This is a genomic window from Rathayibacter sp. AY1E3 (assembly GCF_002932235.1).
Classification (GTDB): domain Bacteria; phylum Actinomycetota; class Actinomycetes; order Actinomycetales; family Microbacteriaceae; genus Rathayibacter.
In genome coordinates this window covers 1-54,905 of record NZ_PSVN01000001.1, presented here as the reverse complement: position 1 = coordinate 54,905, position 54,905 = coordinate 1, and the positions used below count along the sequence as shown (strand labels likewise).

Here is a 54,905-nt window from a genome sequence, read left to right as displayed (position 1 = left end):
GTCGACTCCTCGTCCTTGATGGAGACCTCGACGGGGACGGCGACGAGCTCGCTGCTCGCGTCGAGGGTCATCTTCGCCTCGATGAGCTCGCCGTCCTCGGTGAACGCCGGGACCGTGACCGCTTCGGAGTGCTCCTGGCGGTCGATCGCGGTCACCAGGTCGAGGAGGGCCTCGGTCACGGCATCGGTCGTCACGAAGCTCTTGGAGGCGTAGGTCAGCTGCTGCATGCCTCCACTCTCCCGAACGGGAGCGCCCCTCGCGCGGGGTTGCGCCTCGTCGGCCCAGCCCGTAGCGGAGGGGCAGCACGACCGGCGCGGGCGCGAGGAGTCAACCCTCTAGGCCGCGATCCGGGCGTCCGCTTCCCTGGTGGCGGGGCCTCGGGAGGAGGCGCGGGGGTCTCGGGATCCCGGGGCCCCGGCACTCGATCGGGAGGGGACCGGATCCGGCGTGGGGGACTCCGCGGCGACAGGGCGTTCCAGGGCGGCCTCCTGATCGGAGTCGGCCTCATGGCGGCCGTCGACGAGATCGTCTTCCACCAGATCCTCGCCTGGCACCACTTCTACGACCGCTCCACTCCGGCGATCGGCCTGCTCTCGGACGGGCTGCTGCACGCGGCCGAGATCCTCGCACTCGTCGGCGGCGGCTTCCTGCTCGCCGACGCCCGGCGCCGATCCGCTCTGCGTCCGCGCACGGCGTGGGCCGCGGGGCTCACGGGGGCGGGGCTGTTCCAGCTGTGGGACGGAGTCGTCGACCACAAGCTGCTCCGGGTGCACCAGGTGCGCTACGACGTCGACCTGCTGCTCTACGACTCCGCCTGGATCGCCTCGGGAGCGGTGCTGCTCGCGGCGGGCCTGCTCCTCCTGCCGCGGCGGCGGCGCGCGACGGCGTGACCCCGCACGCCGACCACTCCCTGCTCGACCCGGGCCTGCTGCTCCTGGTCCCGCTGGCGGCGGCGGCGGCGCTCGGAGGGGGCGCCGCGGCACTCGAGCGGCGGCGCGGACGGCCGTGGCCGCTGCACCGCACCGCCCTGCTCCTCGGTGGGCTCGCGACCGCGGCGCTCTGCTTCACGGGTCCGCTCGCGGAGTGGTCGCACGCGGATCCGCGCGGGGCGATGCTGACGCACCTGGTCCTCGGGATGCTCGCGCCGCTCCTCCTGGTGCTCTCCGCCCCGTCACCCTGGCCCTGCGGGCGCTCGACGTCACGGCTGCCCGGCGGCTCTCGCGGCTGCTCCGGAGCCGCCCGGCCCGTCTCCTCGCCCACCCCGTGACGGCGCTCCTGCTCTCGACGGGCTCCCTCTGGCTCGTGCACGCGACCGGACTGCTCGCCGCCGCGCACGCCGACCCGCTGCTGCACCTCGCACTCGGCCTGCACTTCCTCCTCAGCGGCTGCCTGCTGACGGCGGCGCTCGCCGGAGTCGATCCGAACCCGCACCGCGCCCCGTTCGGCCTGCGCCTGGGCGTGCTCGGAGCGGGCATCGCCGCGCACGCGCTGCTCGCGACCGTGCTCTACGCGGAGGCGCCGGACGAGACCGGACGCCAGGCGGCGCTCCTGCTGTTCTACGGAGGCGACCTGCTCGAGACGGCGCTCGCCGTGGTCGTCTGCGCCCGGCGCTACGCGGCGACGGCGCCCCGGCAACCCCCTCCGCCGAGCGCGCCCTGCTCCCTACGCTCGGACGCATGCTCCCCATCTTCGGGACCCGAGCCGTCGAGGACCTCCTCCGGACGCTCGTCTTCGTCTGCCGCGTCTGCGGGCAGCGCGACGAGCAGCGGATCCTCCGCCGCCGGACGCGCCTCTCGCTCTTCTTCGTCCCCGTCCTGACCGTCTCGACCCGCTACCTGCTCGAGTGCTCGCACTGCGGCACGGTGTCTCCGATCAGCAAGGAGGAGGCGCAGGGCTCCGTCCGCTGGGCCGGCAACTCCGACCAGTGACCGCCCCGAGCGGGAGGCTCCCGCGGTGCGCTCAGCGCACCGGAGCCGGCACCGCCGTGGGACGCGCGGCGACCGCGGCCGCGCGCCGCGTCGCCCAGTTGTTGAGCAGCAGCGCCGTCACGACGATGGCCGCGCCGAGCAGGGCGACGGGCCCCGGCCGGTAGCCGCCCGCCATGCTGATCGCGAAGGTCGTCACCGGGACGAGGTTCTGGAAGAGCGTGCCGTTGAGGGCGCCGAGCAGCTTGATGCCCGTGTTCCACAGCAGCACGGCGACGACGCCGGCCAGGAGGATCAGGTAGGCCAGCTGCGGCCAGGCCGCGAGCACCTCGGCCCCGGTCGGCGGGTGCGCGGAGCCGGTGGCCGTCGCCACGGCGACCGCGACGGCGATCGACGGGCAGCCGAGCGCGGTGGTGAGCGTCGAGTACCGCAGCGCCGACCAGCCGGGGAACGCCGCGGCTCCGCGCGTGTAGACGACCCAGCAGATCGCTCCGAGCAGGGCGAGCAGCTCGCCGAACCCCAGCTCGCCGTCGAGGAGGAGGGCGACGTCGCCGCGGGTGACGACGAGCGCGACTCCGGCGAGCGCGAGCAGGATGCAGCCGACGGTGGCGGCCGGCGGCAGGCGACGCGCGCCGATGCTCGCGAGCACCGCGCCGATCGCGGGCATCATCCCCATCATCAGGCTGACGTTCGGGGCCGAGGTGAACCGCAGGGCCGTGAAGGCGAGCAGGCCGAAGCCGGCGAATCCGGAGGCGCCGAGCAGCGCCAGCCGCCACCCGCGGCCGTCGAGCCGGAAGGCGCGGAGCCCCTCCGCCCGGGCGAGCAGCAGGGCGAGGACGACCGCGGCGGCCGTGTAGCGGATGAGGGTCATGAAGAAGGAGTCGACCGTCGCCGCGATGCTGTCCGCGACCGGGAGCATGCCGCCCCAGAGGATCGGCGGGATCAGGCAGAAGAGCAGACCTCGCGACCGCATGGCGCCCCTGATCCGTCGGGTGCGGCCGCCCCGGGCGGGGGCCGTCGCTCGATGGTGGACCCCGGCGGCTCGGCGCACAAGAGCGCCGCCGACCCCCGAACGGCCCGCGGCGGGGCTCGCCCGGCCCTCCTCTGATCCCCCGCGCGAGATGCCGCTCCGGTACGCGACCCGCCGCGCGAGGCGTCTCCGAGCGGCATCTCGCAAAGGGGGTCCGGGACATGGGCCGGAGGACGGCCGGGTCTAGGGTGCTGGCAGAGGGGCGGCCGCCGTCGCCTCCGATCGCCCGTTCGAAGGAGAACACCATGCACCGTCGTCTCACGGCCACGCTCGCCGCGATCGCCCTCGCCCTCGGAGGGGCCGTCGCCGTCGCGACCCCCGCCTCCGCCGGGCAGCTCGTCTACCAGAACGGCGGCCCGGGCAACTGCTACGAGGTCCGCTCGCAGCGCGACTCCCTGGGTCGCGCGCAGGTCACGGTGTGGTGGCACTGCGACCAGGCGAGCAACGTCAAGGTCATCTGGAGGAACGGCCCGGACAGCGGCTGCAACAAGATGAGCGTCATCAACCGCAAGTTCAGCGACAGCTCGGGCGTCGCGTCCCGCTTCGACCGCCTCGTCTCCTGCTGACCCGGTCGGGCTGCCCCTGATCCCTTCCGCGGGACGCCACCTCGGTACTCGGCACGCCGCACGAGGCGTACCCGAGCGGCTTCCCGCGGGAGGGGACGGCGGCGGCCCCGCTCAGTGCTCGGCGCGCCCCGAATCCTCGATGAGGCGCACCTTCACGTTCACGGCGAGCGGCCCCGAGACCGACGGGTCGGCGGCGAGCAGCGCGTGCATCCGCTCGCCCACCAGCCGGAGCGTCTCGGGGGCCGGCAGTGCGGCGGACGCGGCGATGTGCGCGCTCACCGTGGTGAACCCCTCCGACCGGTCGATGTCGACCAGCACGTCGGGCTGACGCAGGTCCAGTTTCGCGGCGAGCGCGTCGGCCGCGGCCTCGACGATCGGCTGGGCGGGATAGACCCCCGCGACGCCCTCGATGTCGCGGATCTCGGCGGTCAGCCGCTGCGAGAGCTCGGTGTCGTCGGTCATTCCCGCTCCTCCCGGTGGGGGTACACGTCGTCGACGGTCACGTCGATCGCGCCGACGGTCAGCTCGGTGTGGCGCTCGAGGGCGTAGCGGATGCGCTCGCGCAGGCGGTCGGCGGCCACGGCGACCGGCAGGCCGAACTCGAGGGCGCAGGTCACGTCGATTCGAACCACGGCGCCGGGAGCCGAGACGTCGCCGTCGAGGGTGCAGCGGCCCATGATGACGCCGCCCATCGTGTCGCCGGCGCGGCGGATCATCCCGCGCACGGCCGCCTCGGTGAGCGCCAGGCGGAGGGTCGGGTCGGGGTGGCGGACGGGGATGTCGCGGCCGGAGCGCACCTCGGAGCGGATCGCGTCGAGCAGGCCGGCGATCCAGACCTCGTCGCGGTCGGGCTCGCGGTCGGCCTCCTGCCGCAGCGCCCGCGCCGAGAGCTCGGTGAGGCGGGTGAGGTTCGCGAGTGCGAGCCGGCACGCGGCGGAGTTCTCGATCGAGGGGTCGCGCGGCTCGCGGCCGCGGTCGAGGTACTCGCCCAGCTCCTCGAGCGTGTGGCCGTCGAGGTCGTCCTCGGGCACGGCGGCGTCGTCGGTCATCGCCATGCCTCCAATTCGTGGAGCAGGAATCGACGGGCCCGGGCGAGGAGGCCGCGGACCGTCGAGACGGGGAGTTCGAGAGCGTCGGCGATCTCCTGGTAGCTGTAGCCGGCGGTCTCGCGGAGTAGCCAACAGCGTCGCTGATCAGCAGGCAATCGGTCCAGCGCTTCCCAGACCGCGTCCAGCTGGAGTCGTGCCTCGACGATGCGCTCGGGGGAGTGCTCGGGCGGCGCGGGCGGATCCCAGTCGTCGATGTCGTCGTGGCGGCGGCGGACGCGGATCCGGTCGATCGCCTTGTGGGTGACGATGCGCATCAGCCAGTTGCGGATGTGCGCCGGGCTGTCGAGATCGGCCAGACGCCGCCAGCCGGTGAGGAACGCCTCCTGCACCACGTCCTCGGACTCCGCCTCGGAGCCGAGGAGCTTCGCCGCGTAGACGCGCATGAGGGCGCCGTGGCGGCGGGCGAGCTGCTCGAACGCCTGCACGTCGCCGTCGACGGCGCGCGCGGCGAGGGTCGCGTCGGACGCGTTCAGGAGGGGGTCGTCGTCGATGAGCGCCTCCTCCGCGGTCCCGCGCGCGGTGTCCCCGCGCGCCGATGCCCTCAGTGTGGGGCGCCGTCCGGCATGACTACCAGCCTTGACAACGGGCCGGCGAATCCGCTGGCCGGATTGCGAGTGCCGCCGATGGGGGACGTCTCAAGACGGGATTCGTGACATTCCGGCTCCTCGACACGTCTTGATTCCGTACCCCTCGTGCGTCCCCGCGAGCGCACGGACCCCGAACCCGGAAGAAGTCCCCCATGCACTGCTCCCTCCGCCGCCGCCCCGGGCGGACGTCATGAGCGAGTCGACCTTCACCCTCGGCAGCCCGTTCGCGGGCGACGAGCGGGCCGACCGGCGCTACGAAGCCTCCGGCGACGATCCGTCCGCCGCGTCCGCCGTCTACTCCGAGGCGTACGGCGGAGGCGAGTTCCGCGTCGCTCCGTCGCAGCGCGGCTTCTCCTACCGCTACGCCGTCCGCGGCAGCGACCGGGTGACCCTGCGCACCTCCGACTGCTCGGGCGCCCTCACCGGCCAGGTCCCCCACCTGAAGGAGTACGTCGTCGGGTGGTTCCGCGCCGGCGGCGGACGCCTGAACCTGCCGCCGTTCACCCGGACCGGCGCGCTCTCGGCCCCGTTCCTGTTCCCCGCGGAGCGCCAGTTCGGGCTCGAGTTCGAGCCGCACCGGCAGAACCTCATCCACTTCGCCCCCGGGTTCCTCGAGGACGTCGCGACCGAGACGCACGCCGGCCCCCGCCAGCCCGTCTCCTTCGACCACGGGGCGGACGCCGACCCCGGCGTCCTCGCCCGCTGGCGCGCCGCGGTGACGGAGGCGAGCGCCGCGCTCGCGACGGCCGCGATCACGCCGCTCGTGCGCTTCACCGCCGAGCTCGACCTCGCCCGCGTGCTGCTTCTGCTGTTCCCGTGGCGCGCGTGGGACGTGCCGGCCGTGCTGCGGCGCCCGTCCGCCTCCCGCACCCGGGTGGCGCTCGACTTCCTCCAGCACCACGCCCACGAGCCGATCACCCCGGCCGACGCAGCCCGCGCGGCAGGCCTGCACACCCGCACGCTGCAGCAGGCGACGAAGCGGCACCTCGGAGTGTCGCCGTCGGTCTACCTGCGCGACGTGCGCCTGGACCGCGCCCACTCCGACCTGGTCGCCGGCGACCCCTGCTCGACCACCGTCGCCGCGGTCGCCCGCGAGTGGGGCTTCGGCAACCTCGGCCGCTTCGCGAGCGCGTACCAGGTGCGCTTCGACGAGAAGCCGAGCCACACGCTGCGCCGCTGACGCGCAGCCCCAGCGTGCCCGAGGGCCCGGGACCGTCTCACGGCGGTGCCGGCCCTCGTCGTCTCCGGGTGCGTCCCGAGGGACCGTTTCGGAGGATGCTTCATCGTGTCCTCCGACCGGTCTTCCGGACACGGACCTCATGACACTCGGCGCCGGCTCAGCCCGGCTGATGGACGTGGATGTCGCTGCTCGACGTCACGCCGTTGAACTCGAGATACAGCTGCCCCTCGACGACCGACACGGTCAGCGTGTTGCGGCGCTCGAGTACCGCGACCGCGGCATCCAGGAACCCCTGGTCGAAGCTCTGCACGGTGATCTGCTCGAGCTGGTGGACGCGCTTGCCGGACCACGCCGCGATCACCTTCTCCGGGTTGCGATGCGTGTAGACCGTCGTGCGGTCGGCCAGTCTGCTCCCGAAGTGCAGTCGCTCGGCATCCGGCGCGCCCACCTCGATCCACGTGGTCAGCCTGCCGGTGAGATCGCGGACCAGCACCGCCGGCTCGGTCGCCGTCGACGAGATCCCCTCGCTGAAGGTGATCCCCTCCACGTATTCGAGGCAGTACGCGAGCACGCGCGTCATCATGTACGCGTCGGTCTCGGAGGGGTGCCGAGCGGCTCGCAACGTGATGTCCTCGTAGACGCCGCGGTCCACATCAGCCAGCTGTATCGCGAAGTTGTACATCACTGCGCCGGCTGCCACGTGTGCGAGCTTATGTCCTCTCGCTCATCGAGGAGCGCGAGGCTTCTCCGGCGCCGGTGGGGGCATCAGGTTCGCGCGCCTACTGGGGGGCGCCTCCGCGACCAGGAGCTCGAGGCCTGGCTCGGGGTGAGCCGGACGCCGATCCGGGAGGCGCTGCTCCGGCTGGCCCGCGTCGGCCTCGTCTCGGCCAAGCCCGGCCGGGCGACGATCGTGACCCCCGCCACGGCCGAGAGCATCAGCGACGCCCAGCAGATCGCCGCCGCCATGCACGAGCTCGCCACGCGCCTCGCCGGCCCGGCCGTCACTCCGGAGGCGCTCGCCGCGATGGAGTCGGCGAACGACGACTTCGCGCGGGCGCTGGCGGAGGGCGACGTCGAGCTGGCGCTGCGCTCCGACGACGCGTTCCACGCGGTGCTCACCGGGCTCAGCGGCAACGGGATGATCGAGGACGTGCTCGAGCAGGCCACTCCGCTCATCCGCCGTGCCGAGCGCCAGCGCTTCGCCTCCCTCGCGGCCCGCGGATCCGTGGAGCAGCACCGCGCGATCGTGGAGTCCCTCCGCGCGGGCGACACCGACGGCGCCGCCCGCCTCAGCCGGGAGAACTGGATGACGCTCGACCGTCACCTGCGCGAGGCCTGACGCGCTGCTCCTCCGCGGGGAGGAGTCCGCGCTCGGTCATGCGCGAGGCCGACGCGATCGCATCCGCGACGAACCGCTCGGTCAGGTCGGCATGCCCTCGCCCGCGCGCTCCGCATCCGTCCCGAGAGCTGAGCGCCGCCCTCCCCGCGCCTCCGCCGCCGGGATGCGGGTCGAGGCGGGTGCCGGGCGCGGCGCGGAACGACGGACGGCCGACGCGCGGGCGGCCGGAGCGCTCTGGAACACTCGAGCGAGGGGCGGGGGCTCCGGAGCGGGGGAGCCGTGGCGTCACGCTTCGTCGAGCTCGACGGTCTGCGCGGCCTCGCCGCCCTCGGCGTGGTCGTCTACCACTTCACCACCGCGTTCTCGCTCGATCATCCCGATGCACCGCCGGGATCCGTCGCGCTCCCGTTCGGCGAGTTCGGCGTCCAGCTCTTCTTCGTCATCAGCGGCTTCGTGATCCTGATGTCCGCGGACCGCGCGCGGCGGCCGTCGGACTTCGCGATCTCCCGCGTCAGCCGCCTCTACCCGGCCTACTGGATCGCGGTGGTCGTCTCCATCGTCGTCGGCGCTCTCGCCCGCGTCCCCGGCACCGACCTCACGCCGCTGGAGCTGCTGCTCAACTTCACCATGGTGCAGCGGTTGCTGCTGGTGCCCAACGTGAACGGCGCGTTCTGGACGCTGGCCGTCGAGATGCAGTTCTACCTGCTGGTGCTGCTCGTGCTCGTCCTCACGAAGTGCCGGTTCACGGATCGGCTGGTCCGCGTGCTGGCGGTCGTCTGGCTCGGCGTCGCGGCGACCGCCTCCGTCGCCGCCCACCTCGTCTCGGGAGGCGTCGACGTCGTCTCGGCGCCGGTCGCCGTCCGGGTCCTGGCGAACCTGACGCTGGCCGAGTACGGACCGCTCTTCTGCGTCGGGATGCTGCTGTTCCTCTCGCGACGCCAGGGGCGCTTCGAGCTCCTCGCCGTGCCGGCGGCTCTGATCGCGGCCCTGAACGCCCAGCTCCTCCACGGCGGGCCGGACGGAGCGGTCGTCCTCGGCGTCTGCGCGGCCGTCGCGGTCGTCGCGATGCGGCGCCGGACCGCCGTGCTGCGATGGGCGCCGCTGCTCTGGCTCGGGCGGATCAGCTACTCGCTCTACATCCTCCATCTGGTCGTGGGCAGCGCGATCGTCAGCGCGCTCTGGCCGCTGATCGGCCGCGACGGAGCAGGACTCGTCGCCTTCGTCGTCGTCCTCCTGCTGTCCTGGGGCCTCAACGCGGTCGCCGAGGAGCGGTGGAGCCCCGCCTGGCGCCGCGCCCTCACCCGCCGGCGCGACCGCCGGCTCCCGGCGGGGACGGCGACCGCGGCCTGACACGGCTGTGCACTCCGCTGGCCGCTCAGCGAGTGCGCTGCCGAGGCCTGTGGACGCCGGTGGCCGCGAAACGCATCTCCGCTCGACGTTCCCTGCACCTTGGCTGAGCCACCGGGACGTCCGGACCCCGGGCCACGTCTTCATCATGTGCCACGGATCGTGAGCACCGCGGCCCCGGCCACGACCTCTGACCATCTGGAGAAGATCATGACCAACGTCACCCCCACCAGCCTCGCCAACGCCTCCTCGGCCAAGCACGGCACCGCCACCTCGGCCGGCAAGAACACGATCGCCGACGGTGTCGTCGAGAAGGTCGCCGGCATCGCGGCCCGCGAGGTCCCCGGCGTGCACGACCTGGGCAACGGCGCCGCCCGCGCCATCGGCGCCATCCGCAACGCGATCAACGCGCAGGACCGCGGCCAGGGCATCTCCGTCGAGGTCGGCGAGAAGCAGGTCGCCGCCGACATCACCGTCGTCGCCGAGTACCCCGTCGCGCTGCAGAAGCTCGCCGACAGCATCCGCTCCGCCGTCTCCGAGGCCATCTCCTCGGTCGTCGGAATGGAGGTCGCCGAGGTGAACGTCACCATCTCCGACGTCTTCATCCCCTCGGACGACAAGGACGACGAGACCGAGAGCCGCGTCAAGTGACTCCGTCCCACATCGGCCTGGTGCTCGGCGCGGTCCTCGCGCTGACCGCCCTCGTCTTCGGCTTCTGGGCGCTCCTCTGGGTCGCCCTCGCCATGGCGATCGGCTACGGCGTCGGGCGGGTCGTCGAGGGCAAGCTCGACCTGCGCTCCCTCGGCGACACCCTCCGCGGGCGGCGGTCCTCGTGACCGCGGCGGTGATGGCCGACGAGGCCAGCCACGGCCGCACGACGATCAGCTCGCGCGCCGTGCGCCGAGTCGTGTCGGCCGTCACCGCGGAGGCGCTGGACGTGAACTCGTCCGACGTGTCCGTCGAGCTCGACGACGAGGGAGGACGCCTCCACGTCGTCGCGCACGCCCCCATCCACGTCACGCCCCTGGGCGAGACGGGCCGCCGCTCCTCCGGGACGCTGCTGGACCGACTCAGCCGGGCGCAGACGACCATCCGCTCGCGCTGCCTCGAACTGACGGGCTCCACGATCGGCCGGGTCGACCTCCGGATCACCGGTGCCGACCTCCGAGAACGAAGGAGGGTGTCGTGACGACTCCCACCACTGTCGGCCGGGCGCTCTACCCGCGCCTGGTGCGGCGCGAGACGCACTCGTCCCGCTCCGGATCGGCGATCGTCCTCGCCGTCCTGCTCATCCTCCTGTTCGCGTGGCTGGGCACGGAGGCGGTCCTCGCCGTCCTCGGCCAGCCCGCGCTGCTCGTGGCCCCGCAGGACGGAGCGTCCTCGCTGCTCAACGCGGCCGCGGCGCCCATCGCGCTGACCGCCGCCGCCGGCGCCGTGCTCGCGCTGATCGGGCTCGTCCTGATCGTCGTGTCGCTCAAGCCCGGCCGCCGCGGCCGTCGCGCCGTCAGCACCGACCGCACCGCGGCGATCGTCGACGACCGCGTCATCGCGCAGGCCGTCGCCCGCACCGCCGGCTACGCCGGTGACGTCGACCCCGACAACGTGTCGGTGTCGGTCGGATCCCGCGTCGTCGACGTGACGGTCTCCCGCACCTCCGGCCGCAGTATCGACGTCACGCCGATCCGCGAGGCCGTCGACGCCGAGCTCGCCACGTTCGACTGCACCCCGCGCCTGCGCTCCAAGGTGCGCCTGTCCGAGAAGGGAACGGTCCGCTGATGACCACCACGAACCGATTCCTCAACCGGCTGCTCCTGTTCGTCGTGGGCCTCGTCCTCCTCCTCGCCGGCGGCGCCGTCGCGGTGGGGTCGCTGCTCCCGCAGGTGCAGGAGAACGTGTCCACCGCCGCGCAGGACGCGGCCGACCCCACGAGCCAGGCCCTCTCGGGCGGCACCCCGTGGATCCTCTGGGTCATCGCGGTCGTCGCGCTCGTCCTCATCCTGCTGCTGGTGCGCTTCATCGTGCGCCAGGGCCGCGGCCGCACCTCCACGCTGCTGCGCGTCGGCTCGGGAGAGGGAGCGGGGACGCCCACGGGCGGCTCCGTCACCATCGACGCGAAGGTCGCCGAGCAGGTCCTCGAGGAGGCCCTGTCGCAGGAGCCGTCCATCGTCGCGGTCGACGTGACCGCGTTCGAGATCAAGCACCAGAAGGTGCTGCGCGTCACCGCGCACACCCGCCGCGGCGCCTCGCCCGCCCGCACTCGGCAGACGGTCGACCAGGCCGTCCGCCAGTGGGACGCCCTCCTCGGCGAGGAGACGCCCGTCGTCATCCAGATCGTCAGCGGTCTGCGGACGAAGATGAGCGGCACCGCCCGCGTGCAGTAGCCGCCGGCACCACCGTCCGGCCCTCCCGATCGGGAGGGCCGGAGAGCCCCGCTCAGGCGGGATGGAAGTCTTTCTGAAGGAGCACCCCATGTCCGATCCGATGGAGCCCGGCACCGTCGAGCGCATCCGCACCGATGAGCAGCCGACCCCGAACGAGCAGAGCCGGCGCGAGTCCGCCCGCCGCGACGGGAAGCCGTCCGAGCCCGAGTCGACCGAGAGCCGGGTCGCGACCGCCGCCGGCGAGAGCGCCCAGCGCGTGGCCGGCGTCCACCACCTCGGTGGAGCCGTCGCCCGCGGCCTCGACCGCGCCTCCCGCCGCGTGCTGGGCACCAGCACCGTCCCCGGAGTCACGGTCTCGAAGGCCGACGGCGTCACCACCGTCGACATCGACCTCGTCGTCGAGTACCCCCACCCCGTCCGCGAGGTCCTGGACGCCGTGCGCGATCAGGTGCAGCGCGTGGCGGAGCCGGTCGCCGGCGGCCACGTCGTCGTCAACGTCGAGGCGACCGACGTCCACGGCCCGTTCGACCCGATCGAGAAGCCGGAGGAGGACGAGGAGCCGCTCGTCGACACCGCCAAGCGCGCCGCGTCCGACGCCCGCGACTCCGCCAAGGAGGCCGCCGGGAACGCTCGCGACGCCGTCTCCGGTGCCGTCGACTCCGCCCGAGGACGCCTGGCGGACGCCGCCGACGACGCCGCTGACGCGATGGACCGCGCGGCCGACGAGCGCGACGAGCGCGCAGCCGCCCAGAAGACGGCCGACGACGAGCGCGCCGCCGAGCGCGACGAGGACGACCCCCGCGTCGAGACGCACGCGGCCCCGGCCGTCGTCGAGACCGCGGAGTTCGTGGTCCGCGTCCAGGTCGAGCCGGTCGACGACGACGGCGACCCCCGCACCGCGACCGTCGAGGTCGCTCCGGCGGAGGAGTCCGAGCACGTTGAGCGCGACGAGGCCGCGGCCGATCGCGACGACGCGTCCGACGACGCCGACCGCTCCGAGGACGACCGCGCGTCGTCCGCCGCCGGTCGGGAGTAGTCCCGTGCGCACCCGCTCGTACGGCGCGCGACGCAAGCCGCGCGCGGCCTGGATCGCGCTCGGCACGGGCGTCGTGCTCTCGTTCGTGGTCGTCGTCGCCGTGCTGCTGCCCGTCCTCGGGCTGATCGGCGCGGCCGACGGCACCACGGCCGGGGCGCTCGACGTCCCGGTCGGCGCGATCGTCCTCTCGATCGTCCTCAGCTACGCGGTCGGCCTGGCCTGCCTCGCCGTCGCGTTCCTCTCCCGCAACGCGGCCCTCGCCTGGGTCGCCGCAGTGGCCGCCGTCATCGCGACGCTCATCGGCTCGATCTGGCCGCTCGTCGCGACCGGATTCGCCAGCGTCGACCAGGCGAAGGACGTCATCCCCTTCATCCAGGACCTGATCGCCCGGGTCCGGGGGTAGCGTCGGGGCGATGAGCTCCGACTACCTCCGCGCCTACGACGACCAGCTCCGCTCCGACGCCGAGACCCCGAGCGCCGTCTCCGTGACGCGCGAGGGGCCTCTGCGTCTGGTGACCTTCGCCGGCGGACGCGGCTTCGTCACCTACCGCGACCTCGCCGGCGCCTCCTCCGCGGAGATCGCCCGCCTGGTCGCCGCGGCCTGCGCGCACTTCGACGCCGATCCTGGCATCACCCGCGTCGAGTGGAAGACCCGCGGCCACGACGAGGCCCCCGGCCTGCACGACGCCCTCGTCGCGAACGGCTTCGCGCCGGACGCGGCCGAAACGATCATGATCGGCCCGGTCGAGGCGCTGCTCTCGGACCGGCCGGTCCCGGAGGGGGTCGTGCTGCGGCGGGTCGTCGACGAGCCGGACGTCCGCGCGTTCAGCGCCATGATCGACGCCGCCTTCGAGGAGGAGGTCGACGTGTCGATCGCCGATTCGCTCGTCGCCCGCCTGGCGCGCGGCGACGGCATGGAGCTGTGGGTCGCCGAGGTCGACGGTCGGATGGCGTCCGGCGGCAGGCTCGAGCCCGTCCCGGGCACCGCCTTCGCCGGCATCTGGGGCGGAGCGACGCTGCCGGAGTACCGCGGACGCGGGCTCTACGGCCTGGTCACGGCCGCCCGCGCCGCCTCCGCTCGAGCCCTCGGGAAGACCCTCGTGCACAGCGACTCGACCGAGTACTCGCGGCCCATCCTGGAGCGCGCGGGCCTCGTCCGGGTGTCGACGACGACTCCGTACCGACGGCGGCATCCGTAGTCCGCGCTCCGTGGGTTCGCGGGGATCCCGAGACGCGCGCTGAGCGCGCTACTCGATCAGCATGTCGGGGACTTCTGCTGGTCGAGTAGCCCGAAGCGGCGTATCGAGACCTGCCCGTTCGAGCGTGGGGGATCTCGATACGAGCGCTGCTCCGATCAGCTCGGGGACGTGATCTCGAGCGCGATGTTGTCGGGGTCGCGGAACTCGAGGAGGCTCATGCCGCCGGCGTCCTTGATCGGCTCGTGGGCGATGCCGAGGTCGTCGAGCACGGCCGCGGCCTCCTTCAGCGCGTCGAGGTCGGGGACGGTGAAGCTGACGTGGTCGAGCCCGACCCGGTCCTCGTCGAAGCGGTCGTCGCCGGGCGCGACGGGGCGCAGGCCGAGCAGTCCGCCCGGGAACTGGTAGATCACTCCGCCGAACACGAACGCCAGCTGCTCCTTCTCCTCCGGCGACGCGTCGGCCGGCGGCGCCTCGAAGGCGACGTCGAAGCCGAAGACGGAGTCGTAGAAGGGGCGCGAGACGGCGATGTCGCGGACGGTGAGTCGGACGTGGTTGTAGTCGACAGCGGGGATCGGCACAGGGGTTCCTCTCGGCGGGGCGGGCGGAGTGCCCGTCTCCAGTTGTTCGGAGGCGGAGGGCCGCCGGTTCGGGGCTGGCGCCGCCTCCGAGGATCGGGTAGCGCGTCAGTCCAGCTCGGTCGGGCGCGCCGGCTCGGCCAGCAGGGCGCGCGCCGCCATCCCGATCACCGCGCTGTAGGTGGGGTAGGCGAAGCGGACGTTCGCGAGGGTCGCGAGGTCGACTCCGGCCGCCATCGCCGTGGTCACCGACTGCACGACCTCGATCGCGTTCTCGCCGACCGCGTGCGCGCCGAGCAGCAGCTCGCGGCGCCGGTCGGCGATCAGCGTGAGGAACCCGTTCTCGCGGTCGTCGATGACGGCGCGGTCCAAATTTGAGAACGGCACCGAGGCGACGACGCACTGCGGGTCGCGCTCGCGGGCCTGCTCCTGCGTGAAGCCGACGCCCGCGTAGTCAGGGTCCGTGAATCCGCCCGCGGGCAGGAGGAACTGGGGCGTGCGCCTGTTCGCGCCGAGCACCGCGTTCTCGGCGGCGGCCTCCGCCTCGAACTGCGCCGCCTGGACGAGCATGTCGCGCCCGTTCGCGTCGCCGACCGCGAAGATGTGCGGCACGACGGTGCGGAAGTACTGGTCGGCGGGGATCGCGGAGCGGACGACCTCGATGCCCGCGTTCTCGAGTCCGAGGTCCTCGACGTCGGCGGGCCAGCCGGTGGCCATGATCACCACGTCGACCTCGGCCGTGCGGTCCTCGCCGCCCTCGCGCCACACGATCGCGAGCGAGCCGTCGTCCTGCCGCTCGATGCCCGACACCGTCTCGATCCCGGTGCGGACGCGGACTCCCTGGCGCTCGAAGGCGGCGCCGACGTGCTCGGAGATGCTGGAGTCGGAGGTCATCAGGATCCGCGGGGCGACGTCGAGGAGCGTCACCTCCGAGCCGAAGGCGTTGAAGACGGTGACGAGCTGGGCGCCCGTGTTGCCGCCGCCGATCACGGCGACGCGGCGCGGCAGCTCGGTCAGCCCGAGCACGTCCTCCGGCACGGTCGCGAGCTCGGCGCCCGGGATCGGCAGCCGCCGCGAGTGCCCGCCGACGCAGACCATGATCGAGCGCGCGCGGATCCGCCGCCCGCTGTCGAGCACGAGGGTGCTCTCGTCGACGAAACGGGCGCGGCCCTCGTGGATCAGGTCGACCCCCGCCTCCTCGAACCGCTGCGCCTCGCGCTTGATCGAGCGCACCAGGTCGACGCGCTCGTGCACGTGGCGCACGGTCGCGGCCCAGTCGAGGACGGGAGTGCCGATCTCGATCCCGTAGTCGCCGGCGGAGCGGGTCTCGCGCATCATCCGCGCCGTCTTCGCCAGGACGCGGGTGGGCACGCAGCCGGTGTTGACGCAGGTGCCGCCGACGCGCGCGGCCTCGAGCACGACGACGCGCGCTCCCAGCTCCGCGGCGCGGAGGGCGGCGGCCGTCCCCGCGGGTCCTGCGCCGATGACGGCGACGTCGTACTCGGCCTGCTCGGGAGTGCTGTCGGGCACGGGGACCTCCGGTTCTGGGTGTGCTCCGATCCTGCCGCTCCGCGCCCGGCAGCACCCGGCCTTGACAGCCCGCCCGCGGACCGGCGTCGCGGGCGTCCCGACGCTGAACATCGGCCGAGGACGGTTGCCCGGCGGGCGCCCGGCACGGTGGGATGACCGGGTGGGCTGCGGCGGGGGACTCGAGCGGAAGGCGCTCCGATGAGCGCCCGCACCTTCGGGGTGGAGGAGGAGTACCTCCTCGTCGACGCCGGCACGTTCCTCCCGACGCCCGCGGCGCCGCTGCTGCTCGGCTCCGTGCGCGGCTCCGTGGCGGTCGCCCTGGCCGCCGAGCTCAAGGCGGAGCAGATCGAGGCGGTCGGCTCGCCCGCCCGCACGCACGACGCGCTGCTGGCCGGACTGCGCGAGGGCCGCCGCCTGGCCGACGACTCCGCTCGCGAGGTCGGTGCCCGCGCCGTCGCGGTCGCGACCAGCCCCGCCGCGTTCGAGCCGCACCTCTCAGCCGACGAGCGCTACGACCGGATGGCCGAGCGCTTCGGCCTCGTCGCCCGCGAGCAGTTCACCTGCGGCCTGCACGTCCATGTCGGGATCGGGTCGCCGGAGGAGGGGATCGCGGTCCTCGACCGGCTGCGCGGCTGGCTGCCCGCCCTCCTCGCCCTGAGCACCAACTCCCCGCTGAGTGCCGGCGTCGACACCGGGTTCGCCAGCTGGCGCTACCAGTCCTGGGGGCGCTGGCCCACCGCCGGCCCGGTCGGGATCTGGGGCGACGTCGAGCAGTACCGGAGCGTCGTCGCCTCCCTCACCTCCTGCGGCGTGCTGCTGGACGAGGGCATGCTCTACTTCGACGCCCGTCTCTCCCGTGCGCACCCGACCGTCGAGGTGCGCATCGCCGACGTCCCGCTGCACGCCGAGGACTCGGCGTTGATCGCCGTCCTGATCCGGGCGCTCGCCGAGACGGCCGTGCGCGACGCGGACGCCGGGGTCCCGCCCGTGGCGCTGCCGACTCCGGTGATCGCCGTCTCCTCCTGGCTGGCGAGCCGCCACGGCACGACCGGCGACCTGATCGATCCGGTCGACGGCTGCCCGGCCCCCGCCTCCGCGGTACTGGCGCGCCTGCTCGACCACGCGGGTCGGGCGCTGGCGGAGTCGGGCGACGAGGAGGTCGCGGCGTGCGGCGTCGAGCGGGTCCTGGCGCGGGGCACGGGCGCCGAGAGGCAGCGCGCGGTGTGGGAGCGGACGGCGTCCGCGGCCGAGGTGATCGCGGACGCGGCGGAGGCGACGCGCGCCTAGCGGCTCGCTGGTCGCAGGCTCACGGCTCGCTGGTCGCGGGCCCGGCGGTTCAGGGCTCGCTGGTCGCGGGGTCCGGTGACCCGGACTCCACCGTTCCGGACTCCTCCGCCTCGGGCTGCGGCGGCTCCGGCACCAGCTGGTAGCCGCCCTCGATCGTCCCGTCCGGGCGGAGCAGGATCTGCGTGTACACCGGGGCGCCGCTGCGGAGCGTCGTGCCGCTGACCCGGAGGGGCTCCCCGGCGAAGAACGCCTCCGAGCCGGTGCAGCCGGCGAAGAAGGACGCGTCCGGGCGCTGCACGGCGAGGCACACCGTGGTGCCGTTCGGCTCGGTGATCAGCAGGCGGTCGTTCTCGGCGGTGTCGAACCCGGAGCCGTAGACCGTGGCCTCCCCGGCGAGCAGAGCGAGGCCCGGCGGGACGTCGGTGGTCGGCTCCCAGCCCTCGACGAGCGCGGCGAAGCGGTCGGCGGGATCCGCGGAGGCGGTCGGCGTGGCGACGGGGTCCGCGGGCGGAGGGAGGAGGAGCGCGGTGGGGACGATCGCGCCGACCGCGGCTCCGCCGACGATCGCGGCAGCGAGCACGAGGCGGCGGCGGCGCGGGTGCGGCGTCCGCGGGGCCGGCCCGTCGGGGTGCTCGGCGGGCGACTCCGCAGTCTCGGAGCCGACGGTCGCCGACAGCGGAAGTGCGGCCGCCGGCAGGGGGGCACGCGAGTCGGTCGCCGTCGCGGGATGCGCCGCGCCCGGCTGCGCTCCGGACGGCGCGGCGCCGGTCTGAGCGCCGGATCCCGTCACTCCGGGAGGAGCGTCCTCCGCCTCCAGCTCGCCGAGCCGTCGCAGCGCCTCGCGCCGCTCGTCCCGGTCGGCGCCGTCGTCGCGGGGTCGGGCCGACAGGATCCGCTCGAGATCCCTGCGCTCATCGTCCTCGGCCTGCACTCCGTCAGTATGGCGGCGCCGGACACCGGAACGGCCCGCGACCCCCGGGACTCCGCCTTCTCAGCGGTGTCCCGGTGGCCGCGGGCCGTTCCGGTGCGGGCGTCAGCCCGACGGGTTCTCGACCGGGTCGCCCTCGGGGTCGGTGGCCGTCTCGGGGTCGACGTGCTCGGGGTCGGTGGTCTGCGGGTCCTCGGGAGTGTTCTTCTCGGTCATCGGATCCTCCTTGTCGCTGGGTGCGGAACGTGCGGACAGGTTCCACGCTACGGCGGGAGCTCCGTGGAGCGCGCCCGGTTGACTCCGCCGCCCGGTGTCCGGAACCGAGGTCAGGAGCGGCGGATCCGCCCGAGCGGCCCGTCACGCTGCTTCCGGCCTCGGCTCCGGACGCCGCTCGCCTCAGCCGGCCACTTCACCCGTGGCAGCCGCGGGCGTCCACCGCAAGGCCTGGCAGCGCTCTGTCGCGATTCGTACGCTGAACCCATCGAGCCGAGGAGCAGCAGCGCCACATGATCCGCACCAACGTCACCATCGAGGGCAAGACCTACGGGCTGTCCCAGGGGACCGACGTCGCCGAGCTGAAGCGGTCGGCGACCGAGGCGACGCAGGCCGGAGGAGGCCTCGTCGACTTCGTGATCGTGGGCAACCGCCAGGTCAGCGTCCTGATCTCGACGGGTGTTCCGGTGATCTTCGAGGAGCTCGAGGTGCCGGACGACGACCGCGACACCGGTGACGTCCACCAGCCGTGGGACGACATCGACTACCTCGACTGACCCCGTCCTCCCGGTCGCGCCGAGTCGCGGCCGGGTCCCAGACGCCTGAGGGGCGCCGCCGGCTGGACCCGGCGTCTCTCGGGCACCCCGTGCCGCGCTACTCCGCGGACTCGCTCTCGGCCAGCTCGCCCTCGACCAGCGTGCGGGCGGCCGAGGCGAGGGCCGAGCGGATGCGCTCCGCCGGCTCCTGCAGCATCGCCGCGATCGCGTCGACGTCGTGGCCGCCGGTGTGCCGGAGCAGCCAGGCCTGGCGCTCGAGCGTCGGCAGGGCGTGCAGGCGGCGGTGGAAGCCCGAGCGCAGCAGGTCGTCCTCGCGGATCGCCGCGGGGGCCTGCTCGGCGCGCTCCATCGCGGAGCCGCCGCGCTGCACGCTCGCGCGCCCGACCTCGGAGCGCATCAGGTCGAGGGCGCCCGTGTCGTCGAGTCCCTGCGGCCGTCCGCTGCGGACGGTGACCGCCGCGTGGCGGAGGGCGGCGCTCGCCGCGGAGTCCGACAGCGTGAGGCGGTAGGCGTACGCGTAGAGGCCGAAGGCGCGGTTCTCGAGGGCGCGGCCGGCGAGCAGCTCGCCCTGCTGCTGCGACTGCGTCATGCCGACGGCGGCGACGGGTCTGTCGTAGGTGGTCACGGTGACTCCTCGGCTCCGCGCGCTCCCGGTCGGGAAACGCGTCGGAGGCGATGCTAGGGAGTCGAGAACGATCGTTCTACCCTTGACATTTCAGAATCTTTTTCGATGCATGCGCATGGAAGCGCTTTCCCGACAACCGTCCTGGAAAGTGGAAGCGCTCTCACTCCCGCGCCGAGAGGATGCAGAACTCGTTGCCCTCCGGGTCGGCGAGCACGACCCAGGACTGCTCGCCCTGCCCGACGTCGGACCGCGTCGCCCCCAGGCCGACCAGCCGCGCGACCTCCGCCTCCTGGTCGTCCGGCACGAAATCCAGGTGCAGGCGGTTCTTCACGGTCTTGCGCTCGGGTACGTCGAGGAAGAGGAGGCTCGGCCCGCGGCCCGACGGGGCGAGCAGCTCGATGCCGTCCTCGTCCTCGTCGACGACGTCCCAGCCGAGCGCCTCCTGCCACCAGTGCCCGAGGGTCCGGAAGTCGGTGCAGTCGACGATGATCTCTTCGAGTCGGAGGGCCATGCACCGACGCTAATCGGCGCGGGGCGTGTCGGGGAAGTGCGTCCGGCGGGTCCGCGCGGCGCCGCGGCTCCGTCCGGCCGTGTCGTCCGCGGGGAGGGGTGCCCGTGCCGCTTCGGCACGAGCGCTGGCGGCCGGAGCGGCGGCGCGGCATCCTCGACGCGGGTGCCCCTGCGCCCGGGGACGAGGAGCAGCATGAGCACCGCACGCGAGCAGTGGGAGGCGCGCTACGCCGACTCCGATCGGATCTGGTCGGGCCGGCCGAACGCGACGCTGGTCGGGCTGGTCGGCTCGCTGCCGCCGGGCCGCGCCCTCGACCTCGGCGCCGGCGAGGGGGCGGACGCGCTGTGGCTGGCGTCGCTCGGCTGGAGCGTGACCGGGCTCGACCTCTCCGAGACGGCGCTGGGCCGGGCGCGCGCGGCCGCGGCCGAGCGGGGCGCCGACGTGGACTTCGTGCAGGCCGACCTCGCCGAGGACTGGCCGGTCGTGGGGGAGTTCGATCTGGTGACGGCGAGCTTCCTGCACTCGATGGCCGAGTTCCCGCGGATCGACGTGCTGCGGCGGGCGGCCTCCGTCGTCGCTCCCGGCGGCCGCCTCGCCGTCGTCTCGCACGCCGCACCCCCGCCGTGGGCGAGCGGCGACGACCACCGCCACGGAGCGATGCACCTCGTCGGCCCCGAGGAGGAGCTCGCCGAGCTGGCCCTCGACCCCGCAGAGTGGACCGCGGAGCTCGTCGAGACGCGGGAGCGCGCCGTGACCGCTCCCGACGGCACGGCAGCCGTGCTCCTGGACGGCGTGATGCTCCTGCAGCGACGCGGCTGAGCAGGCGCCGCTCGAGGACCCGCGGCCGGGCTAGCGTGGTCCGCGATCCCGACCCCGCAGGAGGCGCCGATGCCGCTCGATCCGTATCTCGCCGCCCGGCTGCCCCTCCTGGCCGGCCTCGCGTATCCGCTCGACGCCGAGCAGGCCGCCCGCATGGCCGCCTTCGAGGAGGATCCGGGGCCCTGGTGGCTGCCCGAGGGGATCGACGTCGTCACGGAGACCGCGTCCGGCCCGCACGGACCGGTCCCGCTGCGCGTGTACTCGCCCGCCGCGCCCGAGCGCGCTCTGCTCTGGGTGCACGGAGGAGGATTCGCCGCCGGGAGCATCGACATGCGCGAGTCGCACGTCGTCGCGGCGGAGCTCGCCCACCGGGCGCGGGCCCGGGTCGTCTCCGTCGACTACCGGCTCGCCGGCCCCGACGTCCGCTACCCCGTCCCGCTGGACGACGTGCACGCCGCCTGGCGGCACCTCCGCAGCACGGAGTCCGGATCCACGCCCGTCGCGATCGGCGGCGCGAGCGCGGGAGCGGCCCTGGCCCTCGGCGCGGTCCTCCGCGAGCGCGACGCCGGTGCGCGGCTGCCGGAGCACGTGCTCCTGGCCTACCCCTTCGCCCACTTCCCCAACCCCGCCGTCGACGACGCGATCGCGGCCGAGCTGCGCGAGCTGCCGCCGGTCCTCCGCTTCCCTCCGTCGAGCATCGAGGGCATGGTGCGCACCTACCTCGGGCGGATCTCCGACCTCCCCGTCGAGGCGCTGCCCGGCTCCGCGCCGCTGGCGGGTCTGCCTCCGGTCACGGTCCTCGTGAACGAGTACGACGAGCTGCGCGGGTCGGCGGAGCTGCTCCTGCGCCAGCTCGCGGAGGCGGGCGTCGCCGTGACCGGGCACCTGGCCGCCGGCATGCCCCACGGGCACCTCAACCGGACGCCGGCGCTGCCCGAGGTCGACCGCTCGCTGCACCTCTTCGCGGCTCAGCTGCGCGCGATGGGCTGAGGCGCTCGGCCCCGTCCCGTCCCGCTCTGCCCCGCTCAGCTCAGGCGCGGTCCGCACCGTCCCGCTCAGGCGCGGTCGTGCAGGGTGACGTGGTAGCCGTCCGGGTCGGCGAAGGTGAAGGTGCGCCCGAACGGGCCGTCGATGGGAGCCGCGACGACGGGGTGCCCGTCGGCGACGAGCGCGTCGTGGATCTCCTGCACGCCGGTCGCGTGCAGCCAGATCGCGGCGCCCACCCCGGGGCGGGAGGCGGAGTCGAGGTCGGTGCCGGGCGCGAGGTCGCGCAGGGCGAAGGCGATCGGAGTCGTCGTGAAGACGACGGCGTGCGGCGGGCCGGCGGGCGAGCGGACCAGGCCGAGGTACTGCTCGTAGAACGCCTGGGACGCCGCGAGGTCGCGGACCTGGAGCGAGACGAAGTCGGGGCCGGTGACGGGCATGGGGTTCCTCCTCGGTTGTGTCAGCTTTCTGACACACAGGAGCGTATGTCAGAATACTGACATGAGTCAAGACGGCATCGACCTCGAGACCTCGCTCGGCTACCTCCTCAAGGAGGCATCGAGCGCCCTGCGCGCGGCGATGGAGGCCGTGCTCCGCCCGCTCGGGATGACGGTCACCCACTACTCCTGCCTCGAGCTCCTCGCCCAGCGGCCGGGCCTCTCCAACTCGGAGCTCGCGCGGGGCGCCTTCGTCACCCGGCAGTCGATGAACGTCCTGCTGCAGACTCTGGAGCGCGACGGCGTCGTCACCCGCCCCGACGCGGCTCCGGTCGGCAAGGCGCTCCCCACCCGGCTCACCGAGCGCGGACGCCGGAGCCTGGCCGAGGCGTCCGCCGCCGTCCGCGGGGTGGAGCTGCGGATGCTGGAGGGGCTCGCGGAGGAGGAGCGGCAGGCGGCGGCGCGCCTGCTCCGCGGCATGATCCGGTCGCTGCGGGCGGACGACCGCACCTGAGGCCGCGCTGTTCCGCCGTCTGTAGGAACGGGCGCCGCGCGCTCGCCGGTACGGTCGCGCTCATTGCAGCAGGAGGAGCGGTGCGCCCGCTCGACGTCGGGATCGTCGGCGGCTCGATCGGCGGACTGTTCGCCGCGGCCCTGCTCGTCCGCGACGGGCACCGCGTGACGGTCCTCGAGCGGTCGGCGACGGGCCTGTCGCGGCGGGGCGCCGGGCTGGTGGCCCAGCAGGACCTGATCGACCTCCTGCACGCGATCGGCCGCGACGACGAGGCGCGGGTCGGCGTCGTCGCGCACGAGCGGATCACCCTCGACCGCTCCGGGCGCGTGATCGGCCGCGACCCCTCCCCGCAGACGCAGGTGTCGTGGGACCACCTCTACGACTCGCTCCGCTCGCGGATCCCCGCCGACCGCTACCTCCTCGGTCACGCCGTCGCCGGGGTGCGCCCCTCGACCGGGACGGACCCGGTCGTCGTCGAGCTGTGCGACGGGAGCGGCGTGGAGTTCGACGTCGTCATCGGAGCCGACGGCCTCGGATCCGTCGTGCGCGCGGCGGTCGCGCCCGAGGCGCCGGGCAACCGCTACGCCGGCTACTCGACCTGGCGCGGGCTGATCCCGGAGTCGGCGCTCCCCGCCGAGGCCGCGGCGACTCTGCTCGGGCGCTTCGCCTTCTACACCGCGCCCGGCGAGCACATGCTCGGCTACCTCGTCCCCGGACCCGCCGGCGAGGTGGAGCCCGGCCGCCGGCGCTACAACTGGGTCTGGTACCGGCCCCTCTCCGAGGACGCCCTCCGCGGAGTGATGACGGTGTCCGGCCGTCCGCCGGAGAGCGTGTCCCTCGCGCCCGGCGACCTCGCTCCCGATCTCCGCCGTCGGCTCGAGGAGGACGCGGTCGACCGCCTGCCGCCGCCCTTCGCGGCTGCCGTCCTGGCCGAGTCGCAGCCCTTCCTGCAGGCGATCGTCGACTACGTCCCGCCGCGGACGGTGCGCGGCCGGGTCGCCCTCCTCGGTGACGCGGCCGTGACGGTGCGGCCGCACACGGCCATGGGCGCGGCCAAGGCGGCGGGCGACGCGCTGGCCCTCGCCGGCTCCCTCGCGCGGCACCCGGTCGACGAGGCGCTCCAGCGCTACGAGGCCGAGCGGCTCCCCGTCGGCCGCGCCATCGCCGAGTACGGCAGGCGCCTGGGCCGCTCGATCCCGCTGCTGTCCGAGTGACCGCAGCAGCATGCGCCCGGCCGAACCCGGATCGACGGCGCGAGCCGATCCTCGGTCGGAGCGGACATGGCTCGCGCTCGCCCTTCAGCGTGCAGGGTCCGATGCGCTGCCCGGCGGCGACTCGAAGGGAAGCTGGAACGGGGGTTCGCAGCATCGCATGGTCGCCACCACGTGGCGCCGGCGCGGACGATTGCAGTCGATAGCGACGAATTAGGTTTCGGCTAGAGGTGACTATCATCGGCTAGATGTTGCCTGAGCAGAACCCCTACAGCCCTGGATCCGGTCGGCGGCCGCCCGAGCTCGTTGGTCGGACTGGCGAGCTCGAAGCGTTCGACACGATCCGCGCTCGTGTCACGCATGGAATGAGCGATCGCGGCATCGTCCTCACGGGCCTCCGCGGCGTCGGCAAGACGGTGCTGTTGAACGAGATGCACCGCATGGCGGAGTCGTTCGAGTGGCTCACGGTGCGCCTCGAGGCGCGTCGGGATGAAGGCGGCGCGCGGGCCGTAAGGCGTGCCCTGGCTCGAGAGCTCGTCGTGTCCGCTCGCAAGCTCACCCGCTCGAAGCCGACGGCGCTGATGCGAGAAGCACTCGGCACGATCTCCTCGTTCAATGCGAAGGTCGGTGCAACGGGGATCGAACTCGGAGTCGCACTCAACGACGGACGTGCCGACTCCGGCGACGCTGAAGTCGACCTCCTCGAGCTCGTCGAAGACGTTTCCACCGCTCTGGGGGAACGTCGTCGTGCCTTCGGTGTGTTCGTCGATGAGATGCAGGACCTCGATGCGGAGACGATGGGTGCGCTCATCGCCGCTCAGCATGCGGCGAACCAGCGGGAGTGGCCGTTCTACATCATCGCCGCCGGCCTCCCGAATCTCCCCCGTGTCCTCACCGAGACGCGTTCGTACGCCGAGCGCCTCTTCAACTACCGACAGATAGGCACCTTCTCTCGCGACGATGCGGCGCACGCTCTCCGAGAGCCCGCGGAGCGGCTCGGCGCTGAGTTCGCTCCCGATGCGCTCGAGATTCTCCTCGAAGCCGCAGGCGGCTACCCGTACTTCATTCAGGAGTACGGGCAGGCCGCATGGAACCTCTCCAGTCGTCTTGTCACTCTGGCCGACGCCACGGCAGCAGTGCAGTACGGGACCGAACAGCTCGATGCCGGATTCTTCCGCTCACGATGGCAGCGAGCCACGCGCTCAGAGCGACGAATGCTCCGCGCCATGGCAGCCGACGGTGAGGGACCCTCCTCCACCGCTCTCGTCACGCAGCGAATGGGTATCCCGACAACCAGCCTCGGGCCCTACCGTGCCGCGCTCATCAGCAAAGGACTGGTCTACTCACCCGAGCACGGCCAGATCGCCTTCACGGTCCCCGGCATGGCTGGATACGTCGACCGCCACCACGAGGACCTCGACGACGGGAGCCCGAGCGTCTGAAGTCGACCAGACGTCTCCTCTCTCAAGGGCTCGGAGTCCGGTCGCGTACGGGACGTCGCAGAACAGTAGGCCTGGGGAGGCATCAAGACGGAGAACCAGGGACGGCCCTGATCTTCCGGCTGGTCTCCTCAGGTGAGCCGAGGTCCGTGCTCGTCACGAGTTCATCCGCCGCCCCCGCCTGGCCGCTCCCCGCCGTCCGCCGCGCGTCCCTTGCTCCCCGACCGCGGAGACGGCACCCTCGGGTGACGGACCACGGCGAAGGAGACGCATGGACGACGACGGACTCCTGGCTGCGCTGCTGCGGGGACGGCCGGCGACGCTGGCCGACGCGGCGGAGCTGACCCACATCGACGAGGCCGAGGTCGCCGCGGCGATCGAGCGGCTCCGCGGCCGGGGGCTCATGGGCGGCGAGGGCGATCAGCTCGACTTCCCGGCGCCGATGGAGTGGGCGGCCGCGGCCATCGCCCGGCACACGGAGTCGGCGCGGCGGGCGGGCAGGGAGTCCCTGGACGGGATCGAGCGCGTCGTCGCGGGCCTGCCGATGCTGCTCGGCGCCTGGCGGGTCGGCGAGGACACGACGGATCCGGTGCCGACCCTCCTCCGTCACGGGCCGCACGCGTCCGAGGACCTCTGGTTCGACCTCGTCCGCCGCGACTCCGGCTCGCTCGTGGCGGTGCTCCCGAACGTGGAGCGTTTCCTCGACCCGCCGACGGAGCGGGCGATCCGCTTCGGGCACGCGCTCGCGGCGAAGGACCGGGTGCGCGTCATCATGCCGGCCGCCGGCGCGCGCGACCCCCGGGTGCTCGCCCGGGTGGAGGCGTACCAGGCGGCGGGCGTCGAGTACCGGCTCCTCGAGAGCCCGCCGAGCTGGTTCTGGGTCGACGGCGACCACCTCGCCGTCCCGTTCGAGCGGGGCGAGACGAAGCCGACCAGCGTGCTCGGCGTGCGCCATGCGGCGCTGGCCGGGCTGGTCGAGTCGTACTTCGAGGTCCTGTGGCGGCAGGCCGCTCCGATCGGCGCCGTCGACCAGAGCTGGCTGCCGCTGCTCCGGCTGATGCGCCAGGGCGTCACGCTCGAGACCGCGTCGCACCGGCTCGGCATGAATCCGCGGACCGGCCGCCGCCGCGTGGCCGCCGCGATGGAGCACTACGGAGTGGCGACGCTCTTCGCGCTCGGCACGGCGTGGGCGGCGGACTCGCGCACCCGCGACGGCGACGCCGGTGCCGGAGAGCCGGTGCTCGTCGATCCGGAGGCGCTCGAGCCGGGAGCGCTGGACGACGGCGAGATCGACCTCGCCGAGACGGTGCCGCGCGATTGAGCTCCCGCGGGACCGAGCCGTGCGGCCGACCCCTCGACGCCTTCGGGTGGCAGTGAGGAGTCGGCCGATGCGCCCGCCCGGGCACCTCTCCAGTGTCCGGACGTGACCACTGCGGGGACAAGAGCCTGTAGCGGACACGTCCGCAAGAGGACACCGCACCCGGGAGCGGATCGCCGGCGCTCCCGCTCGGAGGCGGGCGCGTGCCAGGCTTGCCGCATGGATCTCGAGGTGCGGCCGGGGCTCGTCGTCCCCGCATCGGAGCTGCAGTGGCGGTTCTCGCGCTCCTCCGGGCCCGGCGGGCAGCACGTGAACACCTCCGACAGCCGCGTTCAGCTCACCTGGAACGTCGAAGAGTCGACGGCCCTCTCGGACGAGCAGCGCTCGCGTCTGCTCGAGCGCCTCGGGCGGCGGCTCGTCTCCGGAGCGGTCACCGTCACGGTGGCGCAGCAGCGCTCGCAGCTGCGCAACCGCGAGACGGCCCTCGAGATGCTCCGCGGGATCATCACCGCGGCCCTCGCGCCGCCCTCCGCCCCGCGGCGCCCGACCCGGCCCACGCGCGGCTCCACCCGCCGTCGGCTCGCCGCGAAGCAGCAGCGCTCCGAGACGAAGCAGCAGCGCCGGCGGCCGCCCGGCGACTGAGCGGAGCCGCGGGGCCCGCCTGGCGGTTGCGCGGAGTCGCAGGGTCCGCCCACAGGCTGCGCGGAGCCACGGGCCCCGGTCGCGCCGGACCCCGCTCAGGGAGTGAAGAACGCCTCGATCGCCGCGGTCAGGGCGACCAGGTCGTCCACGTGGGCGAGCTCGCGCGCCGAGTGCATCGAGAGCAGCGGCACTCCCACGTCGACCGTGGAGATGCCGAGCCGGGTCGCGGTCAGCGGGCCGATCGTGGATCCGCACGGCACCGAGTTGTTCGAGACGAACTCCTGGTACCCGACGCCGGCGCGCTCGCAGACGCCCGCCCACAGCGCCGCACCGCGCGCATCCGTCGCGTAGCGCTGCGTCGCGTTGATCTTGAGCAGCGGCCCCTTCCCGGCGACCGGCTGGTTCGCCGGGTCGTGCTTCTCGGAGTAGTTGGGGTGCACCGAGTGGCCCGCGTCGGCTGAGAGGCACCAGGAGGCGGCGATCGCCCGGGCGCGCTCGTCGACGCCGGCGCCGAGGGCCGTGCCGATGCGCGAGAGGACGTCCTCGAGGAACGGCCCGCTCGCTCCGGACCGGCTCGCCGAGCCGAGCTCCTCGTGGTCGAAGGCGGCGAGCACGCTGATGTGCGCGGGCGGCGCCGCGGGATCGGCGCTCGCCGCGAGGAGCGCGACGAGGCCGGCGTGCACGGAGCTGAGATCGTCCATCCGCCCGGCGGCGAGGAGCATCTCGTCGAGGCCGAAGCGGCGCGGCGCCTGCGTGTCGGCGGTGAGCAGGTCGTAGCCGGCGATGTCGGAGGCGTCGTCGAGCCCGGCGTGCGCGGCGAGCAGCTGGAGCAGGTCGACCTCGGAGGCGTCGCCGATGCCGAACACGGGGACGGTGTGCTTCTGGCGGTCGAGGGTGAGGCCCTCGTTCGCCGTGCGGTCGAGGTGGATCGCGAGCTGCGGGATGCGCAGCAGCGGGCCGGTCCGGAGCAGGCGCGTCGAGCCGTCGCGGGTGACCACGCGCCCGGCCAGCTCGAGCTCGCGGTCGAGCCAGGAGTTGAGCAGCGGGCCGCCGTAGATCTCGACGCCGGCCTGCAGCCAGCCCTTCGAGCCGATCGTCGGCCGGGGCTTCAGCATGAAGCCGGGGGAGTCGGTGTGGGCGCCCAGGACGCGGAAGGGCGTGGTCGCCCCGGAGCCCTCGGGCAAGTGCCAGGCGATGATCGCGCCGTCGCGGACGACGTAGTACCGGCCGGGCTCCGCAGGCCACGCCTGCGTCTCGTCCAGCCCCGTGAATCCGGCTCCCTCGAGGCGCCGTGCCGCCTCGGCGGCCGCGTGGTACGAGGAGGGGGAGGCGGTCAGGAACTCGGCGAAGTCGGCGATGTGGTCGTCACGCGTGGTCATCCCTCCAGTGAAGCACGCGGCGCGGCCGGGACGGGGAGGGTGCCGGGGGAGCCCCTGCGGCGGCCGTCACGGCCGGGCAGGGGCACCCCGGGGCGGAGGGTCAGCGCCGGGTCAGGTCGACGTCGGCCTCCGCGGCGATCGCCTTGATCAGCGCCGAGGCGTTCTCCCCGCCGAAGCCGGCGGCCATCGCCTCGTCGATGTAGTGGCGGGCCGTCGCGACGCCGGGGACGGGCGCACCGACGCTGTCCGCGTAGGCCTGGATCAGCCCCGCGTCCTTCTGCATCAGCGCGAGGGCGAAGGACGGCGAGTAGTCGCCGGCGACAGCCTGCTCGACCCGCTACGGGCGTCGCACTTCCCCGTTCGAGTCCGCGACGGCCGAGGACGCGGTCATCACGGACGCGGAGTTCAAGTCAGTTGCCGCGGATCTGATGAACATCCGCAGCACGATCGGGTACGTCTCGAGCAACCTCAACCAGCTCGCCCCTCGGTGGCGCCGGCGGGCGAGGGCTGATGCGCAGAAGTTGTGCGCGGGAAGAGGTGCTGAACCGCTCGTCGCCGCGTGAGGAGGGGGCGACGAGCGGTTCAGCGCTGGTCTTTCGGGTGTCGTTAGCGCACGACTCCGTCGATCTCGAAGCTGTCGAAGCTGCCGGCGAGGTACGGGTCGGGGAACTTTGACTTGCCGAGGAAGTTGCCGCTGGTGCGGCCTAGGTCCTTCGGAGCGAGCGGCATGGCGGTGTTCTGCCCGACCTGCACTCCGTTGGCGAAGATCGTTCCCGTCGTCGTGCCGTTCGTATTCGCCTTGAAGGTCACCTTGATGTCGGTCCACTGCCCAGCGGGCATCGTGAAGTTCGTCGAGATCCGTGTCTCCGCTCCATTACCGGAGGTCGTGAGGGCGAGCCCTAGCTTCCCGTCAGTCGACTTCGGCGTGAGGAACACGTACTTCTGGGTGCTGCTGCCGAAGTCGAACAGCCGGCTGAAGGTGGAGATCGAATCGACCTTCACCCTCATCGAGATGGTCAGGTCCTTCGAGCGTGACAGGATGTCCGACGGCAGCTGGGCGAAGGCCCCGTCGCTTCCGTTCAGCCGCAGCACGCTCGCCGTGCCGTCGGTGGCGGTTGCCGCCGTCCCCTTGAGCGCGAGCGCGTTGCCGTTGCCGGAGGCGTCGGGGACGGTGCCGTTCGACGATGAGTCGAAGGTGTAGGTCACCCAGTCGGCCGGGAGCGGCTGCAGGGCTTGAACGGTCACGGACACCGTGTCGGTGGTCGCAAGGACGCCGTCGCTTGCCCGGAGTGCGAACACGTAGCTGCCGGCGGTACTCACCGACGCAGACGTGCGGCGAGCAGTCGGCGACGCGAAGGTCGCGGTGGCACCGGCAGGAGCAGACTGCACGCTCCACTGCGTCGTCAGGGTTCCGTTCGGCGAGCCGAGTCCGTCGTCGGAGGCGGATCCGCTGAGCTGGATCGGATCGAGTCCGAGGGACAGCCCGGCCTGGTCGGGTCCGGCGTTGACGGTCGGCGCCGCATTCGCGCCCGGGGCGGTCGAGACCAGGTGGACGATGTACGTGCTGCCGGCGGGCGCATCGAACGGGACGCGGACCGGCGCGGGAAGCGTTCCCGCGAGAGAGGCGGGCCGGTAGACGTTGACGGTGCGCTGGCGCACGCCGTTCACGATGACCGCGTAGCTGCCCTGCGCGAGGCCGCTGACCTCCGCGATGCCGGAGTGTGCGGTGCCGGTGCGGTTGAGCATGTCCAGGCGCAGGTCGGCGCTGTTCGAGCCGACGATCGCCTGCGAGTAGGCGTCGTTCTCGAGGTCGACCGACAGCTGCTGGGTCACCAGGTTGAGGCGGCGCTGCAGGCCGTCCTTCGGGATGACGGTGGTGGAGTAGGCGTCCCGCGAGACGTCCGCTCCGTATCCGACGACTCCGAAGATCGGGTCATCGGTGACGACGTCGGCGCTGAGGGTCTGCAGGGTGCCCCACAGTCCGAGATCGCTCTCGCCGGTCATGCCCCGCCAGCCGTTGTTCAGCTTGACGTTCGCGCCTCCGCCGACCCCGAGGGTGCCGAGGTTGCCGCGCTCGGCCTGGTACGACCACGATGCGGCTCCGATGTTGGCCGGCGCGTTGCTGATCTGGCCGGAGTTGATGGTCGCGAGTCCTGCGACCTTGCCGGCGTAGTTCAGGCGCTGCAGCTCGGCGCGGCGCGCGGCGGTGATGGCCGTGGTTCCGGTCTCGAGTGCTGCGGTGTGGTTGATGTAGTCGTCCATCGTGTAGCCGGCGAGGGAGGCGCTGTACTGGAACTGCCACCAGTTCTCGCCCGTGATGGTGGTGGGGTCGGAGTACCAGTACCAGACGGGCATGCGTCCGCGGGCGGCCTCCGTCTTGGCGACGATGTCGCGCATGACGCGCAGGGCGTTCGTCTTGTCGTCGTTCACATTGAGCTTGGCGAGGGTGTAGACCGCCTCCTCCCCCGTGTTGTCGTAGCTGTACTCGGAGCCGTAGGGGTAGGCGTTGGAGGAGAAGTTGGCGTACTTGATCGCCATCTTCGCTTCGATGTCGTTGGCCTGCGTGTCCAGTCCCTCGGCGCGCAATGCGGCGATGAGATCGGGTGTCGAGAGCTCACCCATGAGTCCGGTCTCCCAGTTGTAGGCGACGGGTCCCTCGTAGAGCTCCTTGAAGATCCCGTAGGCCGTCGTCAGGTACCACTGAGCGGGGTGGGCGTAGGCGATCGCGGAGGGGTTCTGCTTGGCGATGTTGTACATGCCGAAGAACGTGTTGTAGACGTGCGGGTAGGCGTAGCCGCGGTAGCCGGGCGTGGTGTTCAGGCTGCCGGGCTTCCCCTGCTCCCAGAAGTCGTAGACGGTGTACTTCGGCGCGGCGCTGGGCGACGTGTTCCCCATCAGGTTCTCCCAGACGGCCTTCTGGAGGTAGTCGTCGAGGGCCTTGATCTGGGTGGCGTCGGGCAGGGCGACGAGCTTCTCCGCGAGGAACTGGCCGTGCGGGAGTCCCCAGTCGTCGCCGAGCCCGTAGTAGCCGGCGTACTCGTTGCGGCGGCCCTGAGGGGCGTTCGTCGTGGTGGCGAGGCTGCCGTCGGGGGCGTTCATCATCCAGTCGTCGAAGGTGTAGTTGCGGATGTCGCTCGCGGAGAGTCCGTCGGACGGCTTCCACTGGGTCTTCTCGACCATGAACTTCGCATGCGTGTCGAGGAGTCCCGCGACACTGTCGATCACGGAGAACTGGAGGACGGACTGCCGCGCGGCGCCGGTCTGGTCCGTGTACGAGACGGTGACGTCGTTGGCGCCCAGCTGCGTGCGGTCGAAGGTCATCCCGTAGATCCGGTAGTCGCCGTTGCTCCGGGAGAACGTCACGACGGGGTTCGTGGGCGCTGACCCCTTGAGGTCGTTGCGGTTGCGCGCGATGACTGACGTGATGGTGCCCTTGATCCGGAACGCCATCTCTGCGCGCCGGTCGATGGGCACGATGAGTCCGGGGACGACCGTGGTGTCGAGCAGCCCTCGATCGAACATCGTCTGCTTGAGTGCTGCGTCGTCATCGACCTTGCCGATGCGATAGGTGTAGCTCTTCGTCGCGCCCGGCGCGATGGCGACACTGGTGGAGTTGAGGTAGCCGCGGTTGGTCTTCTGGATCGCGGTGGAGTGCGGGTAGTAGATGTTGAGGCCCTTGATGTTCGAGCTCTCGTTCGCCGAGTTCCAGGCCCAGGAGGTGTTGCCGACTTCCTCGGTGCGCCAGCGGTCCTGGTACTCGAAGCCGGAGCCGGATGCGGTGTCGGCGGTCATGGCGATGAACGGGCCCTGGCCGCTGGGACGCTCGAGAGTGACGTAGGAGCCGTTCTTACCCACGTAGGAGTGTGTGAGGACCCGGGTCTCGTAGATCGAGTCGCCCTGCCTCCATAGCTCGTTGCCGGGAACGGGGACACCCCAGTCGCCGATGACGAGCTGCGTGGCCGCGGTGTTCTTGACGTCCTGCTTCCAGACCAGGGAGCCGTCGGAGGCGAGAGAGTACGTCTCGGTGACGGTGAAGCCCTTCACGCCTTCCGCGTTGGTGGAGTTCTGGTGGGTGACCGTCACACTGCTCGACGTCGCCGAGACGGTGCGGCCGTCGGCCGACTGGGAGGTCCACGCGGTCTTCCAGGGGTTCGCGCCGACACCGGTGGTCGACACTGCTCCCGTGCCGTTCGCGTAGGAGAACATCAGGTTCCCGAACCACTGGCGGTACTTGCTGTTCGTCTCGCGGGCCTGCTCCGGAGCGCTGTCCGGGTTCATCAGGTATTCGGTGTCGTGTAGGTCGCCGACGATCTTGAGCGACTGCATCGACCCGTCCGCGGCGAAGCTCGCGCGGATCTTGTCGGAGGCGAGCGTGTAGGGGTAGCTGGTGGCGGCGTCGGCGGTCTGGCCGACCACCACCGATCCTGCTGCGGCGATGACGCCGATCGTGAGTGCCGCGAGCAGCCGAGAGGCTCTGCGTGAGAGGAGGGACATGTCCTGCCTTCTTCGTCGAAGTGCGGATGCGGTGACCGGCGGCCGCCGCAGAGGAGCGAGGATCCGCCCGGCGGTGGGAGCTCGCCCGGGAATCAGGAGTGGTTCACGGGAAGCCAGATGCGCATCGACACGGGACCTCGGGATCCCCACGACCGGTACGGGGTGAGCGCCACGGTCAACGGCCGTCGGTGCGGGGTTCGAGGGATTCTGGAGAAGGGCCATTCGTGCTCGTCGCGTTCGGCGACGCTGCCGGCGAGCGTCACACGCCCCTCTCGTGCGATCGGGACCGCTCCGGCGTCCAGGGCGATGTCGTCGACGTGGGCGCCGGCGGGGAGGTCGACGGACTCGAGGCAGAGGATGTCCGGTCCGTGCTGGACGGCGACGGTGCCGCGGGTGGCATCGATCCTCTCGTCGGGCTGCACGAGGACGGGTTCGAAGGGGAGGTCGAGTTCGATCCGGTCGCCGACGCGGAAACGCCGTTCGAGGTGGAGCGTGCCGTGGAACGGTCCGGTCGGCGTCTCGGCAGCATCCCCGTCGGCGGAGACGACGACGACGTCCGCGTTCGTCGCCCAGGTCGGGATCCGCAGCGTCAGAGTCCACGGCTCGACGGGTGTGCGCGTGATGGTCACGGCGACTCGCCCCCGCTCCGGCAGGTCGCTGGAGACCTCCATCGAGACGTCTCCCTGGAGGAGAGCGGCGGAGATCGTGGCGGACGCGTACTGGTGCAGCTGCACACCCTTCGCATCGGTGGTGGCGAGGTAGCCGGACAGCGAGGCGAAGGTGCGGGCGAGGTTGTTGGGGCAGCAGGCGACGTCGAACCACGCCGCCCGCTGACTGGAGTCCGCGCGCTTGGACTGCTCCTCCGGGGAGGACGCGACGCCCGGCTCGCGCCGGTGGAGGGTGTTCGCGTAGAAGAAGGAGCGGCCGTCCTCGGACACGGCGGTGGCGATGATGTTGTGCAGAGTGCGTTCGATCAGGTCCGCGTAGCGCGGGCGGCCGGTGGCGAGCAGCAACCTCCACGAGAGCATGATCGAGCCCACGCCGGCGCAGGTCTCGCAGTACGCGCGGTCGTTGGGTAGCTCGAAGTCGGCGCCGAACGCCTCGTCCTGGTGATGCGAGCCCATTCCACCGGTGATGTAGGTCCGGCGTGCGACTGTGGCCTCCCACTGCCGCTCGACGATCGCGAGCAGCTCGGCGTCATCAGTGTCCACGGCGACGTCGACCACCGCGGACGTGAGGTAGAGGGCGCGCACCGCGTGTCCGCGGAGGACCTTGGCCTCGCGGATCGGGACGTCGTCCTGGAAGTAGGCGCGACCGAACTCGACGTCTTCCAGGCTCTGGTGACCGCGGCGGTCCAAGAACACGCGGGCTTGCTCGAGGTAGCGCTCCTCCCCCGTGGCGCGGGCGAACTCCGTGAGCGCGACCTCGATCTCCGGATGTCCGCAGACCGTCTGGCGGCCGTCCGCCCCGAACTCCGAGCAGATGTGGTCGGCGAGACGGCGCGCGGCCTGCGTGAACCCGTCCTCACCGTGGGTGCGCAGTCGCGCGACCGCGGCCTGGAGGAGGTGTCCGGCGTTGTACAGCTCATGGCCCCACTCGAGGTCGCTGTAACGCTCAGCCTGACCGTGCCGGCCGAAGCGGGTGCCGAGATAGCCGTCGCTCTCCTGCGCACTGACGATGCGGGCGGTGAGAGCGCGGATGATCGATTCGGTCTCCGGGTCCTCACGTCCGGCGGTGTGCCAGCAGAGCCCTTCGAGGGTCTTGTAGACCTCGGAGTCGGCGAACTCGCGTCCGCGACGGCCTTCGGCGAGTCCGCCCCCGACGGCGAGCTCGAAATTGCGCAGCCATCCGGCGCGCTCCAGCCAGCCGAGGTTGTGCTCGAAGGTGGCGGTCGCGTTGACGGCGACCCGACGTCCCCAGAACCCCTCCGGGTCCAGCTGGACCCGGTCGATGGCGAGGGGTGTCAGGGTCCCGGCGGCCGGGTCAACGGGCAGGGCTGGGGAGAAGGTCATGACGGGATCTTTCAAGAGTGGCGCGGGACGAGAGGAAGGACGACTGCTACTTGACGCTGCCGACGGCGAGGCCCTCACGCAGCAGCCGGAACGACAGCACGTAGACGGCCAGCAGCGGCAGCGAGGAGATGACCGCGAGAGCCATCAGCCCGGGCCAGTCGATCCCGTACCCCGACGTCTGCTGCGCGATGAGAGCGCTGACCGGGTAGTTGACCGGAGAGAGGAAGAGGTTGATCGCGAAGAGGAACTCGCCCCAGGCGACGAGGAAGATCAGCGAGCCGACCGTCGCCATGCCGTTTCGAACGATCGGGACGACGACGGCGAAGAAGGTGCGCAGCCGACCGGCCCCGTCGATGGAGGCGGCCTCTTCGATGGCGTCGGGCACCGCGGCGAAGAACGGTCGCAGCAGCAGCACGGCCCACGGCAGCAACATCGCCGTATCGGCGAGGACGAGACCGGCGGTGGTGTCCAGAAGACCGAGCCTGCTGAAGATCGCGAACAGAGGGATGATGCTCGCCGTCTGCGGCACCATCTGCAGGAAGATCAGCAGCCCGAGGACGAGACCGGCGACGACGCCGTCGACGCGGCGCAGCGCGTAGGCGAACGGGACGCCGAGCGCGAGCACCAGTGCAGTGGTCCCGAGGGCGATCTGCGCCGACTGGGCGAGCGCCGTCGCGAGGGCGGGGTTCGCGAGCGCCTCCGCATAGGCGTCGAAGGAGGGCGCCGAGAGGATCGCTCCGCCGACCACGTCGCCCTGGCGCTTGAGGGAGGTGAGCACGATCCAGACAAGGGGCAGCCCGTACAGGACGTAGAGCACCACGCGTACGGTGAAGGCGACCGGCTCCCGGGTGCGGGACGGTCGCGCGACGCGGGTCGCAGCGCCGCCTCGCAGGCGGGTCAGGGGGGCGGTGAGGGTGCTCATCAGGACTCGCTCCTGGTCGATCGGACGTAGACGACGGCGAGGACCGCCACGATGGCGAGGGCGATGATGCCCGTCGCGGAACCAAGTCCGTAGTCGTGCTGGACGAAGGCCTGGGAGTAGCTGAGGTAGGGCAGCGTGGACGTCGCGTCTCCGGGGCCGCCGGCGGTCATCACGTAGATGAAGTCGAAGCTGCGGAAGGCGTAGACGACGGTCAGGATCGCCAGGATGACGGCGGTCGGCCGCGCCGCGGGGATGAGGATGCTCCGGATCTCCTGCCAGCGGCTCGCGCCGTCGACCGAGGCCGCCTCGAGGATCTCGGGGTCGATGCCCAGCAGAGCCGACCGGAAGACCAGCGCGTTGAAGGGGATGACGGCCCAGGCGTTCACGATCGCGACCGAGAGCAGCGCGAACCTCGCGTCGTAGAGGAAGGGGACGCCCTCCGCCGAGAGGCCGGTCGCCCGCACGAGCGTGTTGACCAGACCCTGATCGGCGAGGAGGAACTTCCAGATGCTGCCGTTCACCACGGGCGGCATGGCCCAGATGAACACCATCATGCCGAGCAGGAACGAGCTGCCCAGGCGGGACGAGCGCAGAGCGATCGCCGCGCCGAGGCCTCCGATGACACCGACGACGGTCACGAGGACCACGAAGGCGGCCGTCCTCAGCGTGGCTCCTCCGAGCTCGGACCCCTCGAGCAGCGCAAGGAAGTTGCTCGCGCCGATGAACGGCCAGGCGCCGTTGAGCGTCCCGGAGCTGACTTCGCTGACGCTCATCCTCAGCAGCAGGTAGATGGGGTAGAGCGACAGCGCCGCGAGCAGCACCCCTCCCGGGGCGGCGAAGCCGAGGCGGCCGCGTCGGGCCCCTGGCCGCCTCCGGGTCGTGGTCGAGGTGCTGCTCACGGTCGCTCCGTTCGTCGGTGGTGAGGGACTACTGCGCGAGCAGCGGGGTGAGGGTGGTCATCAGATCGCTCGAGAGCTGTTCGGGTGACCCGTTGCCCGCCACGGCGGCACTCCACGATTCACCGACCGTCTGCAGGACCTTCGCGACGTTCTCCGAGGGGATCGCGGGGTCGGGGGAGGTGTGACCGTTGTCCTGCAGGATCGTCGCGAACTGCGAGAGGACCGGATCGCTCCCGACCTTCTCGTCCGCGGCGGCGTCCGCTCGCGACGGAATGGATCCGAATGCGTCGAGCAGCGTCAGCTGGCCCTTCTTCGAGAAGAACTCCTGCTCGAGGTACTCCTGCGCGAGCTCCTTGTTCTTGGAGAACGCGCCGACGTTCTGCACCTCGCCGCCGAGATACACGGAGCCCTTGTCGCCGACCGGGATCGGGACGACGCCGTACTCGAAGGATGCGTCCTTCTTCGCGGAGGCGATCTGCCAGTTGCCGTTCACCGCGAAGGCCGTGTTGCCGGCCTCGAACTGCTGGAAGGGGACCGTCTGGTCCCAGGTCGCCGCTTCCTTGGTGAGGTACCCCTTCGCGGTCCAGTCCTGGACCATCCCGAAGGCGTCCTCGAGGGGCTCCTGCTCGGGGGTCGTGTAGTCCCAGCCTGCCCGCGAGAGCCACGGGAACGCCTGCCACTCGCCCTCGGAGTTCGCCTTGCCGGTCAGGGTGATCCCGTCCTTGCCGGCTGCCTTCGCGAGGGCCAGGTCGGCCTCGAGCTCGTCGAAGGTGGTCGGGGGCTGCACGCCGAGCTCGGTGAGGATGTCCTGGTTGTACCAGAGGCCGATCAGGTTCACGAAGCCCTGCACGCCCATGACGTCGTCGCCGACCTTCTGGACGACGGCGTCGGGGAACTGGCCGGCGTCGGCGTACTCGTTCCACCAGTCGTTCATCGGCTCGATCGCCTTCGCCTCGGTGAGCGTGTAGGTGTCGGCCGCGTTGTAGACGACCACGTCCGGACCCGTCCCGGTTCCGGCAGCCTGCACGAGCTTGTTCGTCAGCTGATCGAACGGGACGTAGACGTTCTCGACCTGCACGCCGTCGTGCGTCGACTCGAAGTCCGACGCGAGGTCGTCGAGGCCGGCCGTCTGTCCGTCCACGGAGTAGTAATGCCAGACGGTCAGGGTGTCGCCGCCGTTCCCGGCCGAGGCGCCTCCTGCGGACGACGGCGTGCAACCGCTGAGGAGAAGGGCCGCAGTGGCGGCTGTGACCGCTGCGACAATGCTGATCCGGGTGCTGTGACGCCTCACGACGTGCCTCGCTTTCACTGTCTTCATTGACTCGGCCACCTGGTGCCAGGCATTTCATCGATGAAATCGAGGACCGCTGTCGGCGATAGTAGAGCCGCCGGGCCACCTCCGTCAATATCCGCGATTCACCCGGTCATATCGCGGTGCGCTGGTCGAGGCGTGCATACTGTGCGCACCAGTTCATCGATGAAACGGAACGGCCATGACCTCGCACCCCGTCCACCGAGCGCACGGCATCGTGCACCCCGCCTTCACGGTCGGGACGATCGATTCGCGGCTCTTCGGATCGTTCGTGGAGCACCTGGGCCGAGGCGTCTACGGCGGCTTGCTCGATCCTTCGCACGAGAGCGCCGACGCCGACGGATTCCGCACCGACGTCCTCGCGCTCGTCGAGGAGCTCGGAGTCACGACCGTCCGCTACCCGGGCGGCAACTTCGTCTCGGCGTACGACTGGCGCGACGGCATCGGTCCGGTCGAGAATCGTCCCGTCCGGCTCGATCCGGCCTGGCACACCGTCGAGCCGAATCGCTTCGGGATCGACGAGTTCGTCCGCTGGTGCCGGGCGGCGCGCGTCGAGCCGATGATGGCGCTGAATCTCGGGACCGACGGAATCCGCTCGGCCCTGCACCTGCTGGAGTACGCGAACCACCCCGGCGGCACGACGCTCTCGGACGAGCGGCGCGCGAACGGCGCCGACGAGGCGCACGACATCCGGCTCTGGTGTATCGGCAACGAGATGGACGGGCCGTGGCAGATCGGCCATCTCAGCGCCGGCGAGTACGGGCGTCTCGCCGCCCGCACCGCCGCCGCCATGCGCGCACTCGACCCCGACCTCGAACTGATCGTCTGCGGCAGCTCGAACGACCGGATGGCCACCTTCGGAGCCTGGGAGCAGGAGGTGCTGCTGCACACGGTCGAGCACGTCGACTTCGTCTCGTGCCACCAGTACTTCCGCTACGACGGCGACCTCTCCGCGTTCCTCGCCTCCGGCGTCGCCATGGACCGCTTCATCACCGCCATCGCCGACACGATCGGACAGGTCCGAGCACAGAGGCGATCAGAGCGTCCGATCGCCATCTCCTTCGACGAGTGGAACGTGTGGGACTTCGTCGCACACGATGAACGAGTCGCCGGAGGGCTCGAATGGGAGGAGGCGCCCCGACTCCTCGAGGACCGCTACACGGCAGCGGACGCCGTCGTCGTGGGCGACATGCTCATCAGCATGATCAACAGAGCCGACATCGTCCGGGCAGCGAGCATGGCTCAGCTGGTGAACGTCATCGGTCCGATCATGACCGAGCCGGACGGCCCCGCCTGGCGGCAGAGCACCTTCTGGCCGTTCGCCCAGGCACGGCGCTCCGCCGGCGCCACCGCGCTCCGGACCGTCGTCGAGGCGGACAGCACGGGAGCGGGCGATGACTCCGCTCCCGTCCTCGCCTTCGCCGCAGCGGCGCACGCCGACGGCTCGCTCGACCTGATGATCGTCAACCGCGCGACCGACGGCGTCACGGACACCACGGTCGACCTCACGTCGTTCCCTACCCTCACGGTGACAGAGGCACTGATCCTCCGACACGAGGACCCCTTCGCGACGAACTCGGCGGAGCTCCCCGACACCGTCACTCCGCGGCCCCTCGCCGTAGCGCTGACCGACGGCGTCCTCTCGCTCCGGATCCCCGCCATCGCCTGGGTGACCGTGCGCCTCTCGCCGACCGTCGACCTGGGATGATCGGGGAACGCTCATGGGAGGGATGATGCCGATGCCGCGATCGCGAACCCGCCCGGTGACCATGGCCGATGTCGGCGCTGCTGCAGGCGTCACCGCTCGCACGGTCTCCAACGTGCTCAGCGGCAACGCCAACGTCAGACCCGAGACCCGCGATCTCGTCCTCAAGGCAGTCCGCGATCTCGGATACCAACTCAACGTCTCCGCGCGCGGACTGCGCACCGGCCAGACCGGGCTCATCACCCTCGCGATCCCGGATCTCGCGATCGAGTACTTCGGCCAGCTCGCGACGGTCATCATGTCGGAGGCCGAGCGGCACAGCTGGACCGTGATCATCCAGCAGACCGGAGCGCGCCGAGACGCCGAGATCGCCGTCCTCTCCGGCTCCAGCCGCCAGCTGTCGGACGGACTGATCTTCCAGCCCCACGCACTCGGCCCCGGAGACGAGAAAGTACTCGTCGGGGACCGCCCACTCGTTCTCCTGGGCGACAGGATCTTCGACGGACCGGTCGATCACGTGACCATGGCGAACACAGCCGCCGCGGCCACCGCCACGCAGTACCTGATCGACCGCCAACACCGGCGCATCGCCGCGATCGGCAGCAACCCCGCCGGCGGATCCGTCAGCGCCGCAGCACTCCGCTTGGACGGATACCGCGGTGCCCTCGAGGCGAACGCGATCCCGTTCGACCCCGCCCTCGTCGCGGTCGCCACCGAGTGGCACCACGCCGACGGCGCCGTCGCGATGACGCAGCTGCTCGACTCCCGCGTCCCTCTGGACGCCGTCTTCTGCTTCAACGACACCCTGGCCTTCGGGGCACTGCACGCACTGCACGTTCGCGGCATCCGCGTACCGGAGGACATCGCCGTCGTCGGCTTCGACAACGTCACCGCCGCCGCCTACGCGATACCCGCCCTCACCACGATCGATCCCGGCAGCCGCCAGATCGCCAAGACGGCCGTCGACCTCCTCGCTCAGCGCATCCGGAACGGCCCTCCGGCGCACCCGAGCGAGATCGTCGTCGAGCACTCGCTCATCTCCCGCCGCAGCGCGTAGCACAAGCACATTCGTCAGCGACGAGCCGGTCCGCGCCCGAGAACACGTCTGGCTTTGATCGCTGCGACCTTCTCCTTCGTGCCCTCGTACCAGGGCACGGTGCGCAGCAGCGCGGCGCGGGAGCCAGTAGAGAGCATCACGGCGCGGCCGCGGGCATCGCTCCGAGCTCGTCCACGGTCAGGATCCGTTCGCGCTTCAAGGCGGTCGAGGTCGAGCGGACGCCCTTGTTATAGCTGGCGGAGGTCGTTTCGCGGTCGTAGTCCCCGACGAGCTCGGAGACGTTCTGCAGGAAGTCGTTCTCCTTGACGCTGCCGAGGTCGAGGAACGCGTTTGACGCGCTCCACAGCTTCAACATGCCCTCCTTGCCCCGTGCCGCTCATCCAGGCGTCGATCCTCCCGCCCGACGGCAGGCGCGCCTAGCCGCGAGGCCCGCGTCTCTGCGGGACGGAGGCGCCGTCGTTCCCGCGGCGGGACGGCGCTCGTCTCTCCTGTGGTGGAAGCGCGCCCGTCACTCCTGCGCGCCCGTCACTCCTGCGTGCTCGTCACTCCTGCGCGGCCGCCGCGAGGGCACGGTCGAGCCAGTCCGCGAGCAGCAGGCGCTCCGCGGGCGTGAGGCCGGCGAGCTCCGGTGCGAGGGCCCGGACGCCGACGAGGGCGGTGAGCCGCCCGCCGTCGCCGGGGGAGGGCGGGTCGGTGAGGATCCCCGCGAGCACGCTGTCGAGCGCGGCGTCGGCGAGACCGGGGTCGCGGTCGGCGGCGGGGGTGGAGAGCAGGGTGGTGACCACGCCGGTGCCCGCCGCCTGGATGAGGCCGACGGCGCGCTCCTCCGGCACGCGGAGGCGGCCCTCGGCGGCCACGCGCTGCACGCGGGCGGCGAGGACCCGCCGCCCGGAGAGGGCGGCCGGCGATCCGGAGGCGCGGCCCGGATCGCTGAGGAGGCGGAAGAGCGCGGGGTTGGCGAGGCCGAACTCCACCTGCGCGGCCCAGCCCGCGCGCAGGTCCTCGACCGGGTCGACGCCGCCGGCGACGGCCGCTTCGACCGTCCGCGCCTTGGAGTCGACCCAGCTGGCCAGTACGTGCTCCGCGACCGCCTCGAGCAGGCCGTCCTTGTCGCCGAAGAGGCGGTAGATCGCCGGAGCCTGCAGCCCGGCCGCCTGGGCGACCGCTCGCGTGGTGACGGCGGCGGGGCCCTCGTCGCGGAGGAGGCCGGCGGCCGCCTCGACGATGCGCAGGCGCGTGTCGGTCGGAGGAGTGGGGCTGGTCACGTATCGACGGTAGCGCACTGTTGCTATCAAGGGAATTCCGTGGTTATCTTCCTCGTGGTATCGCTGATACCCCTCATCGGAAGGCTCTCCCCATGATCATCGTGACCGGTGCCACCGGCGCTCTGAACGGCGCCACCGTCGACCACCTCCTCGACACCGTCCCCGCCTCCGGGATCGCCGTCGTCGCCCGCGACGCCTCGAAGGCCGCCCGCTTCGCGGAGCGCGGAGTGGAGGTGCGCGTCGGCGACTACGCCGACCCCGCCTCCCTCCCGGGCGCCTTCGACGGAGCGGATCAGCTGCTCCTCGTCTCCTCGAGCGATCCGCGGGCCGACGCCGTCGCCCTGCACCGCACCGCCGTCGAGGCGGCCGTCGCGGCCGGAGTCGGACGGGTCCTCTACACGAGCCACCAGGGCGCCGCCGCCGACACCCCCTTCGGCCCGGGCCGGGACCACGCGGCGACCGAGCGCCTGCTCGCCGAGTCCGGACTCGCCTGGACGTCGCTCCGCAACGGCTTCTACGCGCACAGCCTGGGTCTGTTCCTCGGACCGTGGCGGGAGACCGGAGTGATCGAGGTCCCCTCCGACGGCCGCGTCTCGTGGACGGCCCGCGAGGACGAGTCGGAGGCGGCCGCCCGGCTCCTCCTCTCGGGGAGCCCGCACGACGGGCCGGTCACGCTGACCGCGACGGAGGCTCCGACGTTCGAGGAGATCGCCGGGATCGCGGCCGAGGTCGGCGGGCGACCCGTCGAGCTGCGCGTCCTCGGCGACGACGAGTGGGTCGCCGCGCGCGTCGCGGCGGGTCAGCCCGAGTTCCTCGTGCGCTTCACCCTCGGGATGCACCAGGCGGCCGAGCGCGGCTTCTTCGCGGGCACCGGCCCCGAGCTCGGGCGCCTCCTCGGACGCGAGCCGCGCAGCGTCCGCGACCTGCTCGAAGCCGGACCGGCAGCCGTCACCGGATGACGCCGGGCGGGCCGTCCCGGGCCCGCCCGCGCGCCGCGGCACCGCGCCGTCCGCCGAGGCGCCGCCGAGGGAGCGGTGCCTCGGCGTCAGGGCGGTGTCCCGACTCCCTCCGCACGACGACGGGAGCCCGCCGCACCGGTGAGGTGCGACGGGCTCCCGGGGAGTGCCGTGCGTCAGCCGCAGCTGCGCGCGCTGTACGGCGCGGTGGCCGTGGCCGTGACGGTCTTGCCGCCGACCGTGGCCGTGCCGGTGACCGTCGCCTCGCCCGCGGCGAGCTGCGTCGAGCGCACCGTGAACGCGGCGGAGCCGGAGGCGCCCGGCTTCACTCCGGCGATCGTCTTCACGCCCTCCGGGGTGCTGATCGAGACGTCGATCGGCACCGTGTCGCCGTTCTTGCCGACGACCGTCAGCACGACCTTGCCGGCGATGCAGCGCGACGTGGCGGTCGCGCTCACCTTCAGCGAGGACTGCACGGTGACCGTGACCTGCACCGGCATGCGCGACGCGTCCTGCGCGACGCCCGAGACCGTGAAGGTCCCGGCCGTGGCGTAGGCGGCGGGCGCGACGGCGTCCCAGGCCACGTCGACCGTGCTGGTGGTGCCGGCGGCGGTCGTGATCGTGGCGCGGGGCAGGACCGGCGCGGCGCCGACCGTGGTCGTCGCGGTCAGCGGAGCGACCGAGGCGACGGCCAGGCCGGGGGCGTAGCCCTCGAGCACCTTCTGGTACTCGGAGCGCGTCACCGGGATGACCGTGCCGTGGCGCGGCTTGCCGCCGTCGGCGTTCTGCGGCAGGCCCGTGCGGAGCTTCGCTCCGAGCGGCTGCCAGGAGTCGCCGTTCGCGAGGTCGTCGGTGCCGAACGGGATGTAGTGGTTCGGCCCGTCGTGGTAGTTCGGCTGGTCGATGAAGAGGAACCAGTCGAGGCCGTTCACGTCGCCCTCGTTGGCGGGGAAGACGTTGGGGCCCTCACCGCTGGTGAAGGTCTTGCCGGGCTCGCCGTTGGGCAGGCCCGAGGCCACCTTCTCCTTGACCAGCGACCACTCGTCCGCCGGTCCGCCGGTGCCGGGCAGCGAGCCCGAGACGGTGGCCAGCAGGTCGGTGCTCTTCTCCTCGCGGAGGGTCATCGACGCCTCGTCCTTGGTGAAGCGGTAGTAGGTGTCGCCGTCCTTCGCGACCGTCGAGTCGATGGTGCCCTTGCCGGCGCCGCGCTTGACGTCGATCCACGGCTTCGCCTCCGAGAAGGAGGTGAAGTCCTCGGTCGTCGCGTACATCATCTGGTTGTAGGTGACGGAGGCGCGATCGGCCGTGTTCGTGGTCGGGTACATGTTCGAGGCCCAGAAGACGACGTAGGTCTGGAGCTCGTCGTCCCAGTACGCCTCGGGGGCCCAGGTGTTGCCGGCGAAGTCGGTGGAGACCTTGACGTGGCGCTGGGCGGACCAGTTCACCAGGTCGGTCGACTCCCAGACCTCGATGTACTTCGAGCCCGACTTCTGCGCGGTGTCGAAGCCGCCGGGGAGCCCGTCGATCTTCAGGTCGGTGGCGAGCATGAAGAACTTGTCGCCCTCGTGCGAGCGGATGATGAACGGGTCGCGCAGGCCCATCGTCCCCAGGTTCGAGGTGAAGACCGGCTTGCCGCCGTTCAGCGTGTTCCAGCTCAGCGCGTCGTTGCCCTTCGAGGCGGCGAGGCTGATGCGCTCGGCGCCGTCGCCCTCTCCGGTGAAGAACGCCCAGACGTACGCCTCGGTGTCGTCGGTGCCGGCGGGGAGCGGCTGCACCCGGAGGGTGAAGTCGCGGGTCCGGGTGGTGGATCCGCTGGTCGCGGTCGCGCGGACGACCACGTCGATCGCGGGGCTCCCGGTCGCGGGGCGGTCGACGTCGATGGTGCGGGTGCCGGCGGCGCTGCCGTCGCGGACGGTCGCTCCGCTCGGGCTGACGACGCTCCAGGCGATGCTCGAGCCGAGCGTGCCGGTGGTGGGCACCGAGACGTTCGTCCGGATGTCGCCGACGTTCGGGATGGCGATCGCGGCGAGGTCGCGCTGGACCTTCGTCGCGTCGTCCAGCTGCGCGGCGACGCGCACCGCGTAGTCGACCGAGCGGGTCTCGGTGCCGACCCTGTAGGTGGCGGTGAGGGTGGCGGTGGCGTCCGGCTGTCCCGCGGCGGGGCGCGTGACGGTCGCGGTGCCGCCGGTGATCGCGACGGCCGCGCTGTTCGACGTCCAGGTGATGCCGACGCCGCTGGCGGTGGTGGGCACCGTGAAGCCGGCGGTCGCCTCCGTGGGCACCGTGACCGACGAGACGGCGCGGTCGAGGGCCTGCGAGGAGTAGAGCGCCTGCACGGAGCTGCTGCTGAGGGCGCTGTCGTAGACGGCGAAGTCGTCCATCTCGCCGTTCCAGCCCGGGTCGTTGTAGGTCGAGCGCGCGATGTACGCGACGAGCGACGGACCGAACGAGGAGACGTCGCGGGCGATCGTGCTCTGCGAGATCTGCGCGCCGTTGACGTACACGGTGAGCTTGCCGGTCGAGCCGTCGATGACGGTCGTGTAGAGCGAGAGGCCCGAGGGGGTGCGCGCGCCGACGGTCGGGGTGCCCGTCGCCCCGGCGCCGACCTCGGTGTTGTAGGGAGCGCCCGCGTTGACGGAGTTGGTGACGACCGACTTGGTGTAGCCGGAGAGGTTGCTCGGGTTGAGCAGCCAGTAGCCGGAGGAGAACGAGGCGCCGGAGGCGACGGGCGCTCCGACGAACGCGGCGGCGACGTTGCCGGTCCCGCCCTTGTGGGCGAGCCAGGTCGAGAAGGTCAGGTCCTTCTTGCCGACGAGGCCGGCGGTGGGGATCTCGAGGTAGGGGGCGGCCGCGGCGGATCCGCCGGGGAGGCTGATGAGCCCGTTGCGGAACTGGGCCCCGGAGCCGCGCAGCGTCGCGCTGTAGCCGTTGCCGCTGGTGTCGGCGACCGTGGTGCCGGTGGGGGCGGTGTCGAACGTGTAGTGGAGGAGCGGGGTCTCGGTGGCTCCGAAGGCGGAGCTGGGGACCGTGGCGCCGAGCAGCGCCGTGGCGGCGACGGTCGCGACCGCCAGAGCGGTCCTCACCGCCGATCGTGATCGTCTCATGCAGATAGGCCCTCGTGATCGGGTGCGGCGTCGAGGCACGATCCGCAGGGCCGCGGAGGTGTGCGTCTTCGCACGGGATGTGAAAGTGAACATCCTAGATCGCGGTACCGGATCCTGACCAGACCCCGGGAGAGGTCTGCGGGCTCGTGCAGAACGCCCGCCGAGAGCGCGATCCCTCGCCCGCCGACGCACAGGCCCTCCTCTCCGCCGACGTTCTGCAGGAGCCGGCCGGGTGGCACGATGTCCGCATGGCCTCCGACCGCCCCGTCCTGCTCGTCGTCGACGTCGCCGACGGCGGCCGCGAGGATCCCGAGTTCGAGATCGAGCTGCAGCTGCTGACCGCGAGCGTCGTCTCGGCCGCCACCGCCGCGGGCTTCGTGGTCGACCGCGTCCCGGCCGAGCAGGCCGGCGCCGCCGAGCTCGAGCGCCGGCTCGCCGCCGCCGACGCCGTCGTGGTCACAGGGGGCGAGGACGTCGACCCGTCCCTCTACGGCGGCCGGCCCGACGACCCGCACCGCGGCCAGTCCTTCCCCGCCGCCGACCGCGCGCAGATCGCGCTCGTCCGCCGTGCCGTCGAGACGCGGACCCCGCTGGTCGGGATCTGCCGCGGGATGCAGCTGGTCAACGTCGCTCTCGGCGGCGACCTCGTGCAGCACCTGCCCGGCGCCGGTCACGTCGGCCGGTCGGTCCCCGGCGAGCACCTGTCCGGGATGGTCGACCACCGCGTGGCGCTCGAGCCGGGCAGCGCCCTCGCTCGCATCCTCGGCGCCGCCGAGCTCGACGTCCGCAGCTCCCACCACCAGGCCGTCGACCGTCCCGGCGAGGGCCTCGTCGTGGTCGGCCGCGCCGACGACGGCACCGTCGAGGCCCTCGAGCACGAGTCCGCGCCGCTCTGGTGCGTGCAGTGGCACCCGGAGGACGCGGGCTCGCGAGGCACCGTGCTCACGGACCTGCTCGAGGCGGCGCTCGCCGCGACCGCTACTTGATCGACCCGCGCATCACTCCGCTGACCACCCAGCGCTGCGCGAAGAGGTACACGATCAGCAGCGGCGACATCGCCATCAGGTAGGACGCGAAGGCGACGGTGTAGTTCGTGTTGAACTGCCCCTGGAAGACGTACTCGGCCAGCGGCAGGGTGCGGGCGGACGGGTCCGAGAGCACCACGAGCGGCAGGATGAAGTCGTTCCACGCCCACACGCAGGTCAGGATCCCGACGGTCGCGTTCATCGGGCCGAGCAGCGGGAAGATCACCTGCCAGTAGGTCCGCCAGGTCGAGGCGCCGTCGGTGCGCGCCGCCTCCTCGAGCTCGATGGGGATCGAGCGGATGAAGGCCGTGTAGATGAACGTGTTGATCGAGAGCCCGAACACGGCGTAGAGCAGGATCAGCCCGGCCTGGTTGTCCAGGCCCAGCAGGGCCGTCTCCTTCACCACCGGCAGCATGATGATCGGGAACGGCACGAAGACCGCGGCGAGCAGGTAGAAGTAGACGCCCTTGAAGAACGGCCTGTGCATGTTCCGGGCGACCGCGTAGGCGACCATCGAGTTCGAGAACAGCGTCAGCACGACGGCTCCGACCGTGATCAGCGCGGTGTTCACGAAGGCCTGCGGGAAGCGGGTCGCCGTCCACGCCTCGGCGAAGTTGCCCCACGAGATCGAGGTCGGCAGCTCGAACCCGGTGCCGCCGAGCTGGTCGGGCGTCTTCAGCGCGGTCACGACGGCGAAGTAGAGCGGCAGGAGGATCGTCAGCGAGCAGACCGCGATGAGCGCGGTCGCCCACCAGTTGATCCGGTAGGTGTCGCGGGAGGGCCGGCGCCGCCCCTCGGGCTCGCCGAGGGCGATGGCGGTCGTGGGGGTGATGGTCGATGTCATCAGAACGACGCCTCTCTGCGGCTGAGGACTCGGAACTGGATCAGCGAGACCACGATGATGATGAGGAAGTAGAGGACGGCGTTGGCCGTCTGATAGGCGTACTCGCCGCCCTGGAAGCCGCCGCGGTAGATCAGCAGCGTGATCGACTCCGTCGAGGTGCCGGGACCGCCGTTGGTGAGGGCGATGATGTGGTCGAACACCTGGAGGAAGTTCTTCATCGAGATGACCATGTTGATCGTGAAGAAGGAGGCGATCAGCGGGAACGTGATCGAGGTGAACTGCCGCCACCTCCCCGCTCCGTCGAGCGAGGTCGCCTCGTAGAGCTCGCCCGGGATCGTCTGGAGTCCGGCGAGGTAGATGATGATCGAGAAGGCCGAGGCCTGCCAGACCGCCAGCACCACGATCGCCACCCACGCCCAGTCGGCGTTCGCGAGGATGTTCTCGCCGATCACCGGGATCGCGCCGAGGATCTGCGGCAGCGAGTTCGCGAAGAGGTACTGGAACACGTAGCCGATGACCAGGGTCGAGAGCACGTAGGGGATGAAGTAGATCCCGCGGAACGCCGTCTGGAACTTGATCCGCGCGTTGAGGGCGACGGCGATGGCGAGCGAGATCACGTTCACCAGCACGGTCGCCACGATCGCGAAGCCGAAGGTGAACCCGTAGGCCTTCCAGACACGGTCGTCCTGGAGGAGCGCGAGGTAGTTCGAGGCGCCGATCAGGTCCCACGAGCCGTAGCCCGCGTAGTCCGTGAAGCTGAAGAAGATTCCGGTGAGGACCGGGACCGTGTGGAGCACGAAGAAGAGCAGGACGGCGGGGACCGTCATCCAGTAGAAGGTCTTCGAGGTGCGGCCGATGGTGCGCTTGCGGCGCGCGGGCGGCGGAGGGGTGGTCGCCACCGCCTGCGCGGCGGCCGTCGTGGTCGTGGTCATGGGGTCACTTCCTGGTCGTGCGTGCCGCGACTTTGCGCCACTCACTGTCGAGGGTCCGGAGCGCCGCGTCGGCGTCCCCGCTGGCGAGGAACGCCTGGAGCGTGGGGTTGAGCGGGATGCTCGCGGGGATCTGGTGGTCGACGAAGCCGATCAGCCGTCCCTGCTCGAAGTAGGGCTGCAGCTCGGCCAGCGTGGGGTCCGAGTTGGGTGCGGCGCCGACCAGCGGCGAGAAGGCGGCCTGGCTCGCGACGTACGGCTCGACGACTCCGGGGGTCAGCAGGAAGTCGACGAAGCGGCGGGCCGCGTCGAGCTTCGGAGTGCCGCGGCCGATGGTGACGGCCACGTCGACGCCCGAGGTGACCCGCGTGTCCGCCGGGTCGTCGAGCACCGGGTAGGGGAAGACGCCGAGGTCGATGTCCGGGTTGTTCGTGCGCACCGGGTTGATCGCCCAGATGCCCTGCGGGTACATGGCCGCCTCGCCCGCGGCGAAGGCCTGGTTGCCGTCGTCGTAGCCGCGGCCGAACGAGCCCTCCTGCGTGTACGAGAAGAGCTGCCCGAGCCGCTCCATCGTCGTCGCGTAGTCCTTCGAGAACGAGACGGGGGAGTCGGGGCCGAGCGCCGCTCCCTCCTCGCGCATCGCGTCGAAGAAGCCGTCCGGCTGCAGCTGCCCGCCGAGTGCGTTGAAGGCGGGGGCGCCGGTCCAGTTGTCGAGCAGGGCGCCGTAGAAGGGAGTGATCCCGGCGGCGGTGAGCGTCTCGCAGACGGCGATCAGCTCGTCCCAGGTGGTCGGCACCTCGATCCCGTTCTCGGCGAAGATCGTGCGGTTGTAGAGGATCCCGTCCGCGTTGTTCGCGAAGGCGAGCGCGTTCACCTCCTTCCCCTCGAAGCTGCCGAGGGCGGCGAGGATGTCGAGGGCCGCCGGGTTCACCCGCTCGACGAGCTCGTCGCCGGTGAAGTCGTGGAACACGCCGGCCTTCGCGAGGTCGGCGTAGTAGCCGCTGCCGTTCAGGGTCAGCACGTCCGGCACCTTGTCCTTGACGAGCAGGGTGCGGATGGCCGTGTCGGGGTCGGGCACGTTGTTGGCGATGACCCGGATGTCCGGGTTGGCCGCCTCGAACTCGCGGATGATCCGCGCGAAGTCCTCCACCGCCTCCGCCTTGAACTGGAAGAAGTCGAGCGTGGTCACTCCGTCGCCGGCGCCGGAGGAGGCGCAGGAGGCGAGGGCCGCGGCGGACACCGCGGCGAGCGGCACCGAGAGGAACAGCCGCCGGGAGAACCCGGGGGGATGCGGATGAGCGGACATGCGGCGCCTCCTTGCGCGTGGGGACAGGTCTCAGGGCGCGCTCGACCGCGGAGGGCGGTGCGAGAGCAGGTGCGGCGGCGGGGGAGCGGGTCGGCTCCGGCGCCGGGAGGGCGGGTCAGAGGGCGGTGAGCACGAGCACGACGAGCTGCTCCGGATCGAGGACGGGGGCCTGGAGCCCGACGGTGCCCAGCACGCGGCCGCGGAGCGCGGTCCCGTGCTCGGCCCAGCCGAGCGGCGACTGCCCGGGGCCGCCGAGCGGCGACGTGACCGGGGCGAGCGCCACGGAGTAGGTGCGCTCCGGGTCCAGGCCCGGGAGCGTGATCCGGCCGGGCGGGTAGGTCTCGCCGGTGCGGAGCTGGGCGAAGGTGAAGAGGGCGGCGGAGCGGTCGGCGGCGACGACTCCGGAGAGCGAGGCGGCGTCGTCGGCGAGGTCGGCGCGCACGACCGTCCCGGTGTGCAGCAGCGCCCGGTGCTCGCGGTGGAAGGCGACCCAGGCGGTCAGCTCCTCCTCGACGGCGGGGGCGAGATCCGAGACGTCCCACTCGATGCCGAGGTGGCCGGGCAGCGCGGTGCCGGCGCGGAAGGCGAGCGAGTGGGTGCGCTGCGTCGAGTGCGACCGCGGCCCTCCGATGTGCTGCCCCATCAGCTCGGGCGGCACCACCAGCTGGGTGAAGGGCTGGATGGTCTGCCGCTCGAGCGGGTCGATGCAGTCGCTCGTCCAGATGCGGTCGGTGCGGGCGAGGATCCCGAGGTCGACGCGGGCGCCCCCGGAGGCGCACGACTCGATCTCGACGCCGGGATGCCGGGACCGCAGCTCGTCGAGCAGGCGGTAGAGCGCGAGGACGTTCTCGTGGACGGCGGAGCGGCCGGTGGCGGGCGAGACCGCCTCGATGACGTCGCGGTTGTGGTCCCACTTGAGGTACGCGATCGGGTACTCGATCAGCAGCGCGTCGAGGGCGTCGAGCACGTGCTCGAACGCGCCGCGCTGCGAGAGGTCGAGGACCTGCTGCTGCCGCCCCGAGGCCGGGAGGTGGCCGGCCGGGCCGAGGATCCACTCCGGGTGCGCGCGGGCCAGGTCGGAGTCGGGGCTGATCATCTCGGGCTCCACCCAGAGGCCGAACTGCATGCCCAGGCCGGTGACGACGTCCGTCAGCGGAGTGAGGCCCTCCGGCCAGACCGAAGGGTCGACGGTCCAGTCGCCGAGCGCCGCGGTGTCGTCGCGGCGGCCGAGGAACCAGCCGTCGTCGAGCACGAAGCGCTCGACCCCGATCCGCGCGGCCCGCTCGGCGAGGGCGGTGAGGCGAGCGAGGTCGTGGTCGAAGTAGACGGCCTCCCAGGTGTTGAGGGTGACGGGCCGCGGAGCGACGGGGTGCTGCGGGCGGGCGCGGAGCGACGCGTGGAACCGGGCCTGCAGAGCGCTGAGCCCGTCCCCCCAGGAGCCGTAGGCGACCGGCGTCTCGTAGCTCTCGCCCTGCGCGAGCTCGATCTCGGCGGGCCGCAGCAGCTCGCCGGCCGCGAGGAGCGAGACGCCCTCGACGGTGCGCTCGGCGCGGAGCGAGCTGTCGCCGCTCCAGCCGAGGTGGACGCCGTGCACGAGCCCGCGCTCCCAGCCGAAGCCGGGCGTGCCCGCGGCGAGGAGGAGGGTCGCGTCGGCGCCGGGGCGTCCGCGGCGGGTGCGGCGGGTGTGCTCGCCGATGGTCAGCGGGCGGCGCTGCGGGTGGCGCTCGCGGAGGTGGTGCCCGGTGGTGTCGAGGATCTCGCGCGCGGTCGCGGGGAGCGGGAAGCCGAGCTCGAAGCGCTCGAGGCGGAACGGGCGGGCGTCGAGGTTCTCGACCCGGGCGCGCTGGGTGAGCAGGCCGGCCGCGTCGACCTCGAGGTCCACGGTCAGGCGCACGCCCGCGCCGGTGGCGACGGTCCGGAGGGCGGAGCCGAGCGCCTCGATGCTCTCGACCTCGAACCGCTCCGACGCGGCCGCGCGCTCGTGGGTGCCCTCGAAGGTGGGGGCGTGCTGCCAGCCGTCGGCCTCGACGGCGACGAGCCCGAACGGCGCGAAGGCGTCGAGCCCGCCCGAGACGCGCTGGGGGAGGGCGGCGTCTGCCAGGGCGGATAGTTCGGCGGCGGAAAGATCTCCGAGCGCGGCGCCCCAGTGCACGATAGTGGGGAAGGTGACGAGGCGGGCGTCGACGACGACGCTGGTGCCCCCGTCCTGCAAGTGGAAGAGGCGCGATTCCCGGCCGGAGAGGGTCACGGAGTCGTTCGTGGGGGCGATGCTGCGGTGCATGGCTTATTTCTAGAGTAGAAGTAATAGGGGTGTCAAGAGCGGCAGGAGTGGCCGGATCCGTTCCTGGTTCGGCGCAGTGCCGGTAGCTTTCTACCAGGCCGGAAAGAAGGAGCCCCGTGACCGACACCATCGTCGCCGAGGACGCCTCCGGGAGCTCCTCCGAGCTCCTGGCGCGCGAGGTCCTGATCCACGGTCCCGTCTCGCGGGCCGAGCTCGGCCGCCGCCTCGGCCTCTCGCCCGCCAGCCTGACCCGGCTCGCGCGCCCGTTCCTCGACGGCGGCCTGGTCGTCGAGGGCCCCGAGCAGAGCACCGGAGTCGGCCGCCCCGCCCGACCGCTCGACATCCGCGCCGACGCGCTGAGCTTCGCGGGCGTGAAGATCACCGGCACCGAGGTCCTCGCCGTCCGCACCGACCTGCGCGCGCGGACCGAGCGGGAGCTGGTCCGCCCGCTGCCGGGCACGGAGCCCGCCGACGTGATCGCCGCGATCGTCTCGGTCGTCGACGAGCTCGGCGGCCCCTCCGCCTTCGCCGGCCTGGGCGTGACGCTCGGCGGGAGCATCGCCGCCGACGGCCGGGTGAGCCGCGCGCCGTTCCTCGGCTGGCGCGACGTCGACCTCGCCGCTCCGCTCTCCGCCGCCCTCGGGCTGCCGGTCGCCCTCGAGAACGACGTGGTCGCGCTCACGGGCGCCGAGCACTGGTTCGGGCGCGGCCGCGGCATCCCGCACTTCGCGGTGCTCACGGTCGGCGCGGGCGTCGGCTACGGACTGGTGGTGCACGACCGGGTGGTCGCGCCCCCGGAGGCGGGGCTCGGCCTGGGCGGCCACTACCCGCTGGATCCCACCGGCCCCGTCTGCGAGGCCGGCCACCGCGGCTGCTCGACCGCGATGCTCAGCCTGCCCTCGCTCCTCCGCCAGCTCTTCGTCGCCACCGGCCGCGAGCTGACCCTGGCCGAGGGCTTCGCCGCCGCTCGCGCGGGCGACCCCGGTGCCGAGCGCATCCTCGCCGACTCCGCCCGCGCGCTCGGGACGATGATCGCCGCGATCGGCAACCTCTCGATGTCCGGCACGGTGATCCTGGCCGGGGAGGGTGTCGCCCTCTACACGGAGCAGGCCGCGGTGGTGGACGCCGCGATCGCGGCCACGCGCGACCCGGACGCTCCGCCCCTGGCGCTGCTCGTCGACGACGGCGGGCTCGTGGAGTGGGCGCGCGGCGCGGCGGCCGTCGCGATCCAGCGGCTGCTGCCGCGGATCGCGCTCGGGACGCTGGGGTAGCGGGGCTCCGCGGCGCGCACGCGCTCGGGGTGCCGGGCGGGCGCTCGGGGTGCCGGGCTGGCGGGTCTACGCGCCCAGTGGGCCGTCGGCACGCTCGCCCGGCGGGTCTCAGCGCCGCGGAGGCTCGGGATGTCGGCCCGGCGGGTGTCCGCTCCGGGCGGGTACCGGGACGCCGGCCTCGCGGGCTAGACGCCGAGCGCCGAGCCGGGCAGGTCGCTCTGCAGGCCGTCGACGATCCGGCCGAACGCCGCGATCGCCTGGTCGTCGCCGAGACGGCCGGAGTCGACTCCTCCGGCGATGCGCAGGACCTCGGCCCGGCGCTCCGCCCGCTCCACCGCGTCGAGCCCGGAGGCCCCGATCGCTGCGGATGCGCGCACTCGCGCGACGATCGTGCCGACGTGCCATCTGCCGCGTGCCATCTGTCTCCTCCTGAAGTCCCCGACCTTCTTCGGAGGGGACGCACACCCGGATGGGTGCGCGTCCCCGCGTCCTCACCCCCTGTCGCTCCGGCGATGCGTCACGAACGGTCGTCATCCGGCCGCCGTGGCGACCGTTCGTGACGCATCGATCGAGCTGGGGAGGCGGAGCGCCCGCTCGCGGAGAGGGGGCCGGGGCGCCAGACTGACGGCGAGCGGAGGGAGGCACGATGCGACGCCTCCGCGCCCTCGCCGCCGCGCTGCTCCTCCTGCCCGCCCTCGCGGCCTGCGCGCCGGGAGGCGCGACGGGCGCCCCGAGCGGCACCGCGGCGGCCACCGTGGCTCCGACCACCGCCACCCCGGCTCAGGCCGAGCAGTACGCGGTGATGAACGCGTAGAGCTCGCCCTTCTGCTCGGGGGTCGCGGCGACGACGACGGT

General features: G+C 72.3%; 55 protein-coding genes and 2 pseudogenes (1 of these 57 running past the window's edge). 30 read left to right on the top strand and 27 right to left on the bottom strand.

What is annotated here, in order from left to right:
* Positions 1–227 carry the 5' portion of a hypothetical protein gene (locus C5C53_RS00280; RefSeq protein ID WP_104223965.1) on the bottom strand. The gene continues 121 nt to the left of window position 1, outside the view, so only the first 227 of its 348 coding nucleotides appear in the window; the start codon lies at positions 225–227; its stop codon lies beyond the left edge, outside the window.
* Between the two features lie 213 nt (positions 228–440).
* On the opposite strand from C5C53_RS00280, the gene C5C53_RS00275 reads away from it, so the two are divergent.
* The 3 genes and pseudogenes from C5C53_RS00275 to C5C53_RS17340 all read left to right on the top strand — a co-directional run bounded on the left by C5C53_RS00275 (position 441) and on the right by C5C53_RS17340 (position 1,928).
* On the top strand, positions 441–890 hold the full coding sequence (locus C5C53_RS00275; protein ID WP_258075342.1) for a DUF2243 domain-containing protein: 450 nt from the start codon (positions 441–443) through the stop codon (positions 888–890).
* Positions 887–1,458 (top strand): annotated as a pseudogene (locus C5C53_RS17345) (cytochrome c oxidase assembly protein); the annotation flags it as partial. The gene C5C53_RS00275 and the pseudogene C5C53_RS17345, both read left to right, overlap by 4 nt.
* 218 nt (positions 1,459–1,676) lie before the next feature.
* On the top strand, positions 1,677–1,928 hold the full coding sequence (locus tag C5C53_RS17340) for a zinc-ribbon domain-containing protein (protein ID WP_104266525.1): 252 nt from the start codon (positions 1,677–1,679) through the stop codon (positions 1,926–1,928).
* 31 nt (positions 1,929–1,959) lie between these two features.
* Here the strand turns inward: C5C53_RS17340 and C5C53_RS00260 are convergent, their stop codons facing one another.
* Positions 1,960–2,898, bottom strand: coding sequence for a DMT family transporter (locus tag C5C53_RS00260; RefSeq protein WP_104266524.1), 939 nt, complete (start codon positions 2,896–2,898; stop codon positions 1,960–1,962).
* Between the two features lie 302 nt (positions 2,899–3,200).
* Between C5C53_RS00260 and C5C53_RS00255 the strand changes: the two genes are divergently transcribed.
* On the top strand, positions 3,201–3,521 hold the full coding sequence (locus C5C53_RS00255) for a hypothetical protein (RefSeq protein ID WP_104255207.1): 321 nt from the start codon (positions 3,201–3,203) through the stop codon (positions 3,519–3,521).
* A gap of 111 nt (positions 3,522–3,632) precedes the next feature.
* Here the strand turns inward: C5C53_RS00255 and C5C53_RS00250 are convergent, their stop codons facing one another.
* Genes C5C53_RS00250 through C5C53_RS00240 form a run of 3 tightly spaced genes read right to left on the bottom strand, consistent with a single transcriptional unit; the run spans position 3,633 to position 5,055 of the window.
* Entirely contained in the window at positions 3,633–3,983 is a 351-nt protein-coding gene (locus C5C53_RS00250; RefSeq protein WP_104266523.1) for a hypothetical protein, read from the bottom strand.
* Positions 3,980–4,576, bottom strand: a complete 597-nt coding sequence (locus C5C53_RS00245; RefSeq protein ID WP_104223973.1) for an Asp23/Gls24 family envelope stress response protein — start codon at positions 4,574–4,576, stop codon at positions 3,980–3,982. Before C5C53_RS00245 ends, C5C53_RS00250 begins: the two co-directional genes overlap by 4 nt.
* Positions 4,567–5,055 carry an RNA polymerase sigma factor gene (locus C5C53_RS00240; RefSeq protein ID WP_244248147.1) on the bottom strand — a complete coding sequence of 163 codons (489 nt, stop codon included), beginning with the start codon at positions 5,053–5,055 and terminating at the stop codon, positions 4,567–4,569. Before C5C53_RS00240 ends, C5C53_RS00245 begins: the two co-directional genes overlap by 10 nt.
* Before the next feature lie 352 nt (positions 5,056–5,407).
* On the opposite strand from C5C53_RS00240, the gene C5C53_RS00235 reads away from it, so the two are divergent.
* Entirely contained in the window at positions 5,408–6,397 is a 990-nt protein-coding gene (locus C5C53_RS00235) for a helix-turn-helix transcriptional regulator (protein ID WP_104247226.1), read from the top strand.
* A 157-nt stretch (positions 6,398–6,554) separates the two neighbouring features.
* On the opposite strand, the gene C5C53_RS00230 is transcribed toward C5C53_RS00235, so the two are convergent.
* On the bottom strand, positions 6,555–7,097 hold the full coding sequence (locus tag C5C53_RS00230; protein ID WP_104266521.1) for a YaeQ family protein: 543 nt from the start codon (positions 7,095–7,097) through the stop codon (positions 6,555–6,557).
* 12 nt (positions 7,098–7,109) lie between these two features.
* Between C5C53_RS00230 and C5C53_RS00225 the strand changes: the two genes are divergently transcribed.
* The 10 genes from C5C53_RS00225 to C5C53_RS00180 all read left to right on the top strand — a co-directional run bounded on the left by C5C53_RS00225 (position 7,110) and on the right by C5C53_RS00180 (position 13,699).
* Positions 7,110–7,736 carry a GntR family transcriptional regulator gene (locus C5C53_RS00225; RefSeq protein WP_104266520.1) on the top strand — a complete coding sequence of 209 codons (627 nt, stop codon included), beginning with the start codon at positions 7,110–7,112 and terminating at the stop codon, positions 7,734–7,736.
* A gap of 279 nt (positions 7,737–8,015) precedes the next feature.
* Positions 8,016–9,086, top strand: a complete 1,071-nt coding sequence (locus C5C53_RS00220; protein WP_181127684.1) for an acyltransferase — start codon at positions 8,016–8,018, stop codon at positions 9,084–9,086.
* Between the two features lie 207 nt (positions 9,087–9,293).
* Positions 9,294–9,734, top strand: coding sequence for an Asp23/Gls24 family envelope stress response protein (locus C5C53_RS00215; protein ID WP_104223989.1), 441 nt, complete (start codon positions 9,294–9,296; stop codon positions 9,732–9,734).
* A complete protein-coding gene (locus C5C53_RS00210; protein ID WP_104223990.1) occupies positions 9,731–9,919 on the top strand; it encodes a DUF2273 domain-containing protein in 189 nt (62 codons plus the stop codon). The genes C5C53_RS00215 and C5C53_RS00210 overlap by 4 nt, the downstream gene beginning before the upstream one ends.
* Positions 9,916–10,272, top strand: coding sequence for a hypothetical protein (locus C5C53_RS00205; protein WP_244230558.1), 357 nt, complete (start codon positions 9,916–9,918; stop codon positions 10,270–10,272). The genes C5C53_RS00210 and C5C53_RS00205 overlap by 4 nt, the downstream gene beginning before the upstream one ends.
* A complete protein-coding gene (locus tag C5C53_RS00200; RefSeq protein WP_104266518.1) occupies positions 10,269–10,859 on the top strand; it encodes a DUF6286 domain-containing protein in 591 nt (196 codons plus the stop codon). Before C5C53_RS00205 ends, C5C53_RS00200 begins: the two co-directional genes overlap by 4 nt.
* Entirely contained in the window at positions 10,859–11,464 is a 606-nt protein-coding gene (locus C5C53_RS00195; RefSeq protein ID WP_104238125.1) for a hypothetical protein, read from the top strand. Before C5C53_RS00200 ends, C5C53_RS00195 begins: the two co-directional genes overlap by 1 nt.
* Positions 11,465–11,552: 88 nt before the next feature.
* Positions 11,553–12,500: an Asp23/Gls24 family envelope stress response protein gene (locus C5C53_RS00190; RefSeq protein WP_181127683.1), complete on the top strand. Its 948-nt coding sequence runs from the start codon at positions 11,553–11,555 to the stop codon at positions 12,498–12,500.
* A gap of 4 nt (positions 12,501–12,504) precedes the next feature.
* Positions 12,505–12,903 (top strand): hypothetical protein, encoded by a 399-nt coding sequence (locus C5C53_RS00185; protein ID WP_104223994.1) that lies wholly within the window; start codon positions 12,505–12,507, stop codon positions 12,901–12,903.
* Between the two features lie 10 nt (positions 12,904–12,913).
* Complete coding sequence (locus C5C53_RS00180) at positions 12,914–13,699, top strand: GNAT family N-acetyltransferase (protein WP_104266516.1); 786 nt, start codon at positions 12,914–12,916, stop codon at positions 13,697–13,699.
* Between the two features lie 155 nt (positions 13,700–13,854).
* On the opposite strand, the gene C5C53_RS00175 is transcribed toward C5C53_RS00180, so the two are convergent.
* Both C5C53_RS00175 and C5C53_RS00170 read right to left on the bottom strand, forming a co-directional pair.
* On the bottom strand, positions 13,855–14,277 hold the full coding sequence (locus C5C53_RS00175; RefSeq protein WP_104266515.1) for a VOC family protein: 423 nt from the start codon (positions 14,275–14,277) through the stop codon (positions 13,855–13,857).
* Between the two features lie 105 nt (positions 14,278–14,382).
* On the bottom strand, positions 14,383–15,804 hold the full coding sequence (locus C5C53_RS00170) for an NAD(P)/FAD-dependent oxidoreductase (RefSeq protein WP_258075331.1): 1,422 nt from the start codon (positions 15,802–15,804) through the stop codon (positions 14,383–14,385).
* 198 nt (positions 15,805–16,002) lie between these two features.
* Here C5C53_RS00170 and C5C53_RS00165 point away from each other — a divergent pair, with 198 nt between their 5' ends.
* Complete coding sequence (locus C5C53_RS00165) at positions 16,003–17,091, top strand: glutamate--cysteine ligase (protein ID WP_104266513.1); 1,089 nt, start codon at positions 16,003–16,005, stop codon at positions 17,089–17,091.
* Between the two features lie 49 nt (positions 17,092–17,140).
* On the opposite strand, the gene C5C53_RS00160 is transcribed toward C5C53_RS00165, so the two are convergent.
* Entirely contained in the window at positions 17,141–18,022 is an 882-nt protein-coding gene (locus tag C5C53_RS00160) for a hypothetical protein (RefSeq protein WP_104266512.1), read from the bottom strand.
* Positions 18,023–18,525: 503 nt separating this feature from the next.
* On the opposite strand from C5C53_RS00160, the gene C5C53_RS00155 reads away from it, so the two are divergent.
* The gene (locus C5C53_RS00155; protein ID WP_104266511.1) at positions 18,526–18,789 is read left to right on the top strand and encodes a hypothetical protein; all 264 of its coding nucleotides are present in this window, start codon (positions 18,526–18,528) and stop codon (positions 18,787–18,789) included.
* 97 nt (positions 18,790–18,886) lie between these two features.
* Here the strand turns inward: C5C53_RS00155 and C5C53_RS00150 are convergent, their stop codons facing one another.
* The gene (locus tag C5C53_RS00150; protein WP_104232920.1) at positions 18,887–19,414 is read right to left on the bottom strand and encodes a hypothetical protein; all 528 of its coding nucleotides are present in this window, start codon (positions 19,412–19,414) and stop codon (positions 18,887–18,889) included.
* Positions 19,415–19,574: 160 nt separating this feature from the next.
* Positions 19,575–19,925: a VOC family protein gene (locus C5C53_RS00145; protein WP_104224051.1), complete on the bottom strand. Its 351-nt coding sequence runs from the start codon at positions 19,923–19,925 to the stop codon at positions 19,575–19,577.
* A gap of 192 nt (positions 19,926–20,117) precedes the next feature.
* Here C5C53_RS00145 and C5C53_RS00140 point away from each other — a divergent pair, with 192 nt between their 5' ends.
* Positions 20,118–20,744 carry a class I SAM-dependent methyltransferase gene (locus tag C5C53_RS00140; protein WP_104232919.1) on the top strand — a complete coding sequence of 209 codons (627 nt, stop codon included), beginning with the start codon at positions 20,118–20,120 and terminating at the stop codon, positions 20,742–20,744.
* Positions 20,745–20,813: 69 nt separating this feature from the next.
* Positions 20,814–21,734 carry an alpha/beta hydrolase fold domain-containing protein gene (locus tag C5C53_RS00135; RefSeq protein ID WP_104266510.1) on the top strand — a complete coding sequence of 307 codons (921 nt, stop codon included), beginning with the start codon at positions 20,814–20,816 and terminating at the stop codon, positions 21,732–21,734.
* Positions 21,735–21,799: 65 nt separating this feature from the next.
* Here C5C53_RS00135 and C5C53_RS00130 read toward each other — a convergent pair whose 3' ends face one another.
* On the bottom strand, positions 21,800–22,168 hold the full coding sequence (locus C5C53_RS00130; protein WP_104225857.1) for a VOC family protein: 369 nt from the start codon (positions 22,166–22,168) through the stop codon (positions 21,800–21,802).
* A 61-nt stretch (positions 22,169–22,229) separates the two neighbouring features.
* On the opposite strand from C5C53_RS00130, the gene C5C53_RS00125 reads away from it, so the two are divergent.
* The 5 genes from C5C53_RS00125 to arfB all read left to right on the top strand — a co-directional run bounded on the left by C5C53_RS00125 (position 22,230) and on the right by arfB (position 27,289).
* Complete coding sequence (locus C5C53_RS00125) at positions 22,230–22,679, top strand: MarR family winged helix-turn-helix transcriptional regulator (protein WP_104266509.1); 450 nt, start codon at positions 22,230–22,232, stop codon at positions 22,677–22,679.
* A gap of 80 nt (positions 22,680–22,759) precedes the next feature.
* Positions 22,760–23,893 carry an FAD-dependent monooxygenase gene (locus tag C5C53_RS00120; RefSeq protein WP_104266508.1) on the top strand — a complete coding sequence of 378 codons (1,134 nt, stop codon included), beginning with the start codon at positions 22,760–22,762 and terminating at the stop codon, positions 23,891–23,893.
* A gap of 245 nt (positions 23,894–24,138) precedes the next feature.
* Positions 24,139–25,332 carry an ATP-binding protein gene (locus C5C53_RS00115; RefSeq protein WP_104225860.1) on the top strand — a complete coding sequence of 398 codons (1,194 nt, stop codon included), beginning with the start codon at positions 24,139–24,141 and terminating at the stop codon, positions 25,330–25,332.
* 268 nt (positions 25,333–25,600) lie between these two features.
* On the top strand, positions 25,601–26,650 hold the full coding sequence (locus tag C5C53_RS00110) for a hypothetical protein (RefSeq protein WP_104266507.1): 1,050 nt from the start codon (positions 25,601–25,603) through the stop codon (positions 26,648–26,650).
* A gap of 216 nt (positions 26,651–26,866) precedes the next feature.
* Positions 26,867–27,289, top strand: coding sequence for an alternative ribosome rescue aminoacyl-tRNA hydrolase ArfB (arfB, locus tag C5C53_RS00105; RefSeq protein ID WP_104266506.1), 423 nt, complete (start codon positions 26,867–26,869; stop codon positions 27,287–27,289).
* A gap of 95 nt (positions 27,290–27,384) precedes the next feature.
* Here the strand turns inward: arfB and C5C53_RS00100 are convergent, their stop codons facing one another.
* The 7 genes and pseudogenes from C5C53_RS00100 to C5C53_RS00070 form a co-directional block, all read right to left on the bottom strand.
* Entirely contained in the window at positions 27,385–28,668 is a 1,284-nt protein-coding gene (locus C5C53_RS00100) for a M18 family aminopeptidase (RefSeq protein WP_104266505.1), read from the bottom strand.
* Positions 28,669–28,768: 100 nt separating this feature from the next.
* Positions 28,769–28,981 (bottom strand): annotated as a pseudogene (locus C5C53_RS00095) (NAD-binding protein); the annotation flags it as partial.
* 293 nt (positions 28,982–29,274) lie between these two features.
* Positions 29,275–33,162: a DUF5695 domain-containing protein gene (locus C5C53_RS00090; protein WP_104266503.1), complete on the bottom strand. Its 3,888-nt coding sequence runs from the start codon at positions 33,160–33,162 to the stop codon at positions 29,275–29,277.
* Positions 33,163–33,254: 92 nt separating this feature from the next.
* A complete protein-coding gene (locus tag C5C53_RS00085) occupies positions 33,255–35,174 on the bottom strand; it encodes a glycoside hydrolase family 127 protein (RefSeq protein WP_104225865.1) in 1,920 nt (639 codons plus the stop codon).
* 46 nt (positions 35,175–35,220) lie between these two features.
* Positions 35,221–36,096 (bottom strand): carbohydrate ABC transporter permease, encoded by an 876-nt coding sequence (locus C5C53_RS00080; RefSeq protein ID WP_104266502.1) that lies wholly within the window; start codon positions 36,094–36,096, stop codon positions 35,221–35,223.
* Entirely contained in the window at positions 36,096–36,995 is a 900-nt protein-coding gene (locus C5C53_RS00075; RefSeq protein WP_146082254.1) for a carbohydrate ABC transporter permease, read from the bottom strand. Before C5C53_RS00075 ends, C5C53_RS00080 begins: the two co-directional genes overlap by 1 nt.
* A gap of 28 nt (positions 36,996–37,023) precedes the next feature.
* Positions 37,024–38,136: an extracellular solute-binding protein gene (locus C5C53_RS00070; protein ID WP_219813945.1), complete on the bottom strand. Its 1,113-nt coding sequence runs from the start codon at positions 38,134–38,136 to the stop codon at positions 37,024–37,026.
* Between the two features lie 352 nt (positions 38,137–38,488).
* Between C5C53_RS00070 and C5C53_RS00065 the strand changes: the two genes are divergently transcribed.
* Positions 38,489–40,015, top strand: a complete 1,527-nt coding sequence (locus C5C53_RS00065; protein ID WP_104260521.1) for an alpha-N-arabinofuranosidase — start codon at positions 38,489–38,491, stop codon at positions 40,013–40,015.
* A gap of 31 nt (positions 40,016–40,046) precedes the next feature.
* On the top strand, positions 40,047–41,069 hold the full coding sequence (locus C5C53_RS00060; RefSeq protein WP_104257515.1) for a LacI family DNA-binding transcriptional regulator: 1,023 nt from the start codon (positions 40,047–40,049) through the stop codon (positions 41,067–41,069).
* Between the two features lie 136 nt (positions 41,070–41,205).
* Here the strand turns inward: C5C53_RS00060 and C5C53_RS00055 are convergent, their stop codons facing one another.
* Both C5C53_RS00055 and C5C53_RS00050 read right to left on the bottom strand, forming a co-directional pair.
* The gene (locus C5C53_RS00055; RefSeq protein ID WP_104266501.1) at positions 41,206–41,424 is read right to left on the bottom strand and encodes a TraM recognition domain-containing protein; all 219 of its coding nucleotides are present in this window, start codon (positions 41,422–41,424) and stop codon (positions 41,206–41,208) included.
* Between the two features lie 187 nt (positions 41,425–41,611).
* The gene (locus C5C53_RS00050; protein ID WP_104266500.1) at positions 41,612–42,334 is read right to left on the bottom strand and encodes a TetR/AcrR family transcriptional regulator; all 723 of its coding nucleotides are present in this window, start codon (positions 42,332–42,334) and stop codon (positions 41,612–41,614) included.
* A 92-nt stretch (positions 42,335–42,426) separates the two neighbouring features.
* On the opposite strand from C5C53_RS00050, the gene C5C53_RS00045 reads away from it, so the two are divergent.
* Positions 42,427–43,293 (top strand): NAD(P)H-binding protein, encoded by an 867-nt coding sequence (locus C5C53_RS00045; RefSeq protein ID WP_104266499.1) that lies wholly within the window; start codon positions 42,427–42,429, stop codon positions 43,291–43,293.
* 173 nt (positions 43,294–43,466) lie between these two features.
* Here the strand turns inward: C5C53_RS00045 and C5C53_RS00040 are convergent, their stop codons facing one another.
* Positions 43,467–46,373, bottom strand: coding sequence for an immunoglobulin-like domain-containing protein (locus C5C53_RS00040; protein ID WP_181127681.1), 2,907 nt, complete (start codon positions 46,371–46,373; stop codon positions 43,467–43,469).
* Between the two features lie 269 nt (positions 46,374–46,642).
* Here C5C53_RS00040 and C5C53_RS00035 point away from each other — a divergent pair, with 269 nt between their 5' ends.
* Positions 46,643–47,380: a gamma-glutamyl-gamma-aminobutyrate hydrolase family protein gene (locus C5C53_RS00035; protein ID WP_104255231.1), complete on the top strand. Its 738-nt coding sequence runs from the start codon at positions 46,643–46,645 to the stop codon at positions 47,378–47,380.
* On the opposite strand, the gene C5C53_RS00030 is transcribed toward C5C53_RS00035, so the two are convergent.
* The 4 genes from C5C53_RS00030 to C5C53_RS00015 all read right to left on the bottom strand — a co-directional run bounded on the left by C5C53_RS00030 (position 47,373) and on the right by C5C53_RS00015 (position 52,779).
* A complete protein-coding gene (locus tag C5C53_RS00030; protein WP_374954115.1) occupies positions 47,373–48,263 on the bottom strand; it encodes a carbohydrate ABC transporter permease in 891 nt (296 codons plus the stop codon). The genes C5C53_RS00035 and C5C53_RS00030 overlap by 8 nt on opposite strands.
* Positions 48,263–49,195, bottom strand: coding sequence for a carbohydrate ABC transporter permease (locus C5C53_RS00025; RefSeq protein ID WP_104225874.1), 933 nt, complete (start codon positions 49,193–49,195; stop codon positions 48,263–48,265). Before C5C53_RS00025 ends, C5C53_RS00030 begins: the two co-directional genes overlap by 1 nt.
* 4 nt (positions 49,196–49,199) lie before the next feature.
* Positions 49,200–50,498 (bottom strand): ABC transporter substrate-binding protein, encoded by a 1,299-nt coding sequence (locus C5C53_RS00020; RefSeq protein WP_104266497.1) that lies wholly within the window; start codon positions 50,496–50,498, stop codon positions 49,200–49,202.
* Between the two features lie 115 nt (positions 50,499–50,613).
* Positions 50,614–52,779, bottom strand: a complete 2,166-nt coding sequence (locus tag C5C53_RS00015; RefSeq protein WP_104266496.1) for an alpha-galactosidase — start codon at positions 52,777–52,779, stop codon at positions 50,614–50,616.
* Positions 52,780–52,895: 116 nt separating this feature from the next.
* On the opposite strand from C5C53_RS00015, the gene C5C53_RS00010 reads away from it, so the two are divergent.
* On the top strand, positions 52,896–54,050 hold the full coding sequence (locus C5C53_RS00010; RefSeq protein WP_104227467.1) for an ROK family transcriptional regulator: 1,155 nt from the start codon (positions 52,896–52,898) through the stop codon (positions 54,048–54,050).
* 185 nt (positions 54,051–54,235) lie between these two features.
* On the opposite strand, the gene C5C53_RS00005 is transcribed toward C5C53_RS00010, so the two are convergent.
* On the bottom strand, positions 54,236–54,469 hold the full coding sequence (locus C5C53_RS00005; protein WP_104232900.1) for a hypothetical protein: 234 nt from the start codon (positions 54,467–54,469) through the stop codon (positions 54,236–54,238).
* Between the two features lie 227 nt (positions 54,470–54,696).
* Here C5C53_RS00005 and C5C53_RS16915 point away from each other — a divergent pair, with 227 nt between their 5' ends.
* Positions 54,697–54,864 carry a hypothetical protein gene (locus tag C5C53_RS16915; protein ID WP_181127680.1) on the top strand — a complete coding sequence of 56 codons (168 nt, stop codon included), beginning with the start codon at positions 54,697–54,699 and terminating at the stop codon, positions 54,862–54,864.
* The last annotated feature ends 41 nt before the right edge of the window (positions 54,865–54,905 follow it).

Bases quoted from the DNA above. Each gene is read 5' to 3' on its own strand.
- C5C53_RS00190 (WP_181127683.1), top strand. From the start codon at position 11,553: ATGTCCGATCCGATGGAGCCCGGCACCGTCGAGCGCATCCGCACCGAT.
- C5C53_RS00055 (WP_104266501.1), bottom strand. From the start codon at position 41,424: ATGTTGAAGCTGTGGAGCGCGTCAAACGCGTTCCTCGACCTCGGCAGC.
- C5C53_RS00080 (WP_104266502.1), bottom strand. From the start codon at position 36,096: ATGAGCACCCTCACCGCCCCCCTGACCCGCCTGCGAGGCGGCGCTGCG.
- C5C53_RS00145 (WP_104224051.1), bottom strand. From the start codon at position 19,925: ATGGCCCTCCGACTCGAAGAGATCATCGTCGACTGCACCGACTTCCGG.
- C5C53_RS00155 (WP_104266511.1), top strand. From the start codon at position 18,526: ATGATCCGCACCAACGTCACCATCGAGGGCAAGACCTACGGGCTGTCC.
- C5C53_RS16915 (WP_181127680.1), top strand. From the start codon at position 54,697: ATGCGACGCCTCCGCGCCCTCGCCGCCGCGCTGCTCCTCCTGCCCGCC.
- C5C53_RS00130 (WP_104225857.1), bottom strand. From the start codon at position 22,168: ATGCCCGTCACCGGCCCCGACTTCGTCTCGCTCCAGGTCCGCGACCTC.
- C5C53_RS00140 (WP_104232919.1), top strand. From the start codon at position 20,118: ATGAGCACCGCACGCGAGCAGTGGGAGGCGCGCTACGCCGACTCCGAT.
- C5C53_RS00045 (WP_104266499.1), top strand. From the start codon at position 42,427: ATGATCATCGTGACCGGTGCCACCGGCGCTCTGAACGGCGCCACCGTC.
- C5C53_RS00035 (WP_104255231.1), top strand. From the start codon at position 46,643: ATGGCCTCCGACCGCCCCGTCCTGCTCGTCGTCGACGTCGCCGACGGC.
- C5C53_RS00090 (WP_104266503.1), bottom strand. From the start codon at position 33,162: ATGTCCCTCCTCTCACGCAGAGCCTCTCGGCTGCTCGCGGCACTCACG.
- C5C53_RS00020 (WP_104266497.1), bottom strand. From the start codon at position 50,498: ATGTCCGCTCATCCGCATCCCCCCGGGTTCTCCCGGCGGCTGTTCCTC.
- C5C53_RS00245 (WP_104223973.1), bottom strand. From the start codon at position 4,576: ATGGCGATGACCGACGACGCCGCCGTGCCCGAGGACGACCTCGACGGC.
- C5C53_RS00180 (WP_104266516.1), top strand. From the start codon at position 12,914: ATGAGCTCCGACTACCTCCGCGCCTACGACGACCAGCTCCGCTCCGAC.
- C5C53_RS00085 (WP_104225865.1), bottom strand. From the start codon at position 35,174: ATGACCTTCTCCCCAGCCCTGCCCGTTGACCCGGCCGCCGGGACCCTG.
- C5C53_RS00215 (WP_104223989.1), top strand. From the start codon at position 9,294: ATGACCAACGTCACCCCCACCAGCCTCGCCAACGCCTCCTCGGCCAAG.
- C5C53_RS00255 (WP_104255207.1), top strand. From the start codon at position 3,201: ATGCACCGTCGTCTCACGGCCACGCTCGCCGCGATCGCCCTCGCCCTC.
- C5C53_RS00165 (WP_104266513.1), top strand. From the start codon at position 16,003: ATGAGCGCCCGCACCTTCGGGGTGGAGGAGGAGTACCTCCTCGTCGAC.
- C5C53_RS17340 (WP_104266525.1), top strand. From the start codon at position 1,677: ATGCTCCCCATCTTCGGGACCCGAGCCGTCGAGGACCTCCTCCGGACG.
- C5C53_RS00235 (WP_104247226.1), top strand. From the start codon at position 5,408: ATGAGCGAGTCGACCTTCACCCTCGGCAGCCCGTTCGCGGGCGACGAG.
- C5C53_RS00110 (WP_104266507.1), top strand. From the start codon at position 25,601: ATGGACGACGACGGACTCCTGGCTGCGCTGCTGCGGGGACGGCCGGCG.
- C5C53_RS00065 (WP_104260521.1), top strand. From the start codon at position 38,489: ATGACCTCGCACCCCGTCCACCGAGCGCACGGCATCGTGCACCCCGCC.
- C5C53_RS00260 (WP_104266524.1), bottom strand. From the start codon at position 2,898: ATGCGGTCGCGAGGTCTGCTCTTCTGCCTGATCCCGCCGATCCTCTGG.
- C5C53_RS00015 (WP_104266496.1), bottom strand. From the start codon at position 52,779: ATGCACCGCAGCATCGCCCCCACGAACGACTCCGTGACCCTCTCCGGC.
- C5C53_RS00195 (WP_104238125.1), top strand. From the start codon at position 10,859: ATGACCACCACGAACCGATTCCTCAACCGGCTGCTCCTGTTCGTCGTG.
- arfB (WP_104266506.1), top strand. From the start codon at position 26,867: ATGGATCTCGAGGTGCGGCCGGGGCTCGTCGTCCCCGCATCGGAGCTG.
- C5C53_RS00100 (WP_104266505.1), bottom strand. From the start codon at position 28,668: ATGACCACGCGTGACGACCACATCGCCGACTTCGCCGAGTTCCTGACC.
- C5C53_RS00125 (WP_104266509.1), top strand. From the start codon at position 22,230: ATGAGTCAAGACGGCATCGACCTCGAGACCTCGCTCGGCTACCTCCTC.
- C5C53_RS00135 (WP_104266510.1), top strand. From the start codon at position 20,814: ATGCCGCTCGATCCGTATCTCGCCGCCCGGCTGCCCCTCCTGGCCGGC.
- C5C53_RS00005 (WP_104232900.1), bottom strand. From the start codon at position 54,469: ATGGCACGCGGCAGATGGCACGTCGGCACGATCGTCGCGCGAGTGCGC.
- C5C53_RS00225 (WP_104266520.1), top strand. From the start codon at position 7,110: ATGTCCTCTCGCTCATCGAGGAGCGCGAGGCTTCTCCGGCGCCGGTGG.
- C5C53_RS00115 (WP_104225860.1), top strand. From the start codon at position 24,139: ATGTTGCCTGAGCAGAACCCCTACAGCCCTGGATCCGGTCGGCGGCCG.
- C5C53_RS00030 (WP_374954115.1), bottom strand. From the start codon at position 48,263: ATGACATCGACCATCACCCCCACGACCGCCATCGCCCTCGGCGAGCCC.
- C5C53_RS00250 (WP_104266523.1), bottom strand. From the start codon at position 3,983: ATGACCGACGACACCGAGCTCTCGCAGCGGCTGACCGCCGAGATCCGC.
- C5C53_RS00060 (WP_104257515.1), top strand. From the start codon at position 40,047: ATGCCGCGATCGCGAACCCGCCCGGTGACCATGGCCGATGTCGGCGCT.
- C5C53_RS00025 (WP_104225874.1), bottom strand. From the start codon at position 49,195: ATGACCACGACCACGACGGCCGCCGCGCAGGCGGTGGCGACCACCCCT.